The following is a 57,671-nucleotide window of genomic DNA, read 5'->3' on the forward strand; positions in this document are numbered from 1 at the left end:
TTGCCTAGCGGCCTTGTGAAATTTACAGTTTTCGGAACGAAGGATCAGATGGATGTCGTACAAACGGAATGGTCGGGATGGCCTAAGCAGCTTCATTCGATTCGGAGCGGCGACTTTTTTATCGATGTGCATCATAGTGAAGCCAATAAAGGAAAAGCGTTGCAGCAGCTTGCAGCAATTAAAGGCATTGATCGCAGCCGAATTCTAGCAATCGGCAATTATCATAATGATATAACGATGCTTCAATTTGCGGGCATGGGCATAGCAATGGGCAATTCTCCTGAGGAAGTGAAGCTGGCAGCTAATGCAGTTGCACTTTCGAATAGCGAGGATGGCGTGGCTAGAGCGCTTTATGAGCACGCTTGGAGCTAATTAAACAAGAGGGCTGTTTCAAAAGTGAAAACTTTTGAAACAGCCCTTTTTCTTTGGGATATTCGTAAAGTATTTAGGAAATGTTTTTGGACAGATGAATTTTCCTGGTACAAACGGTAAGGTGAAATATGTATGGCTGGATAATGCACCTGGAAAATTCAGCTTTGCAAGCATAAGCCTGCTTAAAAATTTGGACCCTAGCTATTATTATATTATTGATTGCCATTGGCCGCTGAAGGTAAGCGGAATTACAGTAGATCCTACACATTTTTACGTTTGCGGATGCAGCGGCGCGTATAAATGCCAATGCAATTCTACTAGTTGCGGTAGAGGATATTATGAGGCGGCATTGACTATCAATAATAATCAGTATGATCTAACGGTTAACGAAGTAAGATCCTGACGGAATGATATAGAAAAAGAAAGAGCGGTCAGCACTAGGAATAAGTTCCTGTGTTGACCGCTCTTTCTTTTAAAGTTGTTTACCGATTGCGTCCGCCGCCACCGCGCGGTTTGCTCGAAGAGCTTCCGCCACCACGCGGGCTGTTGCCGCGACCGCCGGCAGGTGAGCCGCTGCGTCCGCCTGACGATGATTTGCCGCGCTTGCCTGTTCCACGGCCGTTTTCGTGCTCATTTAGTGTTTTCGCTTTGAAATCACTGCGCGCTGCTTCCCAAGGGCTATCCACCTTGGACGAGGCACGGCCTGCTACATGCTCTGCGCCGCGAGGACTGCCGAAGCCGCCGGTGCGACTTGCACCACGAGCTGAGCCGCCACGACTCTCGGAGCGTTCGCCACCGCGAGCTGAACTTCCGCGACTTTCGGAACGATCACCGCCGCGAGTGGAACTGCTGCGGCTTTGGGAACGGTCATTACCGCGAGCAGGGCTTGCGGATTCGAATCGGTCCCCACGGTTGGCTGACCAGCCTGTGCTCTCGCCAACTGCTTCGGAAGCTTGACCGCGAATCTCAGCTGTTCTGCCTGTACGTTTGCCAGCATTAGGACGTACGGTCTCGCGTTGGCCTCTGCGTCCGCCTGGCTTCGCATTGCGATCACCTTGAGCAGAACGGTCACGACCGCCGCGGCGTCCACCCTCGGATGGCTTGCTGCTTCCGCCGCGTGTACTGCTTTTGCCAGCTGCACTGCGTGTTCTCTCTGGACGATCGCCGGATTGTGCGCGTACAGATGTTTCGTTGCCTTCGCTGTCAATCGCACGGCGTGCAAGCTTAGCATTTATGCTTTGTTCAATAAGAATCAAATGGTTTTTGTCATAAGGAGTTGCGAGTGTAATGGCTGCGCCATCTTGCCCAGCGCGACCTGTTCTGCCAATACGGTGAATATACAGCTCGCCGTCTTGTGGAACGTCGTAGTTGTAAACATGGGTAACCCCTTCAACATCGAGTCCGCGAGCAGCAACGTCAGTCGCTACGAGCACTTGCAGTCTTGCATCTCTGAAGCGCTTCATTACTTGCTCACGCTTCGCTTGCGTAAGATCGCCGTGCAGCTCATCCGATTCGATGCCGATCTCTTGGAGTTCCTTGTTTAATTTTTTCGCGCGAACTTTAGTCCGGCAAAAAATAACGGCCAAATAGGGCTGATGACGCTCTAGCAAATGCACGAGAGTTTGCTGTTTGCTTCTATCCGTTGTTTCATAGACGATTTGTGTAATGCTGTCGAGTGTGACGTTAGTACTGCGTACCCGAATATCGACAGGCGTCTTCATATAATCAGCAGCCAGCTTGCGAATAGCATCAGGCATTGTAGCTGAGAACAACATCGTTTGACGAGCTTTCGGCGTTTGTGAAATAATGCTTTCTACATCTGGCAGGAAGCCCATGTGAAGCATTTGATCCGCTTCATCGAGAACAAGCATTTGCAGCTTGCCTAGGCTGACGGTTTCACGTTTCATATGATCGATTAGACGACCAGGTGTTGCAACCACGATATGGGGCGAGCGCTGCAGCTTGCGAATCTGAGCATCAACGTCTTGGCCGCCATAGGCTGCAAGCACGCTTACGCCAACAGCGGGAACAAGTTTTTTGAGCTCGCTCGTAATTTGAATCGCAAGTTCTCTCGTTGGAGTTAATATGAGAGCTTGGACTTGTTCTTTCTCTATATTAATACGTTGCAAAATAGGCAAAGCAAACGCAATCGTTTTGCCTGTGCCCGTCTGAGCTTGTGCAATAACATCCTGCCCGTTGAGCAGAAGTGGAATCGCTTGCTTTTGAACCGGAGTCGGCTCGATAATTCCATCATGGTGAAGCAATTCGCTTAGCTTGGGAATTATACCCAAAGCGTTAAATGCGTTAGACATTAATACATTTCCTCATTTCGTTTACATCTTTTGATGTTAAGTATAACAGCTGTCCTTATAATGTGCATCTTTACTTTGCTTATGCTATGCTAAAAGCCGACATTAGAGCAGCAGAGGAATGGTAAATATGAATGGAACAGAGCGTTCCGCGATCAAAGCGGGCCTATCGGTAGACATTGTTTTGAAGCAGGATCAACGGACTGGCAAGCTGACACGAGGTGTCGTGAAAGATATTTTGACGAATTCGCCTAAGCACCCTCATGGCATTAAAGTGAGACTGGCTGATGGGCAAGTAGGGAGAGTCAAGAACATCCTTACTTAAAGAGTCCATATCTAGTCAGGAAGGAATGTTCAACGTTAAAGGAGCGATGTGCTGTGGCCTTTGGCATAAAAAGAAAAGAGTTGCAGCGATGGAAGGAAGCCGTTGCCCGCGGAGAAATTGCATTTCTGACGCACTACTGGCTGGATTCGAGGTTTCCAGACATGAAAACAGTAACGAAGGTAGGCTGCTCCGATATGGAGAAGCTCTCGCGCTGGTGCCTCGATAACGGACTTAATCCTCGCTATATTCATGCGCGGTCAGAGTATCCGCATTTTGATTTGCTTGGACCGATGCAGCGTGAAATATTGAAGCGAGAAAATCAGCTGGAACAGCTTGAACGATTTGATATGTTATGAGGATCAGAATCGCAATTAGCTGCTCATGAGGCGGCTTTTTTTATTTCAAAAATGGAAAAAAATCTTTCTCCTTAATGAATCATCCTTTATGATAAATGGAAGCTTGGATGATTATGCCAGTTTAAGGGGAGTGGAATTTGCATATGGTTACCGAGAAATTGCAGCTGCTGGACACCTTCAAAGAATGGATAACGTTTGTAACCGATTTGGCGCGTTACGACGAACGTATTTGGAATCAGAGCATTGCCGCAGGAAAGTGGTCGGTTCGAGACGTCACAGCTCATATTTTACGTTGGGATATTTATTTTTATGAAGAAGCAATCTTAAAGGTGCGAGCTGGCCTGCCGCTTACGGTTAAACATTTGGATTATAATGAGTTTAACGAACAAGCAAAAATATACAGCAAGTCAACTTCGATCGCTGAGCTCGTTCATGAAGCTGCAAGCATACGTGAGCGGATTATTGACACGATAGCACAGTTAGCAGATGAGCAGTACAAAGCTGAATATGTAGATGCGGACGGCCATGCCTTTGAAGTGAGTCAGTATATAAAAGATTTTATATGGCATGATCAGCATCATATGGAGCAGATTAAACGACTGTTGCATTTTCGCATAGAGGAAATGAGCCTGAACGGCTGGCCAGCTTTGCAAACGGTTGTCTACGACGGCTGGCTGCTTCGTTTTGCAGAAGGTTATACGAAACGTTCCAATTCGATTAATCCTGTGTACGGCAGCACGCTTCAGCTTAATGCAAAAATTAGCTCCTGCGAGGAACTGTATGAAAACAAGGGAATACGCTCTGTTTTTAAAATAACCCCCTTTGTCCAGCCAACCTCGCTTGATGAGGAACTGGCGACTCGCGGTTATGAGCTTATCGACCGGACGATTGTAAAGACAATACATCTCTCTGACGCTCTATCCCCGAAGGCTGCTGAAATTTGGCTCGAACAGGAAGTTTCGGAGAACTGGYTGGATGCGGTTGCGGTTTTTAGTCATTTAACGGATGAACAGCGGTCAACTACTCGCAAGATGTTAGAACAGTCACCGCTGGATAAATGCTGCGCGATCCTGCACGACAATGGAATACCGGTAGCATGCGGCTATGCGGTGATTGAGGATGGTTGGATTGGTATTTATGATATTGTGACCGATCCTAACTATCGAAATAGAGGTTTTGGCGAGCAGCTAGTGCTACATCTTCTACAATGGGGCAAGGGACGTGGAGCGACTGAAGGTTATCTGCTCGTCGTAAAAGATAACGCAGCAGCTAATCGGTTGTACGATAAAATCGGGTATGTCCCGCAATACGAATATTGGTATCGAGTAAAAAAATAAAAGCAGCTATTTGTTATTTGTAATAATCGTATAAGGCGACTTGTTGAATGTTTAAGGCGCTTATATGGGAAACTAAACAACTTAGATTGATCAGCATGAGAAAGAAGGATTATTTCGTGAAAATCAGCAATTCAAATTTATCATCAGCATCTACATCTTCTGCGCCAATTGCAATAACAAGCTCATGGCTGCTGCTTCTTGGCATTTTGCTAATAGCCGCTAATTTGCGAGCGCCATTAACAGCGGTTGGACCAATCGTATCTGAAATTCAGCGTTCGTTCGGCATTTCCAGTGCGCTCACTGGGCTGCTGACGACATTGCCGCTGCTAGCATTTGCACTTATTTCTCCGCTTGCGCCACGAATTGCTCAGCGCATAAGTATGGAAAACACATTATTTATAGCAATGGTCGTGCTGACTGGTGCGATTGTAATTCGATCCCTTCCGGCGATAGCCGCTTTATTTGTTGGAACGATCTTGCTGGGCATGGCGATTGCAGTTGCAAACGTACTGCTTCCGAGCATGATAAAAAGAGATTTTCCGGCCACCGTCGGGTTAATGACTGGTTTATATTCGGTCGTGATGAATTTAGGTGCTGCTTTAGCTTCAGGATTCAGCATTCCCATTACAGAGAAGATTTCCTTTGGCTGGCAAGGAATGCTGGCCTGCTGGGCACTGCTCGCTCTAATTGCTACGATTGCATGGGTACCGCAACTTCGTTCGTTTGCGATGAAGGACAACAACAAAGCAGCAACCAATGGTGAGAAGAACGAGGGTCTGCTGCGCTCTGGCTTAGCTTGGAAAGTCGCATTATTTATGGGTCTTCAATCATTTTGTTTCTATGTCAACATATCATGGCTGCCTGAAATTTTGTCTGACCGCGGCATGAGTCACATTGATGCGGGATGGATGCTGTCACTGCTGCAATTTGTCAGCTTGCCTGCGACATTTATTATCCCTGTCATTGCGGGAAAGCAGGCAAGCCAAAGGCTGCTTGTTATTCTTACAACGATCTTGCTGCTCCTAGGATACTTAGGGCTCCTTAGCGGGAATGTGGATCTTATTCCGATTTGTATGATCTTACTCGGAATTGCCGGCGGTTCCGGCTTTAGTCTCGCAGTTATGTTTTTTGTACTGCGGACAAGCAGCACAAGGCAGTCGGCTCAGTTGTCGGGGATGGCGCAGTCACTTGGTTATCTGCTTGCCGCTGCCGGACCGCTGTTGTTTGGACTCATTCATGATTTGACGAATAATTGGACTGTCTCATTAGTGATGCTAGTAGCCGTTGCCGTTATTTTTGGATATATAGGCTTCGGAGCTGGAGCGAATAAAACCATATCAGGAGCACAAGAAAAATAAATGTGTTGTGCAAATTGATTAGTATACGCTTGAAGTTCAAGTTCGTTCTCTTGACACCGAACCGTGTGATCTTTATAATCGAAACTAACGATTTTATGCATATGGAGCGTTGAAGAGGAACAGTAATTTCGTTTGTCAGGCCTAGAGAGCCGGTGATGTATGGTGGAAGCCGGACCTGCAGCGAAATGAAGCTCGCCTTGGAGCTGTGCGATTAACGAAAGCGATGTTTACGAAACATCGTTTACGCGAAAATCACCGTTTGGCCCGCGATAAGGGCGACAAGTGAGCGATCGGCAAAGCATGTCTTTCGCTAACTAGGGTGGTACCACGGGAGAACAACCTCTCGTCCCTAGCGATAATTCGCTAGGGGCGAGAGGTTTTATGTTTTTTTGTACAATTATGCATTCAGCATTTATTTGAGAGAGGATATGAGCACATGAGTCAAGAACAGCAATTTCACGGCTATAACCCGCTTGTTGTGGAGCCGAAATGGCAGCAATTTTGGGATAAAAACAAAACGTTTCAAACGACAGAGGATGCTGAAAAACCAAAGTTTTACGCATTAGATATGTTTCCATATCCATCTGGAGCTGGCTTGCATGTAGGACATCCAGAAGGTTATACAGCGACGGATATCGTGTCTCGCTACAAAAGAATGAAAGGTTATAATGTCCTTCATCCAATGGGCTGGGACGCGTTCGGATTGCCTGCTGAGCAACATGCGCTTGATACAGGAAAGCATCCGCGCGATATTACGTTTGTAAACATCGATAATTTCCGCAGACAAATAAAATCACTTGGCTTCTCATACGATTGGGATCGCGAGATTAGTACAACCGATCCTGAATATTATAAATGGACGCAATGGATTTTTATCCAATTGTACAACAGAGGACTCGCTTATGTTGCTGAAGTATCAGTTAACTGGTGTGAGGCTCTTGGAACGGTGCTTGCCAATGAAGAGGTTATTAACGGCCTAAGTGAGCGGGGCAATCATCCCGTTGTTCGCAAGCCTATGCGTCAGTGGATTTTGAGAATTACAGAATACGCAGATCGTTTGTTGGATGATTTGGAAGAACTGGACTGGACAGAAAGCATTAAGGATATGCAGCGCAACTGGATTGGAAAATCCAAAGGAGCTGAGGTTACCTTTGAGATTGACGGTCATGATTCCGCATTGGTCGTATTTACGACTCGTCCAGATACATTGTTTGGCGCGACTTATTGCGTACTCGCTCCTGAGCATGAGCTTGTTGCAAAAATCGTAACGGCAGAGCAAAAAGAAGCAGTTGAAGCTTATCAACTGGCAGCATCGCGCAAGAGTGATTTGGAGCGTACTGATTTGGCGAAAGACAAGTCAGGCGTGTTCACAGGAGCTTATGCCATTAATCCCGTTAATGGCGTGAAAACACAAATCTGGATCGCAGATTATGTTCTTGCTGGTTATGGAACGGGTGCTATTATGGCTGTTCCAGGTCATGACGCTCGCGACTGGGAATTTGCTAAGCAATTTGATTTGCCAATCGTTGAGGTTGTGCAAGGCGGAGATGTTACGAAAGAAGCTTATGCAGGCGACGGCATTCATGTCAATTCCGATTTCTTGAACGGTTTGACGAATGAAGAAGCGATTGCGAAAATGATAGAGCATCTGGATGCGTCGGGCAAAGGAAAAGGGAAAATCACTTACCGCCTGCGCGATTGGTTGTTCAGCCGCCAGCGCTACTGGGGTGAGCCGATTCCGATCCTTCACTTGGAGGATGGTACGATGAAGACTGTTCCTGAGGATCAGCTTCCGCTTCTGTTGCCTGATGTTGATGCTATCACTCCTTCAGGAACTGGGGAATCACCGCTTGCCAGCGTTACGGAATGGGTGAACACGATCGATCCTGAAACGGGCATGAAGGCTCGCCGTGAAACGAACACGATGCCGCAATGGGCTGGCAGCTGCTGGTACTACCTGCGCTTCATCGATCCTAAAAACGACAAACAGCTTTGTTCGCCAGAGAAGCAAAAGCAATGGCTGCCGGTTGACCTTTACATCGGTGGCGCTGAGCATGCTGTACTGCATCTGCTTTACGCTCGTTTCTGGCACAAGGTGCTTTATGATATCGGCGTTGTAGATACAAAGGAGCCGTTCCATAAGCTTGTCAACCAAGGCATGATCCTTGGAAACAATAACGAAAAAATGTCCAAATCGCGTGGAAATGTTATCAATCCAGATGATATCGTAAACGAGTTTGGCGCAGATACGCTACGTATGTACGAAATGTTTATGGGTCCGCTTGAAGCAACGAAACCTTGGAATACCAATGGTGTGGAAGGAACATATCGTTTCCTTAACCGTGTATGGCGTTTGTTCGTGAACGAGGATGGCAGCTTGAATGCCAAAATCGGCAATGGCGAAACAAGTGATGCATTCAAGCGCACATGGCATCGTTCAATCAAAAAAATTACGGATGATTATGAGGGACTTCGCTTCAACACCGTAATCAGCCAGCTCATGATTTTTGTAAACGAAGCCTACAAAACAGATGTGCTTCCGCAAGCAGCAATGGAGCAATTCGTTCAATTGATTTCTCCAATTGCGCCGCATATCGCGGAAGAGCTATGGGAGAAGCTGGGACGCACGGATTCGCTTACGTATGCAGCGTTCCCGACGTTCGAAGAAGCTTGGACGGTCGATCAAGAGGTTGAGATCGTCGTACAAGTAAATGGTAAAATCGCAGATCGCATCTCCATTGCAGCTGATATGGACGTTGCTGAGATGGAAAGCATAGCGAAAGAACTTGAGAAGGTGCAAGAGCTGATTGCCGGCAAAACAATCCGTAAAGTCATTGCGGTAAAAGGCAAGCTAGTTAATATCGTTGCTAATTAAGACAAACAGAAGAGGTGAGCGGGCATTAGCTGAAGAACAGCTATTGACCGTTCACCTCTTCGCCTATAAAGGCGGTCGAAACCTTGACCACATCTTCATCGAACTTTGCATGTGTCGTACGGATGAGTTGATTGAATACTCCTTCTGTCTCGCGGCGCAGCAGGTTTAGCGCTTTGGCTGTAATGCCGCCAGGGACGGCAACTCTCTCTTGCACCTCTGCTGGTGTAAGGCCGCCTTCGGTCAGCAGCAAGCCGGTTCCGAGCAGCATGGCGCTTGCAACACGCAGCGCTTCATCACGGCTTATACCCGTTTCTGCAACCGCAGCATCCACAAATTGCTCAAGCAGGAAAGACATAAAAGCTGGTCCGCAGCTTGAAATGTCGGATACGATGCGTGTGTAATTCTCATCTATTCGCAGCGGCTGACTAATATGGGATAATAAGTCCTCCAGATGAGCCATATCATTCTCATCAATCGTTTCCCCATAAATACAAAGCGATGCTCCGCTCCATACATAATTTGTAATGCTCGGAATAACCTTAGCTACCTTGCAATCGAGTTCCCCTTCGAGATGAGAGATAAGGACAGGACTCGTTATAGATACGACAATCTGATTTGGTCGAATAGTTGCCTTCAAATCATCGACCACTTTTTTAAACTCCAAAGGCTTTACGCACAAAAAAACAATATCGCAGCCGCAGGCAGCCGCAGCATTCGTATATTCGGCTCTCATGCCGGAATAACGGTTGGCCAAGGCTTGCGCTTTTGCAAAGGTGCGGTTGCTGACGGCAATTTGTATTGGTGATAATGCACCAGATGCGATCAAAGCTTCAATGAGCAGGCTTCCCATTGTGCCCGTCCCGATAAATCCGACATTCATGCTGAACCCTCCTATAGGTTTGGCGCGCACATAACCTGCTTTAACTTGTAGAGAAAGGTTATATGCGAACAAATCCCGAGTGAAAATTTCAATAGCCGTACTCATTTCGTGTGCTCTCTTACCTTATTCCGCAGGACTTGTTTCATATGTCACTAATTACCAAATAATTCGTCGCTTTCAAAGGAGAGTGAAGAAGTGAAGCCTTTAACTGGAACGATTTCTAGCAAAGCCATTATATTTGCTTCTATTTTAATACTTGCTGCAGCTATATTGCTGGCAGCTGCTTTTATGGAGCCTAAGCAGAAGGAAACAGGTGATTGGGTACCTTTAAACGATGCTGTGAAATCTGCAGTCGCTGCAATTGATGCAGCAGATGCGGGTGAAGAAGACGTAAAGAACAAGAAGGATACGGAGATGATTCCGGAAAAGGAGCAAGAAGCATCAGCTGCGGGTGTTGATCATCGAAATGAGCCGGATGAGAAAGCTTCTTTAAAGGATGATACGATTGTATCCACTGCGCCAGCAGTGCCGATTGCTGAGGCGGGCAAGGATAATGCAGCAAAGCTTGATATCAACCGCGCAACGGAGGCGGAACTTGATGATTTGAAAGGAATCGGACCGTCCAAAGCAAAAGCAATTATTGAAGATAGAGAAAGAAACGGCAAATTTGCGACCGTTAATGATTTACTCCGTGTCAAGGGAATTGGAGAAAAACTATTAAAAGGATTGGAAGACAGCATTGTAGCTCGTCCATAATTGTGAGAGAATGGAAAGAAGCGGACATTTACAACTTCCGTTTGCCATTATCTATTAACTCATTTGAAGGAGTCGAGAAAATGTCAGAACAACGCAAGCTTTCCCTCGATACACTATCCGTCCACGGAGGTCAGCAAATCGATCCGACTACGTTGTCGCGCGCAGTACCTATCTACCAGACGACATCTTACGGATTCAAAGATACAGATCATGCAGCGAATCTATTTGCATTGCAGGAATTTGGAAATATTTACTCCCGAATCATGAACCCGACATCGGATGTTTTTGAGAAACGTGTAGCTGAATTAGAGGGTGCTCCGGCAGCATTGGCAGTTGCTTCTGGTCAATCGGCTATTACATACGCGATTCTAAATATTGCAGGAGCTGGCGATGAGATCGTTTCCGCTACAAGCCTGTACGGAGGCACTTACAACTTATTCTCAATGACGCTTGCAAAGCTTGGCATCACTGTAAGATTTGTTGATCCGTCGAATCCGGAAAACTTCCGCGGAGCAATCAACGAGCGTACGAAAGCAGTGTATGCTGAAACGATCGGAAATCCGAAGGGCGATGTGATCGATCTTGAAGCGGTTGCTGCAATTGCACATGAGAATGGCATTCCATTTATCGTGGACAATACATTCCCGAGCCCGTACTTGTGCAGACCGATTGAACATGGAGCAGACATTGTGGTGCATTCCGCGACTAAATTTATCGGCGGACATGGAACATCAATCGGCGGTATCATTGTAGACGGCGGCAAGTTTGACTGGAAAGCCAGCGGCAAATTCCCTGGTCTTACTGAGCCAGATCCAAGCTACAATGGCGTTGTTTATACCGATGCAGTTGGCCCTGTCGCTTATATCATTAAAGCACGCGTCCAATTGCTAAGAGATATGGGTGCGGCCATTTCACCTTTCAACTCCTTCCTATTGCTTCAAGGACTTGAGACGCTGCATCTTCGGATGGAACGCCATAGCTCAAACGCGCAAAAGGTAGCTGAATATTTGGAAGGCCATGAAGCGGTTGAGTGGGTTAGCTATCCAGGACTTCCAAGCCACCCATCTTATGACCTTGCACAAAAATATTTGCCGAAGGGCAAAGGCGCTATTATGACATTTGGCATCAAAGGTGGAGTAGAAGCGGGCAAGAAAGTAATCAACTCCGTTCAGCTATTCTCGCATTTGGCGAATGTCGGCGATTCCAAGTCGCTAATTATTCATCCGGCAAGCACAACACATCTGCAATTGTCTGAGGAACAGCAAGCTAATGCAGGCGTTTCTCCAGGCATGATTCGTCTATCGATCGGTACAGAAGGCATTGATGATATTTTGGCGGATATTGARCAAGCCATTGCTGCCAGCCAAGCCTAAGACTAAACGTTTTAGTAAGAAGCGTTAACGAAGAAATATACAATAAATAAATGCAACCAGAGATCATCAGATGCAGCATGAGAGAGGAAGTTGAGTTATGAGCACCCAAACGAAGGATGCCGACCGCAAGGACTGGGACACCTACTTCATGGATATTGCCTATATGGTTTCGACGCGCTCGCGTTGTCCGCGCAGACATGTTGGAGCTGTTCTTGTACAAGGAAAAAAACTGCTTGGCACAGCGTATAACGGCGCTCCGATGGGCGTGCAGGATTGTCTCGAGGCAGGCTGCATGATTTCGGAGGAAGTTGAGATGAAGCTGGTCGACGGCAAGGAGCAGCCATTCAAGAAACAACGCTGTATTCGAACGATACATGCGGAGCAAAATTTGCTGCTGTTCACCGATCGTACCGATCGCGAAGGCTCAACCGTTTATGTAACCGACCAGCCTTGCTGGACATGCGCTAACATGCTTGCAAACAGCGGTGTTATCGAAATTGTCTATCATCGCAGTTATCCGAAAGACAGTGAAAAGGTGAGCAATATGATGGCCCAGAAAGGTATTGTTTTCCGTTGTTTGGATCATTACGAGCCACCTGCTCAGGCGCATATGGATGTAACATCATAGCGTTGTTCATTAAATAGTAGAAACGAGGAGGAACCTCTGATTGCATCTTTTGATGCGACAGAGGTTCTTTTTTTGTTATGAGGCTTTGCGAATTGGAGGGAGCTAGAGGTGAATCGACGTCCTTTAATTTGGTTTGCGATTTGTTGGGTATTTGGGAGCGCGGCTGCTGCTGGTTTGAACAGCAGCGGCGTTTGGCTTGCGGCGGGAGCGGGAATAATGCTCGCAACCGCCGCAGTGCTTGGCAAGCAAGCGACGTGGCAGCTCGCGGCAGCTTGTGCTTTGGCAGTGTGCCTTGCCGCAGGAGAGCGGTTATGGGCGGATGCCCGCAACGTGACTGCGCTGCCAGCACTGCTTGCCGCCGCTGAGGCGGATGGGCCGCGAGCTGCGTATGCGGCGGAAGCGGAGGGCGTTATTGTATCGGCGGTGGAGGTCGACGGCGACCGCGCGATGTTTCGCGTGGAGGCGCACAGCATCCACGTTCAGGGTGAAGCCGCTGCGCAGCCGTTGCGCGAGCGGTTGATCGTGCATGTCCGGCTGATGGAACAGCCGGAGCAGGCCATCGCCGCGGCTTGGCAGCGCGGCGCCAAAGTACGCCTTGCCGGCGAGCTTACGCGGCCGGCTGGCGCATCCAATAGCGGCGGATTTGATTACCGCCGCTACCTCAGCAGCCAGAGAATCCACTGGCTGCTCAAAGTGAAGGGCACCGCCGCCGTAAAGCCGGCGCCGGGCCCCAAGTGGACCGCGGCCGCGCTGCTTGGCCGCGTCGACAGTGCGCGCGCATGGCTTGGCGCGCAGATGGAACAGCTGTATCCGTCCTCGCAGTCCGGATACATGAAGGGGCTGGTCCTCGGCATTCGCGAGGACCTCGATCCAGAGCAGTTCCAGCAATTTTCAAGGCTTGGTTTAACGCATATTTTAGCGATTTCGGGCCTCCATGTTGCTGTATTCCTTTATGCGCTTAGCGGTCTGCTGCGCCTCGCACGTATAAGCCGCGAACGAATGCTGCTCATCCTCATGTTGTCCGTTCCCTTGTATGTGCTGCTTGCCGGCGCGTCCCCATCGGTTGTCCGCGCGGGTCTAATGTCCGTTCTTGGGCTATTGGCAGCCCGTATGGGTAAGCTGAAGGATGGGCTGCATCTGTTAGCTGCTGCTGCGGTGCTCATGCTTATTTATGATCCCTATTTTATCGAGGATGTCAGCTTTCAACTGTCGTTCATTGTAACGATCGGTCTAATTGTCGGAGTCCAGCCTGTACGGCAAGCGATGCCGAGGTGGCGCAGAGGAAAATCGCTGCTTGATCTGGCAGCGGTTACGCTCGTAGCACAGATTGTATCTTTTCCACTGACGATCTATTATTTCAATCAGTTTCATGTGTTGTCTATGCTCGCGAATTTTGTGCTCGTTCCGTTCATCAGCTTTGTCGTTATGCCGCTAGGCGCAGTATCGCTCCTGCTTGCAATACCTTGGGAGGGCGGCGGCAAGCTGCTGGCCTATTTCTCGCATTTCGCGAATGAATGGACGTTTGCTTTCGTCGAGCAGCTGTCCGAAGTGGATTCACTAAGGACGATTTGGGCAACTCCGCCTCTTTGGTGGGTGGCAGCTTGGCTGATTATATTTTGTGTTATATTTCGGATTTTGCGCAGTTGGACGATGCAAATCGCTGCGAAACATGAGGAAGAAGCAGCGATCATAGAGGAGACAGCGCCAATTGGAACGGTTCATCCTTACATAGTGGTTAAAGAAAACAGTAAAAAGCTAAGGATCAGCCTATATCTGCTGTTAGCGTTAGTTTTGATTATGATTTTTTATGCCTTTAAACCGGATTTATTTAACCGTCAGGCAGAGGTTAGTTTTATTGATGTTGGTCAAGGCGATGCTGTACATATCCGAACACCCGGCGGCAAGCATATATTAATCGATGGCGGAGGTACGATGAGCTTCCGCAAGCCGGGAGAAGAGTGGAAGGAGCGGAGCGACCCTTTTGAAATTGGGAAAAAGGTGCTTGTGCCTTTACTAATGAAAAGAGGCGTGCGCGAGATTGACATCCTCGTCATTTCACATTTGGATAGCGATCATATCCGTGGTTTAAAAGCGGTTTTGGAGACGATTCCAATACGCAGCATTTGGTGGAATGGAACGGTGAAGGAAGCAGATGATGCTCAGCAGCTTATTAAGCAAGCACTTGCGCTGGGAATTCCAATGTACAGCGCGTCTGCGGGCATGAAGCAGCAGGTAGATGCAAATACGAAGATAAGCGTTCTGTGGCCATTGGCGCAAAAAGAGGAAGCGGTGGCTCACCTTGAGGAGCAGAATGAAGCCAGTGTTGTGCTTAGTGTTCAGCTATTTCAGTCGGTCTTCTTGTTTACCGGTGATATTAATGCAGCCACGGAACGCGCCATTATACGAAATGAGCGGCAGCAAAATATAATGGATTCAAATGAAAAGACTGTCTCAGTTATGAAGGTTGCACATCATGGCAGTCGTTTTTCAACAAGCACAGAGTGGCTCGATTATTGGCGTACGCTTGGAGCAGTAGCTTCTGTTGGAGCGACAAATACCTACGGCCATCCTAGTCCAGATGTGATTTCTCGATTAAATCAAGCGGGAACCGCTTTGTGGCGAACAGATCGTGATGGCGAGGTACGGTTTATTGTAACCAGCCAAGATTTATTTACGTATACAAAAATTAAGTAAGGCGGGTATCGAAAAAATGCGGATAGAAAGCCTGCTTTCATCTTTCCGTACCTAAATTCGCATATCATATGAAAATCATTCATACTTAGGAATAAAGAAGTCGAGCCGTTTTCAAAGGTATTCGACTTCTTTCTATATACGAGTTAGTTGAAATTTGGTATCCTTTAATGTGGAGTTTATTTCGATTCTTTCACAGCATAGCGAGTATCTGTAAATTTTTTATGGTTTTTTCCTGCTTCGTGCATTCAAGACGGTCCGCTTGGGGACAATCGCTCTGCTTGTTAAAACTTACTAAAAAAAATAAAGTAATATTTCTAATTTATCTGCAACTTTTACCGCAACCAGTTCGTCAGAATGGTTGCAAGAGAGGGGGATCCTTCGTGGTGGAGCCGGAGCTTATAAGAGCCGCTCAGTCGGGAGATCGCGACGCTTTAATTACTCTATTGCGAGAGATTGAAACGCATGTTTATCGGACAGCCTATTATATATTAAATAATGAACAGGATGCCCTTGATGCAGCGCAAGAAGCGCTAATTCGCATCTATACAAAAATAGGCTCGTACGAAGAAAAAGCGCAGTTCAAAACATGGATTCAACGTATTGTAACCAACATTTGCATTGACAAGTTTCGGAGAAATAAACCGACCGTCTCAATAGATGAGCACGACATGGTATTCCACGAAAAACAAAACGTGGAGGACGAGGTAATGTCTGCTTACGCTGTTAAAGACATTCAAGCCGCTATCGACAAGCTTCCTGAGCATCATCGTGCGGTCGTCGTCCTTCGGTATTTACAGGATTTCTCTTACAATGAAATTGCAGATTCGCTCGATTTGCCGCTCAATACAGTGAAATCCTATTTATTCAGAGCTAGGCAACAGCTGCAGACTTTACTCCATGATTATCAGAAAGGTGGTGTCCGGGGATGAATTGTCAAGAGGTGATGGAACTAATGCAAAGACAGCTAGACAACGATCTCGATGAAAGCGAAATCGAAGTCTTGATGAATCATACTAGACAGTGTCCGGACTGTGCAGCCATGTTCGAGCGGTTACAGCTATTGTCCGCCGAGCTTACCAGTTTGCCAAAAGTTATGCCGAGCTATAGCTTAGTCGATGCGATTATGCCTCAATTAGAGCGGATGGAACTGTTTGGTCAGGCTGAAGCGGAACCGCCATCCATGGTTAGCAGAACGGAAGCAACAAAACGTCTTTCGAAGCGTCAACGCCGCTGGCCGTCCATGCGCATTATGAGTGGTGTGATCGCAGCCGGAATCGTTGCAGGCCTGTTTATCGTAACGTATAATTCAGACTCGATTGGCGATATGAATGCATCACAATCTTCAGCCAAGCGATCGAATAACGTCGCGGCTGATATGATGAGCGAAACGCCAGTGGAAATGTCTTATAGACCGAGCGCTAACGGTGCTGAAGACCCAGAAGTGAAGACGGAAACGACAAATAAAGATAAAGAAGCCGATTCATCGCCAACGTCCAAGAGTACCGCAATCAATCCTTTAACCAATGAAGACAAAGCGTCTGATGGTGGGTCATTTGAGGATGGCTCAGTCAAAGGCTTAACTTCGAATCCTTCTGAAGGATTGGTTGAAAAGGAAGGCGAGAATGGTTTAGGTGTGAATACGAACAGCACGGCAACGGTTTCACCCGATGGCCTCTATAGCGGCAAGGCTGAAAATTTTAAAATTAAAGTTGTTGCTGCTGCCGATCAATCTGTCGTCTTCACATCACCGCGCAAAAACGGTGAGCTGCTCAATCTGGTCTGGTCTGAGGACAGCAAAAAACTGACCTACGAGGTTCATGTTGAACAAGGAGCAATTGAGAAGTATGTGATCGATTTATCTACGCTGACGGAGCAGAAGGCAGGGCATTAACTTAGAAATTGCTCGCTTCAGCACAGATTGCGGTCTGCAAAAATTAAGGGTTATTACGCACATTTATATCGATTTATGCGTATAATGTTAGCAGCGATAGTGTCTGCGACGAATCCTTAACGTCGTATGACCATCCGCAGGGCGGTACCATGGACCTGCCTGCGAATGTTTATATAGATGTTCGGCAAAGGGATGAGGCTTTATATGGCTCATCCCTTTGTTGCCGTCTAATTGTACTTACTCGTGACGAGGTGAAGGTATGGATGCAAAGGAAGCATTAAAAGAAATAAAGGGCGGACGCTTCCGTCCCATTTATGTGCTGTATGGCAAGGATCGTTATCGGCTGCAGCAATTTATTAACGTATTGACCGAGGCGATGTTTACAGCTGAGGAGCGAGAGCTTGGCATTGTTAAATTTGATACAGCGGAAACCTCGATTGAAGAAGCGGTTCTTGAAGCGGAAACCTCGCCTTTTTTTGTGCAGCGGAAGCTGATTTTGATACGAGATGCGACTGTGCTGTGTGCTGGAGGCAAGGAAGGCGGAAAGCTTGAACATCGTCCTGAGAAGCTGATTCAGTATATGGAGTATCCTTCAGAGACATCCATTATCGTTATTTCTGTCCAATCAGAGAAGCTGGATGAACGTCGAAAGCTTGTAAAAACGTTAAAGGATCGTCATTCCTTAGTTCCGTTCCCTGAACTCGATGCGGCTCAGCTTAAGCAATGGATGATTAAGCGGGCAACAGATCAGCAAAGAACCTTGTCTTCAGATGCGGCTGAGCTGCTCCTATCACGCGCTGGAGCGAATATGCAGCAATTGTCGCAGGAAGTGGACAAGCTGTGCTTGCACGCGGGAACAGGCGGTGTCATTGATGTAGAGACGGCATCTATGCTAACTGCAGCAACAGTTGAGGAGGACGTATTTGCGCTTGTGGATGCGATCGCTGAGCTTCGCATTGACAAGGCTATTCGTCTATACAGAGAATTGCTGGTTCGTCGTGAAGAACCAATCAAGATCGCCGCTCTTATCGCTAGGCAATTAAGAATCATGCTGCAAATCAAAGAGCTGGAGCAGCATCACTATTCCCCTCAGCAAATGGCTGGCCAATTAGGCTTGCATCCATACGCAGTCAAGCTTGCCGCGGAGAAAAGCCGGAAATTTCAAGTGGCTAGACTTGGCAGGCTGCTGGCTTCACTTGCAGATCTCGATTATAAAATGAAAACCGGAGCAATTGATAAAACGCTCGGTTTAGAGCTGTATTTGCTTTCACTTGGCATGGAGAAGGGCGCATAGCGTTCTTTCCATTGCCTTTTTTTTATGTGAAAAGCTGATAAGCAGCATGGAACAACAAAAAAGCTTCACCGCTCGATAAGAGCAGTGAAGCTTTTTTTGTTGTGCTAAACGAATTTCAGTTGACCAGATGGACAACGTCATTCGTATGAGCGGTTATCTTGCTTAGGCTTGAGCCGAAAGGGCATTCAGACGTTTAGCAAGACGAGATTTTTTGCGGGAAGCCGCATTTTTATGAATCAGGCCTTTAGTTGCTGCTTTGTCCAACTTTTTCGTTGCAGCGATAAGAGCTGCTTTAGCAGCATCTACATCAGTGCCAGCGATAGCTTGGTCAGCAGATTTAACGGCCGAACGAAGTGCGGATTTTTGGGATGCATTCAAAGCACGACGCTTTTCACTTGTTTTAACGCGTTTAATCGCGGATTTAATATTTGGCATGGAATTCACCTCCTAAACTGTTTACAACGGTTTATCTACATCATAAACCTAGACAACACAACTTAAAGTATATTATCATGCCACTCCTCAAAAAGCAATAGCAGGCAGCTCCTTATAAAAACTGTATTCCGTAAGGATGAAGGCTCATCTACGAGTATGAAAATAATCCATCTGCAAACAATAACATCAGAACTGGTGTTTGAAGGGAGAATGAGCAATGGAGAACGAACTTGATTTGCAAAAATATAATGTTAGAACAGACTTGGCGCTTGAAGCGAAGGAGATGGCAGAGGCGCCAAGCGGCGGGCCTATACCAGGCATACAATCCGAAACTTCTGAAGATGAAGGAATAACGATTACGCAGTTGCATGTTCAAAACGAACAAGGCGCTCAGGCCATTGGCAAAATGCAAGGGCATTATGTGACGATTGAGGTTCCGGAGCTGCGAAAAGGGGATACGGGACTGCAGGATAGGGTGGCGACACAGTTTGCCAAACATTTTGAAGCTTTCCTTGAACGGTTGTCCATAAGTAAAACAGCGCGAGTTCTAATTGTAGGTTTAGGCAATTGGAATGTTACGCCTGATGCGCTTGGTCCAATTGTTGTTGAGAATGTAATGGTCACTCGCCATTTTTTCGAGCTGATGCCTGATCAAGTGGCGCCTGGTTACCGTGCCGTAAGTGCGGTAGCGCCCGGAGTGCTTGGCATAACGGGTATTGAATCCAGTGAAATCGTTCAAGGTATCGTTGAGAAGACGAGTCCGGAACTCGTCATTGCGATTGATGCATTGGCATCTAAAGCATTAGAGAGAGTGAATACAACGATCCAAATTGCAGATACAGGCATTCATCCAGGCTCTGGCATCGGGAATAAACGAAAAGGGCTTACAAAAGAAATTTTAGGTGTCCCGGTCATTGCGATCGGAGTGCCTACCGTTGTTTATGCTTCGACCATCGTCAACAACACACTTGAGATGATGAGCAGTCATTTTAAGAAACAAAGCGCAAACTCGGATCAAATTTTAGGTTTGGTAAATCAGATGGAAGAAAACGAGAGGCTGCAGCTTGTCAGGGAAGTGCTCAGCCCGCTTGGCCATGATCTGCTGGTTACGCCAAAGGAAATTGATGAATTTATAGAGGATATCGCCAACATTATAGCAAGCGGGCTAAATGCATCGCTGCACGAAGCGGTTGATTCAAGCAATGTTGCGGCGTATACGCATTAAATTCCTAGGATAATTAAGAAGGAAGCTTTCTAAAGGCATAACCTTTGGACAGCTTCTTTTTTTTGCGCGATTCGCTATTTTGTATCCCTATAACTCTATCAACGCTAATTATTCCACATAGATTTGGTTCTATGAACTCTATCACTCTCATAGTTTAGTAGTGACTAATGGGCTAGCACTATGAAGCGGGAGGTAATAAACCAATGAAAAGAAAAATTATGCTGCTTGATATAGGGAAGGAAAGTAGACGAGTGAGACAATTGCTAGTAACGGGACGTACATTCGCGTTGCTCTCATTTTGCTCAATGGTATTTTTTATTTTGTTAGGAGCAGCGGGTATGGCGCATCAGCAAACGACAGCTTCGCCTGTAAATTCAATGAAAGGTTTTGCTGCTGCTGTATCGAGCGGTTTTTTTGGGGATATGCTAGAGATGGAGATGCCTGCATTTCAAAGCAGTCGAGAGACAGATACGTTTACATCAAAGCAAATTAGCGCGTTTCTTATGAGAGCTTTAACAGATATTAATCCTAACGATCCCAAAAGCCTGCTTGCAGGCGAGCTGCCTGGCATGGGGGTTAATGATGCTTACTTAATACGCAAAGGCATCGGTACGGATACAGCGGTGGGGCCGGAAGATAATGCACCGATTACATATGATCCGCTTGGCGAATTGCATGAGGATACAGGAACAGATGTATCGAATAATGGGACGACAGAAGGAAATGAGGAGGAGCCGCTGCCGGTACAGACAGACAAGCCATCTTCAGGAACTGGCGAAGGTGATAACGGGGAGCCGGCGAAACCTACGACTGGCGGAAAAAAAGTGGCTTTTATCTATCACTCGCATAATCGCGAATCCTGGTACCCTGAGCTGACAGACAAGAAGAAAGATCCGAATTCTAGTACAAAAAATATTACACTGGTTGGCAAACGACTTGCCCAGAAGCTGGAGGAGAAGGGTGTAGGCGCACAGCACTCGAACACCGATTATCCAACGGCGATTAAAGGTTATGATTGGAACTATTCCTATAAATATTCGATGAAAACGGTGAAAGAAGCCATTGCCAGCAGCAAGGATTTGAAGTTTTTCTTCGATCTTCACCGGGACTCGCAGAGGCGGAAAGAAACGACCATCGATATTGATGGCAAAAGCTATGCGCAGGTTTATTTCATTATCGGCCATAAAAATCCCAATTGGGAAAAAAATGAAGCCTTTGCGACAAAAATTCATGAAGCGCTCGAAAAAAAATATCCAGGCATCTCTCGCGGAATTTGGGGCAAAACAGCCTCATCAGGCAATGCCGAATACAATCAATCGCTAGCTGAGGATAATGTCCTTATAGAAGTAGGGGGCGTAGACAACACCCTCGAAGAGTCCTATCGAACAGCGGATGCGCTAGCAGCAGTTATTTCCGAAATTTACTGGGCAGACGAGAAGGCATCAACAAAAAAGTAGGAGGGGGCGAAGAATAAGTGAAACGAAATGCGCTAAAATGGACGGTGCTGGGCGGTGCTTTGGCGATAATCATCATGTATGGCATTGATATGTCCTCTTCGGGCATCGAGCGTATATATGGACCTATAGAAGGCTCAAGCGGGTACACAGAGATTCTGCAGACAGAGCAGAATGTGCAGCCAGTTAATGATTTTCAGAAGGAACAGCAGCAAAAGATTGCCCAGCTTGAGCAGGAGCTTAAAGAACTAAAGCGACTTGCTGCATATGATGACGAAACCACAGGAGAAACGGCCGAAACCTTTCCTGCCGAAAATGAAAGGATGCCTGGTCTTCCGCTTAAGAGTGACCAGCCAGCAGTAAATAAGATCGCAGATTCAACCTCTGGTTTGCTGCAAAATATGTCAAGTGAAGGCATTCGAATGGTCGTATCTATATTCGATGGGCTGACGAAGTGATAATGAACATTGCTGGTCTTCCCCTTAACTGATATAATAGGAGGAATGATTAGCATTATTGGAAATTGTGGGGGTTAGGCATGACTGACGTACGTGACCGACAAAAGAGAATTAGGAATTTTTCCATTATCGCGCATATAGACCACGGAAAGTCTACGCTTGCTGACCGGATCTTAGAATTTACCGGCGCTTTGACATCTCGCGAGATGCAAGAGCAGGTTCTTGACAAAATGGATTTGGAGCGGGAACGCGGAATTACCATCAAGCTGCAAGCGGTACGCTTGGCATATAAGGCAGATGACGGGATCGAGTATATACTCAATCTGATTGACACGCCTGGACACGTCGACTTTACATACGAGGTTTCACGCAGTCTCGCTGCTTGTGAAGGTGCTTTGCTCGTTGTTGACGCTGCGCAAGGCATTGAAGCGCAAACGCTGGCTAACGTATACTTGGCGTTAGACAACAATTTGGAGATCGTACCTGTTATTAACAAGATCGATTTGCCAAGTGCGGAGCCTGAACGGGTAAAGCAGGAAATCGAAGATGTCATTGGATTAGACGCCAGCGACGCGGTACTTGCTTCCGCAAAAGCGGGAATCGGCATTAAGGAAATACTGGAGCAGGTTGTTACGAAGATGCCTTCACCAGAAGGAGATCCAGATCAGCCGCTTAAAGCGCTTATTTTTGACTCCCATTATGATCCATACAAAGGCGTTATCGTTTATGTACGGGTTATGGATGGAAGCATCAAAGCAGGCAATAAAATTAAGTTTATGGCAACGGGAGCAGAATTCGAGGTCATCGAGGTTGGGGCATTCATGCCGAACATGGCGATCGTGAAGGAGCTTGCGGTTGGTGATGTTGGTTTTGTCGTTGCGGGCATCAAGAACGTGAAGGACACGCGTGTCGGTGATACAATTACGGATGCGAAGAAACCTGCACCAGAACGTCTGCCAGGCTATCGTCAGATTAACCCGATGGTATTCTGCGGACTCTATCCAATCGAGACACAGGACTATAATGACTTGCGTGATGCGCTTGAGAAGCTGGAGCTTAACGATGCATCACTCAAATATGAGCCGGAATCATCAACTGCTTTGGGCTTTGGTTACCGCTGTGGATTTCTTGGCTTGCTTCATATGGAAATTATTCAAGAACGGATTGAACGGGAATTCAACATCCCGCTTATTACGACAGCACCAAGCGTAGTTTACAAAATTACACTGACAAATGGCGAAACGATGGAGATTGATAATCCATCGAACTATCCTGAAGCAGGCAAGCTTGACTTCGTAGAAGAGCCTTTCGTTAAGGCTGCTATCATTGTACCAAATGACTATGTCGGCGCAATTATGGAGCTTTGCCAGAACAAGCGTGGCGAATTCGTGAATATGGAATATTTGGATTTGAATCGTGTAACGCTTACGTATCAATTACCTTTGTCAGAAATTGTGTATGATTTCTTCGATCAGTTGAAATCAAGCACAAAGGGTTATGCATCGTTCGATTACGAGATATCGGGCTACCGCAGATCCAATCTGGTCAAAATGGACATCATGCTTAACAATGAACAGGTTGATGCTTTGTCTGTCATTGTCCACCGCGATCGTGCTTACCAACGCGGCAAGGTTATTTGTGAAAAGCTGAAGGAACTTATTCCGCGTCAAATGTTCGAGGTGCCGATTCAAGCATCTATCGGCAACAAAATCATATCGCGTGAGACAGTAAAAGCAATGCGTAAAAACGTTCTTGCCAAATGCTACGGCGGTGACATTAGCCGGAAGCGGAAGCTGCTTGAGAAGCAGAAGGAAGGCAAGAAGCGGATGAAGCAAGTAGGTAGTGTAGAGGTGCCGCAGGAAGCGTTCATGGCGGTACTCAAAATCGGCGAGGATTAAAACGTACGAGGATGAGGGAGGGCGCAGCTCTCCCTCTTTTCTATTTTAAGTGAACTGTATTTACCGACTTATATTTCAACGCGGGACGTGAGCCTGCCGCTTTAATGCAGTGCCAGCCGTTTACGCTTGAAGGAGAATGTTAACGATGAACATTACGCAATCACCACGCGCTTTATATATACACATCCCTTTTTGCACGAATAAATGTCATTATTGCGATTTCACTTCCTATGTACTAAAGGGACAGCCTGTTGATCAGTATCTCGATGCGCTTGAGCAAGAAATGCAGCGTACAGTTGCTGAATGGCCGCCAGTAGAAATTGATACTGTTTTTGTTGGTGGAGGTACGCCTACCGTACTGACTCCTCCGCAAATGGAAAGATTTCTAAAAGCAGTACGCACTTATTTCCCGCTTGCTCCAGATGTGGAGTTTACGATGGAAGCGAATCCAGGCACAACGGACATAGACAAGCTGACAGCTATGAAGGAAGGCGGCGTGAACCGGATCAGCTTCGGGGTTCAATCCTTTGATAATGGATTGCTGGAGCGTATTGGCCGCATTCATAGCGTAGATGATGTATATCGCAGTATCGAGAATGCACGCAAAGTTGGATTTACTAACTTATCAATCGATTTGATGTTTGGCCTGCCAGGTCAAACAGTTGAGCTGTTAAGAGACAGTGTGAACAAAGCGATGGAGCTGGGATTGCCCCATTACTCCATCTACAGTCTAAAAGTAGAAGAAAATACGTTGTTCCATAAGCTCTATGAGCGTAATGAGCTGCCATTGCCCCCAGAGGAAGAAGAGTTTAATATGTTTATTTTGCTAATGGACATGTTGAAAAAAAATGGATACGGCCACTATGAGATTAGCAATTTCGCCGAACCAGGTTATGAGAGCCGCCATAATTCCACTTACTGGCGCAATGAGCCGTATTACGGTCTCGGAGCGGGCGCGCATGGCTATGTCAATCGCATGCGTCATGTCAATTTAAAAGGGATTACACCGTATATCGATGCGGCTTCAAGCAAGCTTCCGCGCCTTGAAACGTTTGAAGTTACCGAAGCTGAAGCGATGGAGGATTTAATGATGGTTGGGCTCAGGCTGCTGAGCGGAGTTCCGGCATCACGCTTCTCGAACCAATTTGAAGGCCAGAAGCTGGAGGACAAGTTCGGTAATGTTATTCATAAATTAATGAAGGATGGCCTGCTGGAAGCTGAGCAAACAGAAGACGATATCATTTATCGATTGACTGACAAAGGTGTGCTTCTCGGGAACGAAGTTTTTGGTGCTTTTATCGGATATAACGGCTAAAATACTCTTGAGAAAAAATTCGTTGTGGTGTATATTTATTCATATTGATTTTGATCTTGCACCGGGTGGAGGCGAATGCACAAATGCAGGCAGTACAGGTCGTATGTCGAAAAGCAACGTCTAATGATATCGAGACATTGTTTGAACTAATTAAAGGTTATGCAGAGCAAGGCATTATGCTGCCTCGCACTCGGGAAGCGCTCGAATATATGATAGATACATTCGTCGTCGCGGAAATTGGGGAAGAAGTTGTTGGCTGCGGTTCACTGCTGCGGCTAGGGAAAGAATTGGTTGAGATTCGCTCGCTTGGCATGTCGGATGGCTACAAGGGCGTAGGGATCGGCAGCAAGCTGGTAGAAGCGTTGATCGAGCAGGCTAGAGAGCAGCAAATTCCGAAGGTGATGGCTTTAACTTATGCCGTGTCCTTTTTTGAGAAAAATGGCTTCAAGGTCGTTGATAAGGAAATTTTCCCGGAAAAGGTTTGGAAGGATTGCATCAACTGTCCAAAGCAGCTTGCTTGCGATGAAATAGCTGTACTGAGAATGCTGAATTAAAGCACATTTTCCGAACGCATCTTCTTTTATTGAAAATAAACCACTCTCCTTTAGCGCTTGCATTAGGACTATTGGGAAAGTGGTTTTTTTGTTTCATTCAACTAATATGTTAGTTTGTCCGAACTCGTTGATAGTAATGCTGCGCGTTTTGGTATATAGTCAAGGTAGATGTTTATTGTCATATAGAGGAGAAATAAAAATGAGCCAAAAAAAAGATCAAATCGTAGCAGTAGAGGATAAGCTAAAGCATGTAACGACAGTGCTTTTGAAGAAATGGGCAGGATTTAGCGGGTTTTATGGTTTTAAAGCAATGGGTTACGATGAACTGTTCGCTTTGCTAAATACAAATGGCTGGAAAGTTATTATAGATGACTCCGTTTCACCTTATCGTATTGTAGAGCTATACCAAGGTGAAAATCGCGTGAGAAGAGAAAAGTTTGCAACAGATGAAGCAGGAAGAGTTCATAAAGTGTAATTGTTTGTAGAATAAGCCGCTGCGCCAACATATATTGCTGGCACAGCGGCTTTTCTTTAAGCCATAGCGGAGTTTCCTTGGGTGATTAAATCGTTTATTAGATGTTTAAATTGAATTAGGCGCATGAAAAATGCCGAACTGACTTGACAATCGACAAGCTGGTTTGGTATTTTTGTAGTAATGATTAGCACTCGATCGGATTGAGTGCTAACGAAGGTACATCGAAATAACGGATTTGACATTTACGTAGGGGGAATTCGAATGCTGACGGAGAGACAACGGATGATTTTACATGCAATTGTGGATGATTATATTCGCTCGGCTGAACCAGTAGGCTCACGCAGTATTTCGAAGCGCGGCGACGTTGGCTTTAGTCCGGCAACCATTCGCAATGAAATGGCGGATTTGGAGGAGCTAGGCTTCTTAGAGCAGCCGCACACGTCAGCAGGGCGTGTTCCATCAACGAAAGGTTACCGTTATTATGTCGACCATTTAATAAAGCTTAGCGAAGTGGATGAGAAAGACATTGGTGTGGTTCGCTCGTTCGTAACGGACAAAATGAATCAAATGGAGCAGGTTATTCAACAAACGGCGATGATTCTCTCCAATTTAACCAATTACACATCTATTTTGCTTGGACCTGAAATGTTCAGCACATCGCTTAAGCATTTTGGCCTTGTGCCGCTTGATCAAACATCAGCAGTTGCTATTATTGTGACGAACACTGGACATGTTGAAAATCGAACGATTTCAATTCCTGACGGCCTGAAAATGGACGATATGGAAAAGGTCGTTAACATTTTAAACACAAGATTGGTTGGCGTTCCGCTGATTCGTCTAAGGTCGAAGCTTTACACTGAAGTTGGGCAAGAGCTTGAAAGGCATGTTGATCATTATGAACAGCTGCTGCAGGTACTGGATCATGCATTGCAGAATGAGGATGAGCACCGAATCTTCTTAGGCGGAACAACCAATATGCTGACACAGCCTGAATTCAAGGATGTAGACAAAGTAAAAACGATTTTGGATTTGCTTGATGAGACACCAGCCATAATGAAAATGTTTTCCGGCCTTCCGTCAGGTATACAAGTACGTATCGGGACAGAAAATGACCATAAGGCAATTAGCGATTGCAGTCTTATCACAGCAACCTATGCCATTGATGGCCAATCGCTGGGAACGATCGGCATTCTAGGACCAACGCGAATGGAATACGGCAAAGTCATTAGCTTATTGGATATTATATCCAAGGATATGGCGGTTCTTCTTGGCCGCTGGTACAAGTAATTAATGATATTTTGCCAAGTTTACTTCGTAAACTTTTTTAGGAGGTGATTGCATGAGTACGAAAGAACAACATAATGAGGCAGCCGAGGCTGTAGAAGAAGTGGTATCTGCTGAGCAATCAGATCAAGCAAGCGAGGATACTGTAAACGAGGTTGTGGAAGAAGATTCGCGTTATGCGGAGCTTGTGAAGCTGGCTGAGGAGAAAGAGCAGCGCTTCTTGCGCGCACAAGCGGATTTCGATAACTTCCGCCGTCGTACAATGAAAGAAAAAGAAGAACTCGGACAGTACGCATCGATRAAGCTGATCGGTCAACTGCTTCCGGTTGTAGATAATTTTGAGCGCGCTGTAGCAGCCGCATCCGTTAACGGTGATTTTGAATCACTTGCGAAGGGTGTAGACATGATTTTCCGTCAGCTCGAGTCAACACTTGAGCAGGAAGGCCTTAAAGCTATGAACGTAGTTGGCGAGCCTTTTAACCCTGAATTCCATCAAGCGATTATGACAGTAGATTCCGATGAGTATGAAGAGGGTATCATTGTTGAGGAAGTTCAGAAGGGCTATATCTTGAAAGACAAGGTATTGCGTCCAGCGATGGTTAAAGTAAGCAGTTAAACGGTAAAACTTTTTCTCGATAAATGAGACAAAGCAAGCTGTTATTAGGATAAAATATAAAAATTGTAGGAGGAACTATAGCTATGAGTAAAGTAATTGGTATTGACCTTGGTACAACAAACTCTTGCGTAGCAGTAATGGAGGGCGGAGAAGCAGTTGTTATTCCTAACCCGGAAGGCAACCGCACAACTCCTTCCGTAGTAGGTTTCAAGAAAGATGGCGAGCGTGTTGTTGGTGAAACAGCAAAACGTCAAGCGATCACAAACCCTGATCGTACAATCAGCTCTATTAAACGCCACATTGGTACGAACCACAAAGAAAAAATTGACGATAAAGATTACACACCACAAGAGATTTCTGCAATCATTTTGCAAAAATTGAAAGCTGATGCTGAAGCTTACTTGGGTCAAACGGTAACGCAAGCCGTTATTACGGTTCCTGCTTATTTCAATGACAGCCAACGTCAAGCGACTAAAGATGCTGGTAAAATTGCTGGTCTTGAAGTTCTTCGTATTGTCAACGAGCCAACAGCTGCAGCACTGGCATACGGCCTTGAGAAAACAGAAGATCAAACGATTCTTGTTTATGACCTTGGCGGCGGTACATTTGACGTTTCCATTCTTGAGCTTGGCGATGGCTTCTTCGAAGTTAAAGCGACAAGCGGCGACAACAAACTAGGCGGAGATGACTTTGACCAAGTTGTCATCGATCACCTTGTTGCTGAATTCAAGAAAGAGCAAGGCATTGATCTTTCCAAAGATAAATCAGCTGTTCAACGTTTGAAAGATGCTGCTGAGAAAGCGAAAAAAGAACTTTCCGGCGTATTGACTTCAGCTATCTCTCTTCCGTTCATTACAATGGTTGACGGCGTTCCTCAGCATTTGGAGCTTAGCCTCACTCGCGCGAAATTTGAAGAGCTTGCAGCTTCCCTTGTAGAGCGTACGCTTGGACCTACTCGTCAAGCGCTTAGCGATGCAGGAATGTCCCCAAGCGATATCGATAAAGTTGTACTCGTGGGCGGATCGACTCGTATTCCAGCGGTACAAGAAGCAGTTAAAAAATTGATCGGCAAAGAACCGCATAAAGGTGTTAACCCGGATGAGGTTGTAGCTCTTGGCGCAGCTGTACAAGCGGGCGTATTGACTGGCGATGTGAAAGACGTTGTATTGCTTGACGTTACTCCATTGTCGCTTGGTATTGAAACAGCTGGCGGCGTGTTCACTAAGATGATCGATCGCAACACTACGATTCCTACAAGCAAATCGCAAGTGTACTCCACATATGCAGACAATCAACCAGGCGTAGAAATTCACGTCTTGCAAGGTGAGCGCTCGATGGCGGCAGGCAACAAAACGCTTGGTCGTTTCACATTGAACGATATTCCTCTTGCACCACGCGGCGTTCCGCAAATCGAAGTTACTTTCGACATCGATGCGAACGGTATCGTAAACGTTTCTGCTCTTGACAAAGGAACAGGCAAGAGCCAAAAAATTACGATTACATCTTCAAGCGGCCTAAGCGATGATGAAATCAACCAAATGATGAAAGACGCTGAGCTTAACGCTGAAGAAGATCGCAAACGTCGCGACCTTGTTGAAGCGAAAAACAGCGCTGACCAATTGGTTTACTCCGTTGACAAAACAATTAAAGATCTTGGCGATAAAGTTGATGCTGCTGAAATCGAAAAAGCTAACGCTGCAAAAGAGAAAGTAGTTGCAGCACTTGCAACAGACGATCTTGAGCAAATCAATGCAGCAGCTGAAGAGCTGACTGAAATCGTTCAACAGCTTTCAGTTAAGCTTTATGAGCAAGCTTCACAAGCAGCTGAAGGTGCTGGCCCAGAAGCTGGCGGCGCTGCAAAAGGCAAAGACAATGTAGTAGACGCTGACTATGAAGTGGTTGACGATAATAAATAAAGTGTAGCGAGCGAGAGGTCAAAGACAGGCGCTACCTGGCTTTGACCTCCTTTCGTGCTTATAGAGGAATCATAGGATATATAGCGGAGGTGAGAACAGGTGGCAAGCAAACGCGATTATTATGAGGTTCTTGGTGTTGGCAAGGATGCTTCAGCAGACGATATTAAAAAATCATACCGTCAGCTAGCACGTCAATATCATCCCGATGTAAATAAGGCTGCAGATGCAGAGACGAAGTTCAAGGAAGTAAAAGAAGCGTACGATGTACTAAGTGACGATGGAAAACGTTCAACGTATGACCGGTTCGGCCATGTTGATCCAAACCAAGGTATGGGCGGCGGAGGTGGCGCTGATTTCGGCGGAGGCTTCGGCGATATTTTCGACATGTTTTTTGGCGGCGGAGGCGGTCGTCGTGATCCGAATGCACCGCAGCGCGGCAACGACCTGCAATATACAATGACAGTTGAGTTTAAGGAAGCGGTATTCGGCAAAGAAACCGAGATTACGATTCCTAGAACAGAAACTTGCGATACCTGTCATGGCGATGGAGCTAAGCCGGGCACGAAGCCTGAGAGCTGTTCGGTTTGTAAGGGCAGCGGACAGCAGGAAGTTGTTCAAAATACGCCATTTGGCCGTATGGTCAACCGTCGTGCTTGTACGAATTGCAGCGGCACAGGCCGCGTAATTAAAGATAAATGTACAACTTGCCATGGCGTGGGTAAAGTGAAGCGTCAACGCAAAATCAACATCCGTATTCCAGCCGGCGTAGATGACGGAGCTCAAATCCGTATGTCTGGCGAGGGTGAGGGCGGTCTTCGCGGCGGTCCTGCGGGCGACTTGTATATTGTTATCCGTGTGAAGCCGCATGAGTTTTTCGAACGTGAAGGCGATGATATTTATTGCGAAGTTCCGCTTACATTCGTGCAAGCAGCACTTGGCGATGAAATTGAGATTCCTACGTTAACGGAGAAAGTGAAGCTCAAGGTGCCAGCTGGCACACAAACAGGCACTTACTTCAGACTCAAAGGCAAAGGTGTTCCTAAGCTTCGTGGATACGGTCAAGGCGATCAGCATGTGAAGGTTACTATCGTAACACCAACGAGCTTGACGGATGATCAGAAGGACCTGCTTCGTCAATTTGGCGGGCTAAGCGGTGATTCCGTATCGAATGATCAAGAACATCATGAATCTATATTCGAAAAAATGAAAAAGGCGTTCCGCGGTGAATAACCCGGCACGTCTTTTTTTTTTTTCTTCCCGCGGCTGTATAGAAAACGGTGGATAAACATACTCTATTCGGGTAGGAAAACCATACATCAACACACAACCGGAGGGAACTAATACGATGACAGACAATAACAACAACAATAACAGCTTGGAGAAAACAAACTTTGGCAATCTGCCTGTAGGCGAAAACGAAGATGTGGAATTTTCTGAAGAGCTTGCAGACGAAGCGGATCGCAAAGCTGCTCAGCGAGCAGCTGCAGCCGATGAGCGCAACGAGCAGGCATAATGAGCCATATTGAAATCCAAGCGACCTTCGAGGGTGAGGGCGCTGCTCAGGAGACGATGCGGAAGCTTCAAGCGCTGCGTGCAATTGAAGTGAACGGGTTGATTGACAGCGGATTGCTGACGRCAACCGTAGATGATGAAGTCGCCGAACGCGCGCTTCATCTTATTAAACAAATGGGCGGCAACGCAAATACAATTATTACTTAAACATAAAAAGGGACTGCGGGCTAGTATAGCCTTCAGTCCCTTTCAATCGTTTGACCATCAAATATGAGCAGCTTCTAGAAGCTCCAACTGTGCAGGGCGCAGCGATTGGACGAGAATGTCACGCCATTCGCTGAACTTGTTATGCTTTCGAACCGCAGTGAATGGTTCAGCTCGTTTCGTTAGCGGATTTGCCAAATCCAGCTCAATTCTGCCAGGAACGCCTTGCATCGTTATGATTCTTGTGCCAAGCAGCAAAGCTTCGTCAACATCATGGGTAATGAAAATGATCGTTTTTCCCGTTTCGAGTGCGATTTGTCGGATTAAATATTGAAGTGATTCACGTGTTATGGCATCGAGTGAAGCAAACGGTTCATCCATCAAAATGATTTGCGGATTCGTCGCTAATGTGCGTGCAATTGCGGTACGCTGCTTCATTCCGCCGGATAGTTGAAATGGAAGCAGGGAAGAATGTGCGGTTAATCCTACTACAAGAACAGCTTATCATAGGGCGGAACCGGCATTTGCTGCGCCTGCTCAACGAACTCTCTGTATTCTTTTTGGCCGCTTTCTAACAGCGCTTGGAATATGTCCTCTTTTGAGCGAAAATATTTATAAACGTTGCCAACGCTAATGCCGGCCGTTGCAGCAATATCAGCTATCTTGGTTGCTGGCAATCCTCGCCGCGCTATAACATGCATCGCTGCTTCTAGTATTTGGCGCTGCCGCTCATCACGCAGCTTCTGATCTTTTTCAATATTTCTAGGTGACATAATTGCAGTAAACCTCCCGACGATAAAAAGCTTGCTGGAATTGTAATTATCCTCTTCCAGATTCCGTAACGATTGTAGCATAAATACAGCAGTCGGTCTCTTGTGTCATTTTTTTGTGCAAAGGCACTACTCTGGTGTACAATAGATGTTAGGTTTTTAAAGCGAAACGTTTGTCTAGTCGACCGCGGTCGGCGATAGCCGTTTACGATTGGCATTGGAGGATATTACATATGAAATGGTTTGAACTTACAATTTCAACAACTGAAGAGGCGCAAGAGATGATATCCAACTTTTTGCATGAGATGGGAGCAGGAGGCGTATCCATTGAAGAATCGGGTACACTCAGCAAACAGCGTGATACATCATTTGGACAATGGTACGAAACGCCGCTTAACGATATTCCAGAAGGCCAAGCGATCATCAAGGGCTATTTTGGAGAAGACACCGATACCGATGCGCTAGTTGCAGCGATTAGACCTCGTGTCGAAGAGCTTCGTGAATTTGATATTGATCCCGGAACTGTAGAATATATCGTTGCAACTGTAGATGATGAGGATTGGGCGACTGCATGGAAGCAATATTTCAAGCCGATTCGCATTTCAGATAAGTTAACGATTAAACCAACTTGGGAAGAGTATGAAGCAGGTCCGGATGAGCGCATAATCGAGCTGGATCCAGGAATGGCTTTTGGAACAGGGACACACCCTACGACCTCATTGTGTCTGCAAACGCTTGAGACTGTCATTCGCGGCGGAGAAGAAGTCATTGATGTCGGCACAGGATCGGGAATACTCGCTATTGGAGCTTGTCTGCTTGGCGCGAAGAGCGTGCTTGCTGTTGACCTTGATCCCGTTGCTGTTTCCAGTGCCAAAGAGAACGTGTCGCTAAACAATCTTTCGGAGAAAGTTGAAGTGCGGCTTAGCGATTTGCTTGGTGTAATTAAGGAAGAATCTGCTGGAGGAGAACAAGCAGCTGCGAATGGCGCTTTCAGAGTTACCGTGCCCGTAGATCTTGTTGTTGCTAATATTTTGGCAGAAATCATCCTGATGTTTGTGGACGATGTATTTGCGGCATTAAAACCAAACGGAATTTATATTGCTTCCGGCATTTACAAAAATAAAGAAACCGATGTAGAAGAAGGATTAATTCGTCATGGATTTGAAATTATTGAAAAGCGCCGCGATGAGGATTGGATCGCAATCGTAGCGAGAAAGCCACAGGTGATTTAATGGACTTGCAAAGCTTTTTGCGATTTCCGCTGGAGGATTTGCCATTTATCGTATTGGCTTTAATTATTGCTTTTACCGTGCATGAGTTCGCTCATGCTTACAGCGCTTATAAATTTGGTGATGATACTGCTTATAATGCTGGACGTGTAACCCTAAACCCGCGTGTGCATCTGGATGTACTAGGGACGCTGTTGATTCTCATTGCCGGATTTGGATGGGCGAAGCCCGTACCGGTAAATCCAAGCAAATTCAAAAGTCCGAGAATGATGAGCATTGTAGTGACCGCAGTAGGACCGTTAAGCAATTTGCTCATGGGTACGATAAGCATTTTTATTTATGTTGCGATTTTGGCTTCAGATATTTTAAGCGGAGCATCTGTCGGTGTGGATGCAGCTGTACATCGATTTTTTGATTATTTTATTTGGTATAATTATTTGTTGTTTATTTTTAACCTTATTCCGCTTCCTCCGCTTGACGGCTACCGGATCATCGCAGATCTGTTGCCGCTAAAGCTTCGTTACAAAATGGATCAAAATGTGCAGTGGGGAATGTTTATCTTTTTATTAATCGTATTTATTCCGCCGCTTCGTAAAGTAACACTTGATCCTGTACTTGGGTTAGGCGCAGATCTAATGAACAATACGTTTGCGTGGGTTTACCAGATTTTCTTATAGAGGCTAGGCGGCCGTTCGCAGGCTGCTGGCAACGGTTTCTGATAGATTTAGTGAAGACAAACATGTTATTATGAAGGATGGAATTTGTTTAAGGGTGGTTGGAAAAAGATCATGCAACGATATTTCATAGCGGCGGAGCAATTTAGCGACTCTGAAATCCGCCTAATCGGCGACGATGCGCATCACGCCGCAAGGGTTATGCGCACGAAGCCAGGCGATAAGTTTATTGTAAGCGATGGGGAGTCGCGCACGGCGCTTGTCGCTGTGCTTGAAGCATCTGCAACACTCGTAACAGCAGAAATTGTTGAGATGCTAGGCAATGATAGTGAGCCGAAATGGGCAATAACGCTCGCTCAGAGCTTGCCTAAGGGCGACAAAATGGAGCTTGTGATACAGAAAGGAACAGAGATCGGTGCTTATGCATTTGTTCCCTTTCAGTCCGAGCGCATGGTCGTTCAATATGATGCAAAGAAGGAAGCAAAGCGCATAGAGCGATGGAGTAAAATTGCGAAGGAAGCGGCAGAGCAGGCACATCGCAACCGTGTTCCGGCGATTGAGCCGCTGCATAGCTGGCGTGAGCTCATAAAGTCTATGTCCAATTATGATTTGGTTTTATTTTGTTATGAGCGTGAAGGACATCTTGCCCATGGCAGAGGCGTTCGCACAGCGATTAACGAATGGACCGCACAAGCAGGCGAAGTGAGCTCGCCGAAAGTGCTGCTCATTATTGGTTCTGAGGGCGGCTTCACGGATCGTGAAGCGGACGAGGCAGAAGCAGCTGGTGCTGTGCTGGTTGGACTAGGCAGAAGAATATTACGAACGGAAACAGCGGGCATCGTAGGATTAACCTGCTTATTATATGAATCCGGAGAAATGGGAGGAGCGTAACAACTATGCCAACAGTCGCATTTTATACGCTGGGCTGCAAAGTAAACTTCTATGATACAGAAGCGATATGGCAGCTATTTAAAAACGAAGGTTATGAACAGGTCGATTTCGAATCGACTGCTGATGTTTACTTAATTAATACATGTACGGTAACTAATACGGGAGACAAGAAGAGCCGTCAAATTATTAGACGGGCTGTTCGACGCAACCCCGATGCTGTCATTGCGGTCACGGGCTGTTACGCTCAGACCTCTCCAGCAGAGATTATGGCTATTGAAGGCGTCGATCTTGTCATCGGGACACAGGACCGGGAGAAAATTATGACGTTCGTGAATCAAATTCACGATGATCGTCAGCCGGTTAACGCCGTCCGCAACATCATGAAGACTCGTGATTTTGAGGAACTGAATGTACCGGACTTCTCGGAGCGGACGCGTGCTTTCTTGAAAATTCAAGAGGGCTGCAACAACTTCTGTACGTTTTGTATTATTCCATGGTCACGCGGTTTATCTCGCAGCCGTGCTTCAGAAAGCGTGCTAGAGCAAGCTAGACAACTCGTTGCATCCGGCTACAAGGAAATTGTGCTGACGGGTATTCACACTGGCGGCTATGGCGATGATATGGAAAATTACAATCTAACAAGTCTGCTATGGGACTTGGACAAGGTAGAGGGACTAGAGCGCATTCGAATTAGTTCGATCGAAGCAAGTCAAATCGACGATGCGATGATTGATGTGTTGAACCGTTCCAGCAAAATGTGCCGCCATCTGCATATTCCACTCCAAGCAGGTGAAGACTCCGTATTAAAGCGGATGCGTCGTAAATATACGACTGCAGAATTCGCAGCAAAAATTAAAAGATTGCACGAGGCAATGCCTGGCGTTGCCATTACAACGGATGTTATTGTCGGTTTCCCTGGAGAAACGGAAGAAATGTTCGAAGAAGGCTTCCGCTTCATGGAAGATTTGAAATTTGCTGAAATGCATGTGTTCCCTTATTCAAAACGCACAGGTACGCCTGCTGCTCGAATGGACGAGCAAGTGGATGAAGAAGTGAAAAATGAGCGCGTGCATAAGCTAATTGATTTGTCTGAGAAAATGCAGCTTGCTTACGCAGAGCAGTACGTTGGCCATGTTCTCGATGTTATCCCAGAGCGCGATTACAAGGGTGCCCCGGGTACTGGGCTTGTTATGGGTTATACGGATAACTATATCCAGGTCGTATTCGACGGCACAGAATCGCTGATCGGCAAGCTTTGCCGAGTGAAAATCACGGAAGCAGGCGTCAACGAATGTCGCGCCAAGCTTGTTCGCGTGATGGAAGATCATCCTGCTGCAGCGAGCGGCATGGAGCAGCACACCTTCGTGCTGGAGCGTCCGGAAGCGATAAGAGCCTAGCTATAGCTTGACAAAATGCGGGGATTCCTTTGCTTATCGATTCCTTATGTGGAAAAGATGGAGGAATCCTTTGCTGCATATACAATCTGTTTAATGCTGCAAGGGGGAAACGGACATGAAGGAAATTTCAGCAGGCGGTGTCGTTTATCGCCGCACCGAGGAAGGAAAGCTGCAAATCCAGCTCATTCAGGATCGTTACGGAAAAGTTTCGCTGCCAAAAGGAAAAATGGAGCCCGGCGAAACGATTGAACAAACCGCTTTGCGTGAAATCGTCGAAGAAACGGGTCTTGAAGGGGTGATCATCGCTCCGATTGATCAAATTAAATATAAATATGAGCATGAAGCCTTCGGGATGGTCGATAAAGAGGTTCATTATTATTTAGTTGAGGCAGTTGGAGGATCTCTGCATGCGCAAGTGGAAGAGATCCGCGGCGTCGATTGGTTTGAACCTGGAGAAGCGTGGAGACGTCAAAAGCAATCCGGATACGATAACAATCATCGCATCGTTGCAGGAGCATTCCAGCTGCTGGGTTTGCAAACGGATTAGTGCTAAGTAACGGGATCAAGGCGCCTAAATGTGGGTAGATAACAAAATGGCAGAGCGATCAATGAGCTTAGAATATTGAAAATTGTTTGCGTATGAGCGATTTGCCCTGCTGCAGACGAGGATATCCATTCTGATATCGTCACAAGCTCGCCGATGAACGGCATAAACAGCAATGCGCCTCCAGCGTTTAAGATGACATGAGACCATGCCACATACTGCCCGGCCTTAGTCCCGCCTATAGAGGCTAACAATGCTGTCGCACAAGTCCCGATGTTTGCGCCGAGAACGACGGCGATACCAAGTTCAATAGGCATCGCGCCTATAGATACGAAACCCATAATGATACCAATAACGGCTGCGCTGCTATGAACAGCAGCTGTAAGAAGCGCACCCGCTGCGAGCCCCCACCATAAGCTCTCATTTGCTTTTCCAAGAAACCAGCTGAACATGGGGCTGTCTTGGACGGCAGAGCCTACGCCTTGCATCATCGTCATCCCAGTAAGGAGCAAAGCGAAGCCGCACAGCACGACAGAGGTCGAACGAACTGCTGGAAGCCAGCGCGCATTCCGAACAGCAGGAAACAGACGTAATTCTCCTAGTAAAGCCGTTGCCAGCCACATTCCGATCGAGAGGATGAGCAAGGGGACGGCAAGTTTATTTAAATTTAGACCGATTAGCTCTGTCGTTATGCAGGTGCCAATATTCGTACCGAGTATTATGCCTAGGGTACGCGGGAATGTAAGCAAGCCGGCATTGACCATTCCAATGGYAATAACCGTTACGGCTGTGCTGCTTTGTAGAAAAGCAGTCGTGACCGTTCCGATTGCTAGTCCGTGAATCGGGGTTGCGGTTGATCGTTTTAGGATTCCGGTCAAATAGGGACCGGCTAATCGATGCAGCGCCAGCTCCATCAGCTTCATGCCGCACATGAAAACAGAAAACCCAAGCAGCATTGGAATGAGTATAGTCTGAACCATGGTTTGGACTCCTTATTATTTATTTCAAGTTTTGATTCGTAAATATACATATGCTGCAAGCAAGACAAGCATGACTAGCAAGTCCAATGAGGGGAAGCGAGATAAACGTGAGCAATCCAAAAATATTTCTTCTAAAAGCAAGGAAAAAGAGGCTGGAGCAAGGACATCCTTGGGTCTATGCGACAGAAATTGATCGTTTGGAAGGCGATGCAGAGCCGGGCGATTTGGTTGATGTTGTTAACCATCAAGGACGTTATTTAGCAACAGGCTATTGGAATCCAAAATCACAAATTACAGTAAGAATCGTTGCACATACGCCAATCGCTGCGATGGATGCAAGCTTTTTCCGTGATCGCCTTCGTCAGTGTCAAGAGCATCGCCGTCGCTTCGTTGCGGATGYCGATTGCCGCTTAGTTTACGGGGAAGCGGATTTTCTTCCTGGGCTTGTTGTTGACCGTTTCAACAATGTGCTGGTGCTTCAGCTTTTGACTCTTGGGATGGATGTAAGAAGAGAAGCGCTGATTGAGGCGTTGATTGACGTATTTCAGCCTGTCGGCATCTATGAGCGCAGTGATGTAGGTGTTCGAGTGCTTGAAGGATTGGAAGAGCGGACGGGCGTGCTTTACGGCGATTGCCCATCCATTATTGAAATTGAGGAAAATGGCTTGAAGCTTGAGGTTGATATTGTTGAAGGCCAGAAAACAGGCTATTTCTTCGATCAACGTGAAAACCGTGCTGCCATTGCTCCGCTTATGAAAGGCTGGGGAGGCCGGAGCGGTATTCATCTCGTAGAGCGTGAAGCACTGGAATCAGGCTCTGTTCAAACCGAGGCAAGCGTTGTAAGTAAATCATCTGGTACATCCGATTTAGTGCCGGTGAACGCGAATGGCAAAGTGGTCACTTTTCCTTTCTGGGATGGCGCATCGGTGCTTGAATGTTTTGCCCATACAGGAAGCTTCACACTGCATGCTTGCAAATATGGCGCCAAGAAAGTAACATGCTTGGATGTTTCGGAGCACGCCATCGAAACCGCAAAGCGCAACGTTGAGCGCAACGGGTACTCCGATCGGGTCGAGTTTGTTGTCGCAGACGCTTTCGATTATTTGCGCGTTCAAGTGAAAGGGCTCGACGAGAGAAAACAGCGCGCTCTTGGCGGCGTAGATACGTCTAAGAAGATGGAAGGCGGAGCGGGGCGGACCTGGGATGTTGTTATTCTTGATCCGCCGGCATTTGCAAAAACGAAGAGCGCAGTAGCAGGCGCATGCCGCGGCTACAAAGATATCAATTTGCAAGGCTTAAAGCTTGTGAATGAGGGCGGATATTTAGTTACGGCAAGCTGCTCGTATCATATGCGTCCTGAGCTGTTTCTGGAAACGATCCAAGAAGCGGCTGTAGATGCAGGCAAGCTTCTTCGTTTGGTTGAATGGCGCGCGGCAGGCAAGGATCATCCTCAGCTGCTCGGCGTGAATGAAGGACATTACTTGAAATTCGCAATATTTGAAGTACGAAGCAAATAATTGATTTAAACGAATAGACGGGAGAGTTGCACATGTCGCTTCGCTTTGTCATCGGGCGTTCGGGAGCCGGAAAAACATCCTATTGCTTGAATGAAATAAGAAAGCAGCTGCGCGATCAACCGGACGGACCGCCGCTCGTCATGCTTGTGCCGGAACAGGCTACTTTTCAAACCGAATATGCGCTGCTGCAGAGCGGTGAATTAAACGGGACGATCAGGGCACAGGCGCTTAGCTTTCGGCGCCTTGCCTTTCGGGTCATGCAGGAGACGGGCGGAACGGCGCTCGTTCCGATTAACGATACGGGGAAGCATATGCTTCTCTACAAGATCGTACATCGGCTAGGAAAGCAGCTTGAGCTGTTTCAAAACGGTGCGGAACAGCCTGGATTCATCGATAGGCTTGCAGAGCTTCTAACAGAGTGGAAAAGGTACGGAATAGATTCCGAGCTCTTACAGGACAAGCAGGACGCTTCTAAGGCAGAAGCAGGCCAATCAACATTGCTAAAGCGCAAGCTGCATGATTTGCAGCTCATTTATAGTCAGATGGAGCAGGAACTCGCGGGCATGTATATTGACGCCGAGGATTATTTGCGTTATTTGCAAAATGGTTTTGCTAATGCCTCTGCTATGAACGGCGCGCATATATGGGTGGATGGATTTTATGGATTTACGCCAACGGAATACGAAGCGCTAGGAACGTTGATCGGTTCATCCGCTCAGGTGACGGTCACACTTACACTAAACAGAACTTATGGAATAGGCGAGCTGCCGCATGAACTAGATCTGTTTCATCCAACAGCAGAAACCTACAATAAGCTGATGGAGCTGGCTGCTCAATATGAGGTTGAGGTCGATTCTCCCATATTGCTAGATGAAATTCCTCCTGTTCGGTTTAAAAGCAGTCCCATGCTTGCTCATCTTGAGAAGCATTATAGCGAGAGAATACCGATGCTAATCGCTGACAAAGCGATATTGGACGCAGAAGATGCTCGCTGCGGCTTATCGCTGCATGCCGCTGCGAATCGACGTGCAGAGGTTGAGGCCGTTGCACGCGATATCGTTCGCAGAGCACGTAAAGAAGGGCTGCGCTGGCGGGATATTGCGGTTATGGTACGTAATGCAGAGGATTATACCGACTATATCGGACTAGTCTTTGCTGATTACGGCATTCCTTATTTTGTCGATCAGAAGGAGAAGGCCGTCCATCATCCATTGATTGAGTTTATTCGGTCTGCGCTTGAAACCGTCTTGTTTGGATGGCGATACGATGCGGTGTTCCGCTGCATTAAGACGGAGATGTTGTTCAAGGTTGACGGAAGTTTGCCTAGAGATTGGTTCGATATGCTGGAAAACTATGCGCTCGCTGCAGGGATTGATGGTTGGAAATGGCTTGACAATAAGCGTTGGCATCCATTAGTGCCTGTTTCGCTTGATGATGACGAGGATATAGAGACCAAAATCAGTGAAAAGGCGCAGCGTGAATTCAATATCGTACTTGCTGCCAGAGAGGTTGTTGTTCCTCCTCTTCGCCGCTTCTCCGATGCACTGAATAAGGCCGAAAATGTTCAAAGCATGTGCGAGGCTTTATATCGTTTGCTCGATGAATCCGAAGCAGCGGATAAGCTCGAGCGCTGGAGCATTCAAGATACTGGGGCCGGGAAAACACAAAGAGCAAGAAGCCACAAGCAGCTTTGGGACAGTGTCATGCAGCTTTTGGATCAATTAGTTGAACTGGCTGGAAAACAGACCGTAACACCAGAATTGTTCGCCGGCATGATTGAGGCGGGGCTTGACAGCTTGAAGCTTGCTGCGGTACCTCCAGCGCTGGATCAAGTATTGATCGGCAGCATGGACCGAACAAGGTCGGGGCATATACATGTATGTTATGTATTGGGCGCAAATGATGGCATCATGCCGATGCGTGTGAAAGAAGACGGCATTCTTACCGAATCGGAACGGGAACGTTTGGCTGATGATGGAATCGTAATGGCGCCAGGGGTGCGCAGGCGCCTGCTTGATGAGCGATTTATGATCTATAACGCATTGACCACGCCAAGCAAGCATTTATGGCTTAGCTGGGCACAAGCCGACGAGGAAGGGAAAAGCTTGCTGCCTTCGGAGATTGTAAGGCATGTCCGTCAGTTGTTCCCGGGCATAGCCGTTCAAAGTATCGCGGCAGAGCCATCGCCAAGCTTGCCATTGTCCGAGCAAAGAAAGTTCGTATCGCAGCCGCAGCGTACGATGTCCTATTTGATCGGAGCTATTCGGAAATGGCAGCAGGGAGCAGATATTGCGCCTTTCTGGTGGGATCTATACAATTGGTACGCGGTTCGACCGGAGTGGCAGCAGAAGCTTCAGCTGCTGACAAGCTCCTTAACTTATGAGAACCAAGAGCAGTTCCTTTCTAAGGATACAGCGCGAGAGCTTTATGGAGCGAGGCTGCAAGTTAGTGTATCGCGCATGGAACGGTTCGTATCGTGTCCATTTCAGCATTTTGCCATACACGGCCTAAAGCTGAGGGAAAGAAAGCTTTACCGGCTGGATGCCCCTGATGTTGGTCAATTGTTTCACGCTGCTCTAAGTAAGGTGGCGACGAGCTTTGGAGGACGCTGGGGAAAAACATCGGAAGCGGAGCTTAAGGCGGTCGTCTCGCAAACGGTCGATGATTTGGTTCCTAAGCTGCAATCACAAATCTTGTTAAGCAGCAGTCGTTTTCAATATATCGCTCGCAAGCTGAAGGAAATTGTTGGCCAAGCAGCGCTTATGCTGGGTGAACATGCGCGAAGGGCGCAATTCCATCCCGTAGGCACCGAGGTCGATTTTGGCCCTGATGGGAAGCTGCCGGCACTCCGCATTCCGCTTGAGGCTGGCGGTGAGATAGAGATTATCGGCAGGATCGACCGTGTTGATGCTGCAGAAACGGAGGAAGGTCTGCTGCTGCGTGTGCTTGATTACAAATCGAGTTCGACGCATCTTAGACTTGAAGAAGTTGCCCATGGGCTTTCCCTGCAGATGCTGACTTATTTGGATGTACTGGTTACACATGCATCGGCATGGCTTGGTCGACCTGCTTCTCCGGCCGGTGTACTTTATTTTCATGTGCATAATCCAATTCTGGCGCTGACCAACAGCATTAGCCCTGCTGAAGCAAACGGTCAGCTCTTAAAGCGATTCAAAATGCGTGGACTGGTTACGGCTGATTCGGAAACCGTTAGACTGATGGACGATGAGCTGGACACTGGCTATTCAGAGCTGCTGCCCGTTGCTTTGAAGCGGGATGGAAGCTTTTATAGCAGCTCTTCGGTCGTCTCGAATGAACAATGGGATGTGCTTCGCCATTCTGTTAGAAATACAATCAGCCGAATTGGCAGCTCGATACAGTCGGGTGATGTTTCAATTGAGCCTTATCGTATCGGAACAAAAACACCTTGTCAGTATTGCGATTATAAAGCGGTTTGTCAGTTTGATGCTCAGTTCGACGGAAATGAGTATAGAAAGCTGAGCAAACCTTCTAAGGAACATATATGGCAGCAGCTAGAGGGGGAGTAATGGATGATGCACACTGCAAAGGATTCGCCCAAGCCGGAAAATAGTACATGGACCGATGATCAATGGGATGCAATCGTTACAAGCGGCTCGAACATCCTTGTAGCTGCTGCAGCGGGTTCTGGTAAAACAGCCGTTCTCGTTGAGCGAATCATCCGTAAAATATCAGCGAACGCCGATGTTGACCGTCTGCTCGTTGCAACCTTTACGAAGGCGGCTGCAGCGGAAATGAAGGATAGGATTCGAAACGCTTTAGAGCTTGAATTGGAAAAGCAACCCGATTCGGAGCATTTGCGAAGGCAACTGGCCCTAATGAATAGAGCGTCGATTACGACACTACACTCGTTTTGTATGGACGTCATTAGGCGTTACTATCCGTTAATCGGGCTTGATCCTGGCTTTCGTATTGCAAACGAGACCGAAAGCGAGCTAATGCGCCTTGACGTTCTCGATCAGCTATTTGAGCAAAAGTATGAAGGGGCTGGCGATAACGGCGCTTTTCTAAGGCTTGCCGATCGTTATGGCGGTGAGCGCGGCGATGAGCCTTTGTATCGGCTGGTTCAACAATTGTTCGACTTTGCGCAAAGCCATCCATGGCCTGAATATTGGCTTAGGCAAACCGCAGATGCCTTTAATATCGAGGATGTCGCAGCGCTGCAAAACAGTACGTGGGTTGTCAGTTTAATAGGCGATATTGAGATGGCTTTAGAAGGAGCGACCTCGCTGCTGCACCAAGCCTTAGAGCTAACGCGACAACCTGCTGGCCCAGCACCTTATGCGGCTACCTTTGATGATGATTTGCAAATCATCAACAATCTCTCAGAGATGGTACATTCCATGCCCTGGGAAAGTTGGATAGCGCCTTTTCAGTCCATCGAATTCGGCAAGCTGAAGGCGATGCGTGGCGATGAATATGACAAGTCCCTTCAGGAGCAGGCGAAGGAGCTGCGCGATCAAGCGAAGAAGCTGATCACTTCACTTTCTGATGAGTTATTTGGCAGATCTGCGGAGCAGTTTTTGGAAGAGCTTCAGGAGCTTGCTCCTCTGATGAAGGCATTATCCGAGCTTGTTATCGAATTTGGCCAAGGCTATGAAGCGGCTAAACGCGCGAAAGGTATGCTCGATTTTGGTGATTTGGAGCATTATTGCTTACGTATTTTGCGTGATCCGTCTTCTACACCAGAACAAATGCTGCCTTCGATTGCAGCGATTGAATTCCAGCAGCAATTCGATGAAATATTGCTTGATGAATATCAAGATACGAATATGGTGCAGGAAGCAATCGTTTCGTTAATTGAACGGCCAGGTGCTGGCAACCGGTTTATGGTTGGCGATGTTAAGCAAAGCATATACGGCTTCCGCCTTGCTGAGCCGAAGCTGTTTTTGCAAAAATATAAATCGTATCTGTCTCGTCATGAGATGAACAAGCGATCGGAAACAGATGAGTCCAACGCTCTGCGCATCGATTTGGCGCGCAACTTTCGCAGTCGATCGGAAGTTGTTGATGGCGTGAATGCGGTTTTCCGCGCCATCATGCGCGAGACTGTAGCTGAAATGGATTACGATGAGCGAGCAGCACTCGTATGTGGCGCTACCTACCCAGATCCAGTGCCAGCCGATCGTTGTCAAGTTGAGTTTGCCGTATTGAATAAAGCGGATGCAGATGACGAAGAGACAGCTGATGCCGATAACTCAGAGTCATCAGAGGGACAGGGTGAGGGAGAGCAAGGAGAAAATGGCACGCTCCTCGAATCAGCTTCCGAGCTAAAGGCGGCGCAGTTGGAGGCGCGCTGGATCGCTCAGCAGCTGCAATCTCTTATCGACAGCGGATTCCAGGTTTATGATGGCAAACGGCGTGAGAATCGACCTATGCAATGGCGGGATGTCGTTATCTTGTTAAGGGCGACCCAGCAGTGGGCGCCAATTATCATTGAGGAGCTGCAAGGAAGCGGTATTCCTGCGTATGCGGAGCTGAGCAGCGGCTATTTTGAAGCGACGGAAGTCGAGACGATGCTTTCCTTGTTAAGAGTTATCGATAATCCGTATCAGGATATTCCGCTTGCGGCTGCATTGCGATCGCCATTATTTGCATTAAATGGTGAGGAACTTGCAAGAATACGCATCCAATCTGCGAAATCAACGTATTATGATGCGGTTCTTCAAGCAGCAGGCGATTTGTTTATGGATGAGGACACGCGCAGGAAGCTTTCGCTTTTCTTGGACAGCTTGGATCGCTGGCGTGAGGAAGCAAGGCAGGGCTCGCTTGCTAATTTGCTATGGGAAATCTACCGCGAGACCGGGTATTACGATTTTGTAGGCGGCTTGCCAGGAGGGACGCAGCGTCAAGCGAATTTGCGTGCGCTGCATGACCGGGCTCGGCAGTATGAAGCGACCTCGTTCCGCGGTTTGTTTCGATTTCTAAGATTTATCGAACGTATGCGCGATAGCGGCGGCGACTTGGGTACTGCAAGAGCGCTCGGCGAACAAGAGGATGTCGTTCGCATCATGTCCATTCATAAGAGCAAGGGGCTTGAATTTCCGGTTGTATTCGTAGCAGGTCTAGGCAAGCTGTTCAATCAGCAGGATGTGCGAAGTGCGTTCTTGAAACACAAAGAGCTCGGTTTCGGGCCTCGTTTTGTTGATCCTGCTCTTCGCATTAGTTATCCTACACTTCCTTATTTGGCTATCCGAAGAGCCATGCGTAAAGAAATGCTAGCAGAGGAAATGCGTATTTTGTATGTTGCGCTAACCCGGCCAAAGGAAAAAATGTTTCTCGTCGCGACTGTAGCGGATGCCGAAGCCAAGCTTAAGCGATGGCTTTCTTCCGTCGATGCTTCAGGTAAAATGACTGATTTCCGGGTTGCTGCCGCACGCTCATTTATCGATTGGCTAGGTCCGCTAGCGGCTAGGCAAATCAATGACAGTCAGCTGGCTGACTACAATGCTCCGAACTGGCATGCTGGTGTTGTTTCTGCTTCTATATTCGGCACTGAAGCCGCAGCAGCGTCAGAGACGGAGCTGCAGGACCAGGACAAGGAAGATCGGCTTCAAGCGGTTACTTCACTTTCGCTTCTTGAGCATGTAGAAGCAGATGATGAGCTGCGAGAGCGGTTGGAATGGCATTATCCGCATCAAGAAGCGGCGGCACTCGCTGCCAAAACATCGGTTACGGAAATGAAGAGGCTGTATTCGGAAGAGCAGGAGGATGCGGTTCCATTGGACGAGCTGAATCAGCATCAGGCGAATACACATCTTCAAGAAGCTGCAATTGCTCCAGAAGCATCGTATACGTTCCGACTGCGCCGTCCAGCCTTTATGGAGGAAAAGTCGCTTACAGCAGCTGAGAAGGGCTCTGTTAATCATTTGCTTATGCAGCTTGTCTCCCTCACAGAGGAAATAGATGAACCGATGCTTAAACAAACACTTGATCATATGATTGAACGGCGTTTATTAACAGTAAAGCAATCGGAGGCAATCGATTTGCCGAACGTCGCAGCTTTTTTTCGAAGCGAGCTGGGACAGCGGTTGTTAAACGCTGACTGGGTGCGAAGAGAGGTTCCGTTCAGCTGCATGTTCCCTGCTAAACGTGTTTATCCGAATTCAGATCTAGATGAGCCGATATTGATTCAAGGGGTAATAGACTGTTTGTTCGAGGATGCTGCTGGCGTCGTACTGCTCGATTATAAGACGGATCGAATTTATAAGGAGCAATGGGTGGAAGCAGCGGAGCGGCATCGTTTCCAGCTGGAGCTGTATGCCGAAGCAATCGAATCTGTTCTCGGGAGAAAAGTGGATGAGAGCCATGTCTTTTTCTTTGACGGGGGTCAATCCGTTCACCTTAAGAGAACTAACCAAATCTAAAAGGAGGCTGTGAAGTTGGAACCACAGCAAACGGGCAAACGCTCTATCGCGCTGCCGATAACTCTCGTTATTCTTGTATTCAGCTTAATCGGCAATGTTTTTTTGTACTCGCAATTTTTACAAAATAAACAAGAAAACAATTATGTAAAAGGCCAAAAAATATTTGAAGCAGCGATTGGTTCTAAAGATTATGTAGAAAAAATGCTTCCGCAGCTGGATGCTTTGCTTCAAAGTAAAACTTTAGACGAACGGTATGCCATTGCATTTCTTTCAGGTCAAGCAGCTGCGAGCGGCCATGCTTTGGTGGAATTTACTGCAGAAGCAGCAAGCGTGAATGCAGAGCCGGATAAAATCAATAAAGAGCTTACCTCAACCTATGTAACTGATGTCGATAAAGGCTTGCAAACGATTGGTCACTATGATGGTGCTCTGATCGAAACCGATGCCGCGTACATTCAGGGATTAAAAAGTGCGTTTGAAACCATATCAGGTATTATGAGTGGTTTTAATGCAAATATCGGGGAGAGCCGCATTGCAATTATTCGATTGTCCAGCGGGCTTGAATGGGCTCAGCTTGTTGAACAGATGCAGGCTGTTATGAAGGAAAAATCAGCTGAGATTTCGAAGTAGCAGCTTGGATTCTGTCGCTTTTTTGGAAGGGTGCCTTCGAAGTTTTTGCGGGTTATCTTTAATGATTGGACGAGCGGCTAAAATTTCGGTATGATATGGTAAGGAAAGCGAATAGGGGGTGAAACCTATGGACTGTATTTTCTGTAAATTAATCGAGGGTGCAATACCTTCGAAGAAGGTATTTGAGAATGACAGAATTCTCGCATTCCACGATATACAGCCAGCTGCTCCTGTACATATTCTTATCATTCCTAAGAAGCATATCGCAACGATGAATGATGTTACCGATGAAGATGACGAGGTCATAGCCGAGATGTTCGCGGTAGCTCGTCAAATCGCAAAGGAACAAGGAATTGCGGAGTCAGGCTATCGACTGGTCAACAATGTTAATGCCGACGGAGGACAGCTTGTTTATCATCTTCATATCCATGTATTGGGGGGAACGAAACTTTCTTCTCGGGTTGTAGATATCTAAAGTTGACACTGCCTTTTGGTTTGACATATAATGAAATTTGATAAACCGTGTTATAGCTCTGGACGGTCTGTTTCGGAGGGAGGGAAAACTGGTGTCTGAAACTAAAGTTCGCAAAAACGAAACTATTGATGCTGCGCTTCGCCGCTTTAAACGTTCCATCGCTAAAGATGGTGTTCTAGCTGAGGTGAAAAAACGCAAGCATTATGAAAAGCCAAGTGTAAAGCGCAAGAAGAAGTCTGAGGCTGCGCGCAAGAGAAAGTTTTAGGAGGATCCTTCCATAATGAACCTGAGCGAAAGATTGACCGATGATATGAAGCAAGCCATGAAGAATCAGGACAAGTTTAAACTTTCCGTTATTCGTATGATGCGCGCGTCAGTGAAAAACTTGGAAATCGATCTCAAGCGTCCATTGGACGATAACGAAGTGCTTGATATATTGAGTCGCGAAATCAAACAACGTAAAGATTCCCTCCAAGAATTTAAAAAAGCCAGCCGCGATGATTTAGTAGCGGGTCTTGTGGTCGAAATTGAAATTATTAGTCAATACCTTCCCGAACAGCTGACTGAAGAAGAGATTCAAGAGATAGTAACGCAGACCATCCATGAACTCGGTGCTTCTTCCAAAGCCGATATGGGAAAAGTTATGAGTGCCCTTTTGCCTAAAACAAAAGGACGCGCTGACGGTAAACTAGTAAATCAGCTCGTTCAGCAACATCTCAACTAACTAAACATACGGACTCACAAAACACCCCTTAACGGGGGTGTTTTTTTGTACGTTTCAAGTGTAAATGGTATGATATGGAGAAGGCTGCCTGAAACGTTTTCATTTGTCAAACGTAGTAGAAAGCAAACACGAAAAAAAGGAGGAACCTTCTTGCACATGAATCGATGGCGAAGAAGTATGTCCGCCACTCCAATCGCATTGATCGCAGCGGTGTTAATGGTGACGCTTGCAGCATTATTTGGTTCACCGGGGGAGAAAGCAAAGGCAGCAAATGAAGTTGGCCCAGCAGTGTATGTGATTCCCGTCAAACAAACGGTGGAATCGGGGCTTCAATCCTTTTTGGAGAGAGCCTTTAAAGAAGCTGAGGAAGCAAAAGCTGAGCATGTGATTCTCGTTATTAATACGCTTGGCGGCAAAGTCGTAAACGCAGAGGAAATTGGTCATCTTATAAGGGAGAGCGCCATTCCTACTACGGCTTTTGTTGAGGGGAAAGCCGTATCAGCAGGCACTTATATTGCTTTAAATGCTGATAATATCATCATGCAGCCGGGCAGTACGATTGGTGCAGCTGCTGTAGTGGATGGCTCAGGGACATTAGAGGATAATCCCAAAACGATTTCCTATTGGACCTCTGAAATGAGTGAGTCAGCAGGATTGCAGGGTCGCGAGAAGAGTATCGCTGTCGCTATGGCGGATCCGAATGCAATGGTGGAGCTGAAAGACAAGCTTGGCAGAGATAAGCTGAAGGGAGAAATTCTTACCCTGTCAGCAAGTGAAGCTGAGAAAGTCGGATACTCTGAGCATACAGCAGCAAACGTTGATGAAGCAATCAAATGGCTGGGCTTGGAAGGCAGAACACAAATTGAGGTTGTTCCGTCACTTGCGGAAAATGTAGCTAGATGGCTGCTCAATCCAATCGTTATGACGATTTTGCTCATACTTGGCATTGCTGGTATCGTTATTGAAATGATCATTCCAGGCTTTGGAGTACCGGGCGTTGTTGGAATATTATCGTTTGCCCTTTATTTCTTTGGCCACTATGTTGCTGGATTTGCCGGTATGGAGTCGGTCGTGCTGTTCGTAATTGGAATAGCCTTGCTCATAATCGAGGTGTTTGTACCAAGCTTTGGGATTTTGGGCTTGCTCGGCAGTGCTGCGTTGGTAGCAGGAGTCGTTACCGCAGCTTCAGACCCAATGACGGCTTTCATATCAATCGTCATTGCGTTAGTTGTAGCCACCATTCTAATCGTTATTTTTATTAGAATGAACAAATCCAGAGGTATTTGGAACAAATTTATATTGCGCGAGAAGCTGACAACGGAGCAAGGTTTTGTTTCTGCGGATATAAAGGATTCACTGCTCGGATTGCAAGGGACAACAATTACTCCGCTGAGACCGGCAGGAACAATTGTTATTAATGACAAGCGAATTGATGTCGTTACCTCTGGTGAGTTTATCGATACGAACCGAACGGTGACCGTCATTAAAGCGGAAGGTACTTGGGTCGTTGTCAAAGAAGTAACAAAATAGAGAAAACGAATATACAAATGGAGGTTGGAACAAATGGATCCTATCGTATCTTTTTTAATTTTGGCTGTCGTTGTTATTATCGTACTGTCCGTATTCTTAAGCTTTTTCCCGATTATGCTGTGGGTATCTGCATTAGCATCGGGCGTTAGAGTTGGAATTATTACGCTCGTTGCCATGCGTCTTCGCCGCGTCGTACCAAGCAGAATCGTCAACCCGTTAATTAAGGCAACAAAAGCAGGGCTGGGACTTAACATAAACCAGCTTGAGAGTCACTTCTTGGCAGGCGGTAACGTCGATCGGGTTGTCAATGCGTTGATTGCAGCGCAACGTGCGAACATTCCACTTATATTCGAACGCGCGGCGGCTATCGATTTGGCTGGTCGTGATGTACTACAAGCCGTACAAATGAGCGTTAATCCGCGCGTTATTGAAACACCAATCGTAGCTGCGGTTGCGAAGGATGGTATTGAAGTGAAAGTAAAAGCTCGTGTTACAGTTCGTGCCAACATTGAACGCCTAGTCGGTGGTGCTGGTGAAGAAACTATCATTGCTCGTGTTGGTGAAGGGATTGTAACGACTGTAGGTTCTGCTGGCTCACATAAAGACGTTTTGGAAAATCCGGACATGATCTCTCGCACTGTGCTTGGCAAAGGGCTTGACGCAGGTACAGCGTTTGAAATATTGTCAATCGATATCGCGGACGTTGATGTAGGCAAAAACATTGGTGCACATCTTCAAACGGAACAAGCGGAAGCGGACAAAAAAATCGCTCAAGCAAAAGCCGAGGAGCGCCGTGCGATGGCCGTTGCTCACGAACAGGAAATGAAAGCAAAAGTCGTTGAGATGGAAGCGCGCGTAGTAGAGTCGGAATCACAAGTTCCACTTGCCATGGCTGAAGCGCTTAGAAGCGGGAAAATTGGCGTTATGGACTATATGAACTTGAAAAACATCGAAGCGGATACCCATATGCGCAGCTCTATCGGCAAGCAGGACAGTTCTACGGACATTAAAGACGGCCGATAAAGTCGATGGCTCAGTTATTTGGTCGGATCAAGTAGGATCAACGTAACTGAGCCTTGGAGGTGAAGGCAAGTTGAAGATTATAGAATTTCTGATGAATAACATATTTATCGTTGTCGTTATATTGGGTGCGCTGGCTTCGATATTCGGCAAATCCGGCGCGAAGAAGAAGCCTGGTCAAATGCCTGACTTTGGCGGCGGAGGGCTGCCGCGTTCATTGTTCCCGCAGTCCGGAGAACAGGAGCGAGAGGTAGAGCGCCCGCAACCGCAACCGCCGCAGGCAGCTGGAGGAACGGTTTATCGCTCTGTAACTGACGTTGAGCGTTCTTCTGATATGAATTCGACACGTTCTAGCAGAGAGAGCGCAGAAGCGCCGCAAACAGCTTCTCTGCAGCGCGCGCTTCAAAGAGCAGCAGCTAACAAAGAAACAGCACAGGTTGCAGCACAGCGCAATTATGGAAGCCAGAGCATCAACACAGCATCCATTCGATCCGATGATTTGCGGAAAGCAGTTATTTGGGCCGAAGTATTAGGACCGCCTCGCTCGAAAAAACCTTTTCGAAAATAAATTTAAACCGCCTAAGCGCTGCGCTTAGGCGGTTTTTTTATTTTGGAGCCATAATTATCGAGCGGTTCGCATATTTTGGTACAGTACATGAAAATCGCCATTCCTTTGCTTTACTTTTAGCAAACCTTGAAGGAGGCAAAGAATCGTACATGCGCCACATAAAAAAGAGATTTCGCAAAATGACAGCAGAGCTGCTTGATATGCCGCATGATGTCGTATTTGATTTGCCGCGATTAACAATGATTGGAGACTGCCAATTATATATCGAGAACCATCGTGGTGTTGTTCATTTCTCTAGTGAGCGATTGAGACTCGCACTAAGCAAAGGCCAGTTGGAGGTTACGGGAAGCTCTCTAGTTATCCGCACCATTTGGACAGAAGAAGTGTTTATTGAGGGACAAATTACGAATATTCAATTGATTCCATGAAATAGATAAGGCGATTTTCTATATTAATAGCTGAGGTAATGGAGGGGAATGGACGTGAGCGGACAAGGTGCAAATTGGTTAAAGGGTATGGTCACCATTCATATTCGGGGGGGACAACCTGAGCAGCTCGTCAACCGAGCGCTGGCTGGCGGCTTGCAGCTGTCTTCCATCAGATGGACAAGCAGCGGCTTGCTTGAATGTGAGCTGTCAATCAGTGATTTTTTTGGCCTTCGTCCGTATTTAAAAGAGACAGGCTGTCGTGTTCATGTTACGAAGCGCAAAGGATTGCCTTTTCTGCTTGTCAAAGCAGAGCGCAGAAAGCTGTTTGCGGCTGGCATCGTGTTGTTTTTTGCGATTATCTTTATGCTGTCCTCGCTTGTTTGGAGCATCGAAGTGCAAGGCAATGTCAAGCTGACGGAGGATCAAATACGGGCTGCTGCCAAAGAGGAAGGCTTATATCCTATGCAGTGGTCTTTCCGTTTAACCGATGCTGATGTGCTGTCCAAGCAGCTTGTTCGCAAGCTTCCAGGCTCAACCTGGGTTGGTGTGGAGAAAAAGGGGACAAAGGTTATTATTCAAGTTGTTGAATCTACCATACCGGATAAGGCTTCCTTGAATACACCTCGACATTTGGTCGCATCTGATGATGCTGTAGTTACCGAAATTATAGCGGAGGCGGGACGGCCCGTCGTTCGAAAAAATACGAAGGTGAAAAAAGACCAAATTTTGATCTCGGGAACGATTGGGGGAGAAATGAATTCGCGCACTGTCGTTGCCAAGGGCAATGTCCGAGGGCTTGTTTGGTACGAATTTGAAATTTCTTCACCGCTTGTTCAACAGGTTAAGGTGTATACTGGAGATAAAGAGACGAAATGGTTTGCAGTCATCGGCTCAAGAGCGCTTCAGCTTAGCGGATACGGTGATTCTGCTTTCGGAAAATCCGAATCGATTAAGCATGAGGAGAAGGTTTCCTGGCGCAATTGGTCTCTTCCAATTGGTAGAATGAAGGAGACCATAATGGAAACTCGTATGGAAGACCGCACGCTTACCGAAGAAGAAGCGAAGAACGTCGGCATTCTGCAGGCTAAAGCCAAATTGCTGCTTAAAACAGGCAGCGATGCAGTCATCCGCGATGAAATTGTTTTGCATGAAAAGGCGGACAATGGTAAAGTTTATATGAAAGTTCTTTTTGAAGTCGAGCAATCTATCGTTAAGGAAATGCCACTAGTCCATATGCAGGGAGAATGAGGATTGTTGCAAATTGAAACGAAAGTAGTAAAGATACCGCTCGGCAACGCAGCGGAAGGACTTGGAGTGTTCGGACCACAGGATAATTTTTTGCGTCTTATTCAAGCGCAAGTAGAGTCTTCGATTACATCGCGTGAAGCGGAAATTGTCATATCAGGTCCTGTAGAAGAGGTTGATTCGTTAGAACAACTATACAATGTGCTCTTACAGCTCGTTCGCGGGGGCTATAAGCCATCAGAGCGTGATGTTGCATATGCACTTGAGCTCGCCAGATCGATGCAGGCAGAAGAGCTGTTGGACTTGTTTAAGAAAGAAATTACAACTACCTTCCGTGGTAAGCCGATTCGGGTAAAGACGATCGGTCAACGCCATTATGTGAAGACGATCCGCAAGAAGGATATCGTGTTTGGAATAGGTCCAGCCGGAACAGGTAAGACATATTTGGCCGTTGTGCTCGCTGTCGCTGCTTTGAAGGAAGGCTCGGTAAAAAGAATTGTTCTTACGAGACCTGCCGTAGAAGCGGGAGAAAATCTCGGCTTTTTGCCAGGCGATTTGCAGGAGAAGGTCGATCCTTATCTTCGTCCTTTGTATGATGCACTGCATGATGTGCTTGGACCTGATCAGACGGTCAAAGCGCTTGAGCGCGGTATGATTGAAATTGCTCCGCTTGCTTATATGCGCGGCAGAACGCTTGACGAAGCGTTTATTATTTTGGATGAAGCACAAAATACGACGCCTGAGCAAATGAAAATGTTCCTAACAAGACTAGGATTTAGTTCTAAAATGGTTATAACGGGAGACGTTACGCAAATCGATTTGCCGAGGGGCAAAAACTCAGGCTTAATTGAAGCTCAGCGGATTCTGAGAGACATAGAGGAAATTGGCATCATCCTTTTCTCAGAGCAGGACGTCGTTCGTCATTCGCTCGTTCAAAAGATTATTGTTGCCTACAACTGGGATGCTGAAAACAAAGCCTAGAAAGGGATGTCTGCTGCATGAACCAAAACCAGACCGGAAAACAAGGGAACTTGCGGCCGTCCAAAACGGCGGGTTGGAAGCAGAGTGCAGCCGTTCGCTGGGTGCTGATGTTGATGTTTGTGCTGCTATTCTATTTCAGCTTAGCTCCGCATCTCGTTCCTGAAACCTATGATATTCAGGAGGGCGCTGTAAGCGAGAAGGATATCAAAGCGCCCTTCCAAATTAAAGACGAGAAGGCGACTAGACAAGCGGAAGAGGATGCAGCCGAGAAAGTCGATGTCATCTATTCGATAGTACCGCTACGCAACGAGGTGCTTGTCGACCAAATCTTTGTTCGAATAGAGCAGCTGAATCAGGACGATCAAGTAACCTTGCAAAATAAGATTGATATTTATCGCAATGAAATTCCAGGCCGTTATTCGGAGTATATTGATACCTTTGTTAAGCTGAATAAGGGCCGTGGAACTTATAACAACACGCTGCTTGAGGAAATGGCGCTTATAGCGAAGGAGCAGCAATACACCATTCCGGAAGAAACCTTTTACAAGATGCCTAATCTAACAGCAGAAACGCTAACCGAGATGCGCGATGTAGCTCGGGATATTGTGCGTAAACTGACGGTAGAGCAGCTTCGTGATGCGGAAACCGCTCGAACACAGGTTGCGGAACTTGTTAATGCAAGCTCGCTATCCAGTCGGACAAGCAGAGAAATTGTGCAGGAGCTTGCGAGATTTGCCATCATGCCCAACAAGTTTCTGGATAAGGAAGCAACGGATGAGGCTAAAGTGCAGGCTAAGCAAAACACGCCGCCTGTCTTAATTAAAGAAGGTGAGCTGATCGTGAAGCGCGGTCAGACGATTACGCCTGAATTGTACAAGCTGCTCGTAGATTCTTCCCTGCTGCAGGATCGTAAGACTTATTGGCCGCAGTTCGGATTGCTAATCATGTCTGTGATGTTTATCGTCGTCATTTACGCGTATTTGCATCAGTCTGGAAGTATCAATGGGATTAAGCCCAAATATAACAACTCTTCTCTTTTGATGTTGTGGCTCATCTTTCTGATCAATATTATTACGATGGAGATTACTTCGTTGACGCAGACGGATGCTGCCCCTTATGCGGGTTATTTGGCTCCTGCTGCTCTCGGAACGATGCTGATTACCTTGCTGCTAGATATGCATCTAGCCATGATCAGCTCCATAATATTTGCAATAATGGGCAGTATTATATTGAACACGAGCCAGCATCAAATTTTTGATTTCCAGTATGGCTTTGTCATTATTGTCGTTTCGTTTGCTGCCATCTTCTCGATTCATAGAGCGAGTCAGCGATCAACAATATTGAAGGCCGGAATAATGGTGAGTTTATTTGGCTCCTTGTCCGTTTTATCCATTTTACTGCTGTCTGAACAGCTGGAACGTGCTCATTTTATCTACTCCGTTGCTTTTGCGTTTGCTAGCGGTTTGATTACTGCGGTGCTCGTCATTGGCTTGATGCCGTTCTTTGAAGTTACATTCGGCATTTTATCTGCGCTTAAGCTTGTAGAGCTTTCGAATCCCAATCACCCGCTGCTTCGCAAGCTGTTGACTGAAACGCCGGGAACCTATCACCATAGCGTAATGGTGGGCAATTTGTCAGAGGCGGCAGCAGAATCAATTGGGGCAGACGGCTTATTATGCCGGGTTGGCTCGTTTTACCACGATATTGGGAAGACGAAGCGGCCGAATTATTTTATCGAAAACCAATCCAATATTGAAAATCCGCACGATACGATTGATCCTAAGTTAAGCAAATCAATCATTGTTGCTCATGCGAGAGACGGAGTCGATATGCTTAAAGGGCATAATATCCCTAAGCCGATCCGCGATATTGCAGAGCAGCACCATGGGACAACATCGCTGAAATTCTTTTATTACAAAGCGATAAAACAAGCGGAAGAACAAGGTGTCGAACCTGCGTTTACGGAAGATGATTTTAGGTATCCTGGTCCGAAGGCACAGTCAAAGGAAGCGGCTGTTGTTGGCATTGCTGATTGCGTGGAAGCAGCGGTTCGCAGCCTTCGCAACCCGACAGTAGAGCAGGTAGAAGCAATGATTAACAAAATTATTAAAAGCAGGCTGGATGACAATCAATACAATGAATGTGATTTAACGTTGAAGGAGCTGGACAAAATTGCGCATTCACTAAAGGAAAGCGTAATTGGCATCTTCCATTCACGTATTGAATATCCGGATGATGTGAAAACAAAGGAGCGTTTGTCATGAGCTTGCAACTCGGTTGGAGCAATGAGCAGGAAAAGCTGGAAATACCCGAGGATTGGATTACAAAAATAGAGCAATTGCTGCAATTGGCTGGTGAAGCGGAAGGCATTTCCGATGGTGAGGTGTCTTTAACATTCACAAACGATGAGGAAATTCATCAGCTGAATCGTGAATATCGCGGAATTGATCGTCCAACCGATGTATTGTCATTCGCTATGCAAGAAGATGGCGTGGATGAGCTTGATATTATTTTTGAAGTGGACAGCGAGGATGAGAAGGACCCGATCTCAGGCATGCTTGGCGATATTATAATAAGCGTGGATACGGCTCTTGCTCAAAGCGAGGAGTACGGTCATTCCTTGGAACGCGAAATCGGCTTTTTGTTTGTACATGGTTTTTTGCATTTGATCGGTTACGATCATCAGGATGATGAAACCGAAGCCGAAATGACCGCTAAGCAAGAAGCGATTTTGCAGCAGGCTGGCTTAACTCGTTAATGCGAAAAGTTATATCTAGTTTCGCAGTTGCAATATCCGGCATAGGCTTTGCTCTTCGGACTCAAAGTCATATGCGGTTTCACGCAATTGCCGCCGCAGTGGTGTGCTGT

General features: G+C 46.7%; 54 protein-coding genes and 1 other annotated feature (2 of these 55 only partly in view). Of the genes, 48 read left to right on the top strand and 6 right to left on the bottom strand.

Annotated elements, in window-relative coordinates; all coding sequences use genetic code 11:
- Together AB4Z50_RS18495 and AB4Z50_RS18500 are read left to right on the top strand one after the other, a co-directional pair.
- On the top strand, positions 1-372 hold the 3' end of the coding sequence (locus AB4Z50_RS18495) for a Cof-type HAD-IIB family hydrolase (protein WP_441881042.1). 426 nt of this gene lie to the left of the window's left edge; only the last 372 of its 798 coding nucleotides appear in the window; its start codon lies beyond the left edge, outside the window; it ends in the stop codon at positions 370-372.
- A 94-nt stretch (positions 373-466) separates the two neighbouring features.
- On the top strand, positions 467-775 hold the full coding sequence (locus tag AB4Z50_RS18500; protein WP_441881043.1) for a hypothetical protein: 309 nt from the start codon (positions 467-469) through the stop codon (positions 773-775).
- A 79-nt stretch (positions 776-854) separates the two neighbouring features.
- On the opposite strand, the gene AB4Z50_RS18505 is transcribed toward AB4Z50_RS18500, so the two are convergent.
- On the bottom strand, positions 855-2,684 hold the full coding sequence (locus AB4Z50_RS18505; protein WP_441881044.1) for a DEAD/DEAH box helicase: 1,830 nt from the start codon (positions 2,682-2,684) through the stop codon (positions 855-857).
- Between the two features lie 127 nt (positions 2,685-2,811).
- Between AB4Z50_RS18505 and AB4Z50_RS18510 the strand changes: the two genes are divergently transcribed.
- From AB4Z50_RS18510 to leuS, 5 genes are all read left to right on the top strand, one after another.
- Positions 2,812-3,006, top strand: coding sequence for a YwbE family protein (locus tag AB4Z50_RS18510; protein WP_076266853.1), 195 nt, complete (start codon positions 2,812-2,814; stop codon positions 3,004-3,006).
- A gap of 53 nt (positions 3,007-3,059) precedes the next feature.
- Positions 3,060-3,362: a hypothetical protein gene (locus AB4Z50_RS18515; protein ID WP_441881045.1), complete on the top strand. Its 303-nt coding sequence runs from the start codon at positions 3,060-3,062 to the stop codon at positions 3,360-3,362.
- A 143-nt stretch (positions 3,363-3,505) separates the two neighbouring features.
- Positions 3,506-4,699, top strand: a complete 1,194-nt coding sequence (locus AB4Z50_RS18520; protein WP_441881046.1) for a GNAT family N-acetyltransferase — start codon at positions 3,506-3,508, stop codon at positions 4,697-4,699.
- 167 nt (positions 4,700-4,866) lie between these two features.
- A complete protein-coding gene (locus AB4Z50_RS18525) occupies positions 4,867-6,057 on the top strand; it encodes a CynX/NimT family MFS transporter (protein ID WP_441881084.1) in 1,191 nt (396 codons plus the stop codon).
- A gap of 100 nt (positions 6,058-6,157) precedes the next feature.
- Positions 6,158-6,411, top strand: a binding site (T-box leader).
- A gap of 82 nt (positions 6,412-6,493) precedes the next feature.
- Positions 6,494-8,932, top strand: a complete 2,439-nt coding sequence (gene leuS, locus AB4Z50_RS18530; RefSeq protein ID WP_441881047.1) for a leucine--tRNA ligase — start codon at positions 6,494-6,496, stop codon at positions 8,930-8,932.
- A 40-nt stretch (positions 8,933-8,972) separates the two neighbouring features.
- On the opposite strand, the gene comER is transcribed toward leuS, so the two are convergent.
- Positions 8,973-9,812 carry a late competence protein ComER gene (gene comER / locus AB4Z50_RS18535; RefSeq protein WP_441881048.1) on the bottom strand — a complete coding sequence of 280 codons (840 nt, stop codon included), beginning with the start codon at positions 9,810-9,812 and terminating at the stop codon, positions 8,973-8,975.
- Positions 9,813-10,007: 195 nt separating this feature from the next.
- On the opposite strand from comER, the gene AB4Z50_RS18540 reads away from it, so the two are divergent.
- From AB4Z50_RS18540 to holA, 7 genes are all read left to right on the top strand, one after another.
- On the top strand, positions 10,008-10,568 hold the full coding sequence (locus tag AB4Z50_RS18540; protein ID WP_441881049.1) for a ComEA family DNA-binding protein: 561 nt from the start codon (positions 10,008-10,010) through the stop codon (positions 10,566-10,568).
- An 80-nt stretch (positions 10,569-10,648) separates the two neighbouring features.
- The gene (locus AB4Z50_RS18545; protein ID WP_076266859.1) at positions 10,649-11,941 is read left to right on the top strand and encodes a homocysteine synthase; all 1,293 of its coding nucleotides are present in this window, start codon (positions 10,649-10,651) and stop codon (positions 11,939-11,941) included.
- 97 nt (positions 11,942-12,038) lie between these two features.
- Entirely contained in the window at positions 12,039-12,569 is a 531-nt protein-coding gene (locus AB4Z50_RS18550; RefSeq protein ID WP_076266860.1) for a deoxycytidylate deaminase, read from the top strand.
- A 108-nt stretch (positions 12,570-12,677) separates the two neighbouring features.
- Positions 12,678-15,263: a DNA internalization-related competence protein ComEC/Rec2 gene (locus AB4Z50_RS18555; RefSeq protein WP_441881050.1), complete on the top strand. Its 2,586-nt coding sequence runs from the start codon at positions 12,678-12,680 to the stop codon at positions 15,261-15,263.
- Positions 15,264-15,643: 380 nt separating this feature from the next.
- On the top strand, positions 15,644-16,192 hold the full coding sequence (locus AB4Z50_RS18560) for an RNA polymerase sigma factor (RefSeq protein WP_053376850.1): 549 nt from the start codon (positions 15,644-15,646) through the stop codon (positions 16,190-16,192).
- Positions 16,193-16,206: 14 nt separating this feature from the next.
- Positions 16,207-17,154, top strand: a complete 948-nt coding sequence (locus AB4Z50_RS18565) for an anti-sigma factor family protein (RefSeq protein ID WP_441881085.1) — start codon at positions 16,207-16,209, stop codon at positions 17,152-17,154.
- Between the two features lie 259 nt (positions 17,155-17,413).
- Positions 17,414-18,448 carry a DNA polymerase III subunit delta gene (gene holA / locus AB4Z50_RS18570; protein WP_076266863.1) on the top strand — a complete coding sequence of 345 codons (1,035 nt, stop codon included), beginning with the start codon at positions 17,414-17,416 and terminating at the stop codon, positions 18,446-18,448.
- A gap of 162 nt (positions 18,449-18,610) precedes the next feature.
- On the opposite strand, the gene rpsT is transcribed toward holA, so the two are convergent.
- Entirely contained in the window at positions 18,611-18,883 is a 273-nt protein-coding gene (rpsT, locus tag AB4Z50_RS18575) for a 30S ribosomal protein S20 (protein ID WP_053376847.1), read from the bottom strand.
- Between the two features lie 217 nt (positions 18,884-19,100).
- Here rpsT and gpr point away from each other — a divergent pair, with 217 nt between their 5' ends.
- From gpr to AB4Z50_RS18640, 13 genes are all read left to right on the top strand, one after another.
- Positions 19,101-20,108, top strand: coding sequence for a GPR endopeptidase (gene gpr / locus AB4Z50_RS18580; protein WP_339203486.1), 1,008 nt, complete (start codon positions 19,101-19,103; stop codon positions 20,106-20,108).
- 203 nt (positions 20,109-20,311) lie between these two features.
- Positions 20,312-21,565 carry a stage II sporulation protein P gene (gene spoIIP / locus AB4Z50_RS18585; protein ID WP_441881051.1) on the top strand — a complete coding sequence of 418 codons (1,254 nt, stop codon included), beginning with the start codon at positions 20,312-20,314 and terminating at the stop codon, positions 21,563-21,565.
- 17 nt (positions 21,566-21,582) lie between these two features.
- Positions 21,583-22,020, top strand: a complete 438-nt coding sequence (locus AB4Z50_RS18590; RefSeq protein WP_441881052.1) for a hypothetical protein — start codon at positions 21,583-21,585, stop codon at positions 22,018-22,020.
- An 80-nt stretch (positions 22,021-22,100) separates the two neighbouring features.
- A complete protein-coding gene (gene lepA / locus AB4Z50_RS18595; protein ID WP_441881053.1) occupies positions 22,101-23,918 on the top strand; it encodes a translation elongation factor 4 in 1,818 nt (605 codons plus the stop codon).
- A 145-nt stretch (positions 23,919-24,063) separates the two neighbouring features.
- Entirely contained in the window at positions 24,064-25,233 is a 1,170-nt protein-coding gene (gene hemW, locus AB4Z50_RS18600; protein WP_441881054.1) for a radical SAM family heme chaperone HemW, read from the top strand.
- Between the two features lie 83 nt (positions 25,234-25,316).
- The gene (locus AB4Z50_RS18605) at positions 25,317-25,787 is read left to right on the top strand and encodes an N-acetyltransferase (protein ID WP_076266869.1); all 471 of its coding nucleotides are present in this window, start codon (positions 25,317-25,319) and stop codon (positions 25,785-25,787) included.
- A 199-nt stretch (positions 25,788-25,986) separates the two neighbouring features.
- The gene (locus AB4Z50_RS18610) at positions 25,987-26,262 is read left to right on the top strand and encodes a hypothetical protein (protein ID WP_076266870.1); all 276 of its coding nucleotides are present in this window, start codon (positions 25,987-25,989) and stop codon (positions 26,260-26,262) included.
- 261 nt (positions 26,263-26,523) lie between these two features.
- Positions 26,524-27,549 (top strand): heat-inducible transcriptional repressor HrcA, encoded by a 1,026-nt coding sequence (gene hrcA / locus AB4Z50_RS18615; protein ID WP_076266871.1) that lies wholly within the window; start codon positions 26,524-26,526, stop codon positions 27,547-27,549.
- Between the two features lie 52 nt (positions 27,550-27,601).
- Positions 27,602-28,162, top strand: coding sequence for a nucleotide exchange factor GrpE (gene grpE, locus AB4Z50_RS18620; RefSeq protein ID WP_441881055.1), 561 nt, complete (start codon positions 27,602-27,604; stop codon positions 28,160-28,162).
- A gap of 83 nt (positions 28,163-28,245) precedes the next feature.
- Positions 28,246-30,078, top strand: coding sequence for a molecular chaperone DnaK (dnaK, locus tag AB4Z50_RS18625; RefSeq protein ID WP_076266873.1), 1,833 nt, complete (start codon positions 28,246-28,248; stop codon positions 30,076-30,078).
- A gap of 99 nt (positions 30,079-30,177) precedes the next feature.
- Positions 30,178-31,308 carry a molecular chaperone DnaJ gene (dnaJ, locus tag AB4Z50_RS18630; RefSeq protein WP_441881056.1) on the top strand — a complete coding sequence of 377 codons (1,131 nt, stop codon included), beginning with the start codon at positions 30,178-30,180 and terminating at the stop codon, positions 31,306-31,308.
- A 115-nt stretch (positions 31,309-31,423) separates the two neighbouring features.
- Positions 31,424-31,591 carry a YfhD family protein gene (locus AB4Z50_RS18635; protein WP_441881057.1) on the top strand — a complete coding sequence of 56 codons (168 nt, stop codon included), beginning with the start codon at positions 31,424-31,426 and terminating at the stop codon, positions 31,589-31,591.
- Positions 31,591-31,797, top strand: a complete 207-nt coding sequence (locus AB4Z50_RS18640) for a hypothetical protein (RefSeq protein WP_441881058.1) — start codon at positions 31,591-31,593, stop codon at positions 31,795-31,797. The genes AB4Z50_RS18635 and AB4Z50_RS18640 overlap by 1 nt, the downstream gene beginning before the upstream one ends.
- A gap of 57 nt (positions 31,798-31,854) precedes the next feature.
- On the opposite strand, the gene AB4Z50_RS18645 is transcribed toward AB4Z50_RS18640, so the two are convergent.
- Positions 31,855-32,259, bottom strand: a complete 405-nt coding sequence (locus tag AB4Z50_RS18645; RefSeq protein WP_441881086.1) for an ATP-binding cassette domain-containing protein — start codon at positions 32,257-32,259, stop codon at positions 31,855-31,857.
- 23 nt (positions 32,260-32,282) lie between these two features.
- Complete coding sequence (locus AB4Z50_RS18650; protein WP_441881059.1) at positions 32,283-32,567, bottom strand: TetR/AcrR family transcriptional regulator; 285 nt, start codon at positions 32,565-32,567, stop codon at positions 32,283-32,285.
- A gap of 230 nt (positions 32,568-32,797) precedes the next feature.
- Here AB4Z50_RS18650 and prmA point away from each other — a divergent pair, with 230 nt between their 5' ends.
- The 5 genes from prmA to AB4Z50_RS18675 all read left to right on the top strand — a co-directional run bounded on the left by prmA (position 32,798) and on the right by AB4Z50_RS18675 (position 37,302).
- Entirely contained in the window at positions 32,798-33,796 is a 999-nt protein-coding gene (prmA, locus tag AB4Z50_RS18655; protein ID WP_441881060.1) for a 50S ribosomal protein L11 methyltransferase, read from the top strand.
- Complete coding sequence (locus tag AB4Z50_RS18660) at positions 33,796-34,470, top strand: site-2 protease family protein (RefSeq protein ID WP_076266879.1); 675 nt, start codon at positions 33,796-33,798, stop codon at positions 34,468-34,470. Before prmA ends, AB4Z50_RS18660 begins: the two co-directional genes overlap by 1 nt.
- A gap of 111 nt (positions 34,471-34,581) precedes the next feature.
- Entirely contained in the window at positions 34,582-35,358 is a 777-nt protein-coding gene (locus tag AB4Z50_RS18665; RefSeq protein ID WP_441881061.1) for an RsmE family RNA methyltransferase, read from the top strand.
- 5 nt (positions 35,359-35,363) lie between these two features.
- Positions 35,364-36,755, top strand: coding sequence for a tRNA (N(6)-L-threonylcarbamoyladenosine(37)-C(2))-methylthiotransferase MtaB (mtaB, locus tag AB4Z50_RS18670; protein ID WP_339203461.1), 1,392 nt, complete (start codon positions 35,364-35,366; stop codon positions 36,753-36,755).
- Between the two features lie 115 nt (positions 36,756-36,870).
- Positions 36,871-37,302 (top strand): NUDIX hydrolase, encoded by a 432-nt coding sequence (locus AB4Z50_RS18675; protein WP_076266880.1) that lies wholly within the window; start codon positions 36,871-36,873, stop codon positions 37,300-37,302.
- 2 nt (positions 37,303-37,304) lie between these two features.
- Here the strand turns inward: AB4Z50_RS18675 and AB4Z50_RS18680 are convergent, their stop codons facing one another.
- Positions 37,305-38,279 (bottom strand): Na/Pi cotransporter family protein, encoded by a 975-nt coding sequence (locus AB4Z50_RS18680; RefSeq protein WP_441881062.1) that lies wholly within the window; start codon positions 38,277-38,279, stop codon positions 37,305-37,307.
- An 86-nt stretch (positions 38,280-38,365) separates the two neighbouring features.
- Between AB4Z50_RS18680 and AB4Z50_RS18685 the strand changes: the two genes are divergently transcribed.
- From AB4Z50_RS18685 to AB4Z50_RS18760, 16 genes are all read left to right on the top strand, one after another.
- A complete protein-coding gene (locus AB4Z50_RS18685; protein WP_441881063.1) occupies positions 38,366-39,796 on the top strand; it encodes a class I SAM-dependent rRNA methyltransferase in 1,431 nt (476 codons plus the stop codon).
- 32 nt (positions 39,797-39,828) lie between these two features.
- Positions 39,829-43,344 carry a helicase-exonuclease AddAB subunit AddB gene (addB, locus tag AB4Z50_RS18690; protein WP_441881064.1) on the top strand — a complete coding sequence of 1,172 codons (3,516 nt, stop codon included), beginning with the start codon at positions 39,829-39,831 and terminating at the stop codon, positions 43,342-43,344.
- A 3-nt stretch (positions 43,345-43,347) separates the two neighbouring features.
- Entirely contained in the window at positions 43,348-47,202 is a 3,855-nt protein-coding gene (gene addA, locus AB4Z50_RS18695; protein WP_441881065.1) for a helicase-exonuclease AddAB subunit AddA, read from the top strand.
- A gap of 15 nt (positions 47,203-47,217) precedes the next feature.
- Positions 47,218-47,832 (top strand): hypothetical protein, encoded by a 615-nt coding sequence (locus AB4Z50_RS18700; RefSeq protein ID WP_441881066.1) that lies wholly within the window; start codon positions 47,218-47,220, stop codon positions 47,830-47,832.
- A 127-nt stretch (positions 47,833-47,959) separates the two neighbouring features.
- Positions 47,960-48,307, top strand: coding sequence for a histidine triad nucleotide-binding protein (locus tag AB4Z50_RS18705; protein ID WP_076266885.1), 348 nt, complete (start codon positions 47,960-47,962; stop codon positions 48,305-48,307).
- Positions 48,308-48,398: 91 nt separating this feature from the next.
- On the top strand, positions 48,399-48,572 hold the full coding sequence (rpsU, locus tag AB4Z50_RS18710; RefSeq protein ID WP_005547957.1) for a 30S ribosomal protein S21: 174 nt from the start codon (positions 48,399-48,401) through the stop codon (positions 48,570-48,572).
- Between the two features lie 15 nt (positions 48,573-48,587).
- A complete protein-coding gene (locus AB4Z50_RS18715; RefSeq protein WP_076266886.1) occupies positions 48,588-49,031 on the top strand; it encodes a GatB/YqeY domain-containing protein in 444 nt (147 codons plus the stop codon).
- 156 nt (positions 49,032-49,187) lie between these two features.
- A complete protein-coding gene (locus tag AB4Z50_RS18720) occupies positions 49,188-50,561 on the top strand; it encodes an NfeD family protein (protein WP_441881087.1) in 1,374 nt (457 codons plus the stop codon).
- 33 nt (positions 50,562-50,594) lie between these two features.
- Positions 50,595-51,584, top strand: coding sequence for a flotillin-like protein FloA (gene floA / locus AB4Z50_RS18725; RefSeq protein ID WP_076266888.1), 990 nt, complete (start codon positions 50,595-50,597; stop codon positions 51,582-51,584).
- 91 nt (positions 51,585-51,675) lie between these two features.
- Positions 51,676-52,149, top strand: a complete 474-nt coding sequence (locus AB4Z50_RS18730) for a hypothetical protein (protein WP_441881067.1) — start codon at positions 51,676-51,678, stop codon at positions 52,147-52,149.
- Positions 52,150-52,298: 149 nt separating this feature from the next.
- Positions 52,299-52,577: a sporulation protein YqfC gene (gene yqfC / locus AB4Z50_RS18735; RefSeq protein ID WP_076266890.1), complete on the top strand. Its 279-nt coding sequence runs from the start codon at positions 52,299-52,301 to the stop codon at positions 52,575-52,577.
- Positions 52,578-52,625: 48 nt separating this feature from the next.
- Positions 52,626-53,825 (top strand): sporulation protein YqfD, encoded by a 1,200-nt coding sequence (gene yqfD, locus AB4Z50_RS18740; protein WP_076266891.1) that lies wholly within the window; start codon positions 52,626-52,628, stop codon positions 53,823-53,825.
- A gap of 6 nt (positions 53,826-53,831) precedes the next feature.
- The gene (locus tag AB4Z50_RS18745; RefSeq protein WP_441881088.1) at positions 53,832-54,803 is read left to right on the top strand and encodes a PhoH family protein; all 972 of its coding nucleotides are present in this window, start codon (positions 53,832-53,834) and stop codon (positions 54,801-54,803) included.
- A gap of 17 nt (positions 54,804-54,820) precedes the next feature.
- Positions 54,821-57,067, top strand: coding sequence for an HD family phosphohydrolase (locus tag AB4Z50_RS18750; RefSeq protein WP_441881068.1), 2,247 nt, complete (start codon positions 54,821-54,823; stop codon positions 57,065-57,067).
- Positions 57,064-57,561: an rRNA maturation RNase YbeY gene (gene ybeY / locus AB4Z50_RS18755; RefSeq protein WP_339203441.1), complete on the top strand. Its 498-nt coding sequence runs from the start codon at positions 57,064-57,066 to the stop codon at positions 57,559-57,561. The genes AB4Z50_RS18750 and ybeY overlap by 4 nt, the downstream gene beginning before the upstream one ends.
- Positions 57,561-57,671: the 5' end (the start) of a diacylglycerol kinase family protein gene (locus AB4Z50_RS18760; protein WP_076266894.1), read on the top strand. It continues 252 nt past the right edge of the window; 111 of the gene's 363 nt are visible here — the first part of the coding sequence; the start codon lies at positions 57,561-57,563; its stop codon lies off the right edge, out of view. The genes ybeY and AB4Z50_RS18760 overlap by 1 nt, the downstream gene beginning before the upstream one ends.

This window comes from Paenibacillus sp. 2TAB26 (assembly GCF_052115145.1).
Lineage (GTDB): Bacteria > Bacillota > Bacilli > Paenibacillales > Paenibacillaceae > Pristimantibacillus.

Excerpts from the sequence above, each read along its gene's own strand:
- AB4Z50_RS18500 (WP_441881043.1), top strand. The coding sequence starts at position 467 with ATGAATTTTCCTGGTACAAACGGTAAGGTGAAATATGTATGGCTGGAT.
- AB4Z50_RS18505 (WP_441881044.1), bottom strand. The coding sequence starts at position 2,684 with ATGTCTAACGCATTTAACGCTTTGGGTATAATTCCCAAGCTAAGCGAA.
- AB4Z50_RS18510 (WP_076266853.1), top strand. The coding sequence starts at position 2,812 with ATGAATGGAACAGAGCGTTCCGCGATCAAAGCGGGCCTATCGGTAGAC.
- leuS (WP_441881047.1), top strand. The coding sequence starts at position 6,494 with ATGAGTCAAGAACAGCAATTTCACGGCTATAACCCGCTTGTTGTGGAG.
- comER (WP_441881048.1), bottom strand. The coding sequence starts at position 9,812 with ATGAATGTCGGATTTATCGGGACGGGCACAATGGGAAGCCTGCTCATT.
- AB4Z50_RS18550 (WP_076266860.1), top strand. The coding sequence starts at position 12,039 with ATGAGCACCCAAACGAAGGATGCCGACCGCAAGGACTGGGACACCTAC.
- AB4Z50_RS18565 (WP_441881085.1), top strand. The coding sequence starts at position 16,207 with ATGGAACTAATGCAAAGACAGCTAGACAACGATCTCGATGAAAGCGAA.
- holA (WP_076266863.1), top strand. The coding sequence starts at position 17,414 with ATGGATGCAAAGGAAGCATTAAAAGAAATAAAGGGCGGACGCTTCCGT.
- rpsT (WP_053376847.1), bottom strand. The coding sequence starts at position 18,883 with ATGCCAAATATTAAATCCGCGATTAAACGCGTTAAAACAAGTGAAAAG.
- gpr (WP_339203486.1), top strand. The coding sequence starts at position 19,101 with ATGGAGAACGAACTTGATTTGCAAAAATATAATGTTAGAACAGACTTG.
- spoIIP (WP_441881051.1), top strand. The coding sequence starts at position 20,312 with ATGAAAAGAAAAATTATGCTGCTTGATATAGGGAAGGAAAGTAGACGA.
- lepA (WP_441881053.1), top strand. The coding sequence starts at position 22,101 with ATGACTGACGTACGTGACCGACAAAAGAGAATTAGGAATTTTTCCATT.
- hemW (WP_441881054.1), top strand. The coding sequence starts at position 24,064 with ATGAACATTACGCAATCACCACGCGCTTTATATATACACATCCCTTTT.
- AB4Z50_RS18605 (WP_076266869.1), top strand. The coding sequence starts at position 25,317 with ATGCAGGCAGTACAGGTCGTATGTCGAAAAGCAACGTCTAATGATATC.
- AB4Z50_RS18610 (WP_076266870.1), top strand. The coding sequence starts at position 25,987 with ATGAGCCAAAAAAAAGATCAAATCGTAGCAGTAGAGGATAAGCTAAAG.
- hrcA (WP_076266871.1), top strand. The coding sequence starts at position 26,524 with ATGCTGACGGAGAGACAACGGATGATTTTACATGCAATTGTGGATGAT.
- dnaK (WP_076266873.1), top strand. The coding sequence starts at position 28,246 with ATGAGTAAAGTAATTGGTATTGACCTTGGTACAACAAACTCTTGCGTA.
- AB4Z50_RS18635 (WP_441881057.1), top strand. The coding sequence starts at position 31,424 with ATGACAGACAATAACAACAACAATAACAGCTTGGAGAAAACAAACTTT.
- AB4Z50_RS18650 (WP_441881059.1), bottom strand. The coding sequence starts at position 32,567 with ATGTCACCTAGAAATATTGAAAAAGATCAGAAGCTGCGTGATGAGCGG.
- prmA (WP_441881060.1), top strand. The coding sequence starts at position 32,798 with ATGAAATGGTTTGAACTTACAATTTCAACAACTGAAGAGGCGCAAGAG.
- AB4Z50_RS18660 (WP_076266879.1), top strand. The coding sequence starts at position 33,796 with ATGGACTTGCAAAGCTTTTTGCGATTTCCGCTGGAGGATTTGCCATTT.
- AB4Z50_RS18665 (WP_441881061.1), top strand. The coding sequence starts at position 34,582 with ATGCAACGATATTTCATAGCGGCGGAGCAATTTAGCGACTCTGAAATC.
- mtaB (WP_339203461.1), top strand. The coding sequence starts at position 35,364 with ATGCCAACAGTCGCATTTTATACGCTGGGCTGCAAAGTAAACTTCTAT.
- AB4Z50_RS18675 (WP_076266880.1), top strand. The coding sequence starts at position 36,871 with ATGAAGGAAATTTCAGCAGGCGGTGTCGTTTATCGCCGCACCGAGGAA.
- addB (WP_441881064.1), top strand. The coding sequence starts at position 39,829 with ATGTCGCTTCGCTTTGTCATCGGGCGTTCGGGAGCCGGAAAAACATCC.
- addA (WP_441881065.1), top strand. The coding sequence starts at position 43,348 with ATGATGCACACTGCAAAGGATTCGCCCAAGCCGGAAAATAGTACATGG.
- AB4Z50_RS18705 (WP_076266885.1), top strand. The coding sequence starts at position 47,960 with ATGGACTGTATTTTCTGTAAATTAATCGAGGGTGCAATACCTTCGAAG.
- AB4Z50_RS18715 (WP_076266886.1), top strand. The coding sequence starts at position 48,588 with ATGAACCTGAGCGAAAGATTGACCGATGATATGAAGCAAGCCATGAAG.
- AB4Z50_RS18720 (WP_441881087.1), top strand. The coding sequence starts at position 49,188 with ATGAATCGATGGCGAAGAAGTATGTCCGCCACTCCAATCGCATTGATC.
- floA (WP_076266888.1), top strand. The coding sequence starts at position 50,595 with ATGGATCCTATCGTATCTTTTTTAATTTTGGCTGTCGTTGTTATTATC.
- AB4Z50_RS18730 (WP_441881067.1), top strand. The coding sequence starts at position 51,676 with ATGAATAACATATTTATCGTTGTCGTTATATTGGGTGCGCTGGCTTCG.
- yqfC (WP_076266890.1), top strand. The coding sequence starts at position 52,299 with ATGCGCCACATAAAAAAGAGATTTCGCAAAATGACAGCAGAGCTGCTT.
- yqfD (WP_076266891.1), top strand. The coding sequence starts at position 52,626 with ATGGACGTGAGCGGACAAGGTGCAAATTGGTTAAAGGGTATGGTCACC.
- AB4Z50_RS18750 (WP_441881068.1), top strand. The coding sequence starts at position 54,821 with ATGAACCAAAACCAGACCGGAAAACAAGGGAACTTGCGGCCGTCCAAA.
- ybeY (WP_339203441.1), top strand. The coding sequence starts at position 57,064 with ATGAGCTTGCAACTCGGTTGGAGCAATGAGCAGGAAAAGCTGGAAATA.